Annotated in this window: 56 protein-coding genes (2 of these 56 running past the window's edge); 23 read left to right on the top strand and 33 right to left on the bottom strand. The window is 68.7% G+C overall.

What is annotated here, in order from left to right; translation table 11 throughout:
- Positions 1 to 87, bottom strand: the start of a protein-coding gene (locus FB475_RS06845; RefSeq protein WP_141853575.1) for a FadR/GntR family transcriptional regulator. It extends 591 nt beyond the left edge of the window; only the first 87 of its 678 coding nucleotides appear in the window; it begins with the start codon at positions 85 to 87; the stop codon falls past the left edge of the window.
- A gap of 181 nt (positions 88 to 268) precedes the next feature.
- Here FB475_RS06845 and FB475_RS06850 point away from each other — a divergent pair, with 181 nt between their 5' ends.
- Genes FB475_RS06850 through FB475_RS06865 form a run of 4 tightly spaced genes read left to right on the top strand, consistent with a single transcriptional unit; the run spans position 269 to position 4633 of the window.
- Entirely contained in the window at positions 269 to 1540 is a 1272-nt protein-coding gene (locus FB475_RS06850; protein ID WP_141853577.1) for an ABC transporter substrate-binding protein, read from the top strand.
- Complete coding sequence (locus FB475_RS06855; protein WP_141853579.1) at positions 1540 to 2472, top strand: carbohydrate ABC transporter permease; 933 nt, start codon at positions 1540 to 1542, stop codon at positions 2470 to 2472. The genes FB475_RS06850 and FB475_RS06855 overlap by 1 nt, the downstream gene beginning before the upstream one ends.
- Complete coding sequence (locus FB475_RS06860) at positions 2462 to 3310, top strand: carbohydrate ABC transporter permease (RefSeq protein ID WP_141853581.1); 849 nt, start codon at positions 2462 to 2464, stop codon at positions 3308 to 3310. Before FB475_RS06855 ends, FB475_RS06860 begins: the two co-directional genes overlap by 11 nt.
- A gap of 21 nt (positions 3311 to 3331) precedes the next feature.
- Entirely contained in the window at positions 3332 to 4633 is a 1302-nt protein-coding gene (locus FB475_RS06865) for an alpha-L-fucosidase (RefSeq protein ID WP_141853583.1), read from the top strand.
- A 4-nt stretch (positions 4634 to 4637) separates the two neighbouring features.
- Here the strand turns inward: FB475_RS06865 and FB475_RS06870 are convergent, their stop codons facing one another.
- On the bottom strand, positions 4638 to 5141 hold the full coding sequence (locus FB475_RS06870) for a MaoC family dehydratase (RefSeq protein ID WP_141853584.1): 504 nt from the start codon (positions 5139 to 5141) through the stop codon (positions 4638 to 4640).
- Positions 5142 to 5244: 103 nt separating this feature from the next.
- On the bottom strand, positions 5245 to 5775 hold the full coding sequence (locus FB475_RS06875; RefSeq protein ID WP_141853586.1) for a YflT domain-containing protein: 531 nt from the start codon (positions 5773 to 5775) through the stop codon (positions 5245 to 5247).
- Positions 5776 to 5851: 76 nt separating this feature from the next.
- On the opposite strand from FB475_RS06875, the gene FB475_RS06880 reads away from it, so the two are divergent.
- Together FB475_RS06880 and FB475_RS06885 are read left to right on the top strand one after the other, a co-directional pair.
- On the top strand, positions 5852 to 6958 hold the full coding sequence (locus FB475_RS06880; RefSeq protein WP_238332001.1) for a magnesium and cobalt transport protein CorA: 1107 nt from the start codon (positions 5852 to 5854) through the stop codon (positions 6956 to 6958).
- 157 nt (positions 6959 to 7115) lie between these two features.
- Positions 7116 to 8114, top strand: coding sequence for an ArsR/SmtB family transcription factor (locus FB475_RS06885; protein WP_141853588.1), 999 nt, complete (start codon positions 7116 to 7118; stop codon positions 8112 to 8114).
- Positions 8115 to 8199: 85 nt separating this feature from the next.
- Here FB475_RS06885 and FB475_RS06890 read toward each other — a convergent pair whose 3' ends face one another.
- On the bottom strand, positions 8200 to 9390 hold the full coding sequence (locus tag FB475_RS06890) for an acyl-CoA dehydrogenase family protein (RefSeq protein ID WP_141853590.1): 1191 nt from the start codon (positions 9388 to 9390) through the stop codon (positions 8200 to 8202).
- 92 nt (positions 9391 to 9482) lie between these two features.
- The gene (locus FB475_RS06895) at positions 9483 to 10922 is read right to left on the bottom strand and encodes a serine/threonine-protein kinase (RefSeq protein ID WP_141853592.1); all 1440 of its coding nucleotides are present in this window, start codon (positions 10920 to 10922) and stop codon (positions 9483 to 9485) included.
- Between the two features lie 120 nt (positions 10923 to 11042).
- On the opposite strand from FB475_RS06895, the gene FB475_RS06900 reads away from it, so the two are divergent.
- Both FB475_RS06900 and FB475_RS36665 read left to right on the top strand, forming a co-directional pair.
- A complete protein-coding gene (locus FB475_RS06900; RefSeq protein WP_141853594.1) occupies positions 11043 to 11693 on the top strand; it encodes a peptidylprolyl isomerase in 651 nt (216 codons plus the stop codon).
- A 40-nt stretch (positions 11694 to 11733) separates the two neighbouring features.
- On the top strand, positions 11734 to 12342 hold the full coding sequence (locus tag FB475_RS36665; protein WP_185759118.1) for a LuxR C-terminal-related transcriptional regulator: 609 nt from the start codon (positions 11734 to 11736) through the stop codon (positions 12340 to 12342).
- On the opposite strand, the gene FB475_RS06910 is transcribed toward FB475_RS36665, so the two are convergent.
- A complete protein-coding gene (locus tag FB475_RS06910; RefSeq protein ID WP_238332002.1) occupies positions 12339 to 13310 on the bottom strand; it encodes an HpcH/HpaI aldolase/citrate lyase family protein in 972 nt (323 codons plus the stop codon). The two genes, FB475_RS36665 and FB475_RS06910, sit on opposite strands and share 4 nt — an antisense overlap.
- A gap of 127 nt (positions 13311 to 13437) precedes the next feature.
- Here FB475_RS06910 and FB475_RS06915 point away from each other — a divergent pair, with 127 nt between their 5' ends.
- A complete protein-coding gene (locus FB475_RS06915) occupies positions 13438 to 13941 on the top strand; it encodes a hypothetical protein (protein WP_141853596.1) in 504 nt (167 codons plus the stop codon).
- Here the strand turns inward: FB475_RS06915 and FB475_RS06920 are convergent.
- Positions 13938 to 17507 carry a S8 family peptidase gene (locus FB475_RS06920; RefSeq protein WP_202878272.1) on the bottom strand — a complete coding sequence of 1190 codons (3570 nt, stop codon included), beginning with the start codon at positions 17505 to 17507 and terminating at the stop codon, positions 13938 to 13940. The two genes, FB475_RS06915 and FB475_RS06920, sit on opposite strands and share 4 nt — an antisense overlap.
- A gap of 110 nt (positions 17508 to 17617) precedes the next feature.
- On the bottom strand, positions 17618 to 18592 hold the full coding sequence (locus FB475_RS06925) for a helix-turn-helix domain-containing protein (RefSeq protein ID WP_238332003.1): 975 nt from the start codon (positions 18590 to 18592) through the stop codon (positions 17618 to 17620).
- Between the two features lie 82 nt (positions 18593 to 18674).
- On the opposite strand from FB475_RS06925, the gene FB475_RS06930 reads away from it, so the two are divergent.
- The 5 genes from FB475_RS06930 to FB475_RS06950 all read left to right on the top strand — a co-directional run bounded on the left by FB475_RS06930 (position 18675) and on the right by FB475_RS06950 (position 23380).
- Positions 18675 to 19949 (top strand): magnesium transporter MgtE N-terminal domain-containing protein, encoded by a 1275-nt coding sequence (locus tag FB475_RS06930; protein ID WP_141853598.1) that lies wholly within the window; start codon positions 18675 to 18677, stop codon positions 19947 to 19949.
- Positions 19939 to 20499, top strand: coding sequence for a DUF1003 domain-containing protein (locus tag FB475_RS06935; protein ID WP_141853600.1), 561 nt, complete (start codon positions 19939 to 19941; stop codon positions 20497 to 20499). Before FB475_RS06930 ends, FB475_RS06935 begins: the two co-directional genes overlap by 11 nt.
- A gap of 43 nt (positions 20500 to 20542) precedes the next feature.
- The gene (htpX, locus tag FB475_RS06940; RefSeq protein ID WP_141853602.1) at positions 20543 to 21436 is read left to right on the top strand and encodes a zinc metalloprotease HtpX; all 894 of its coding nucleotides are present in this window, start codon (positions 20543 to 20545) and stop codon (positions 21434 to 21436) included.
- Between the two features lie 28 nt (positions 21437 to 21464).
- Positions 21465 to 22028, top strand: a complete 564-nt coding sequence (pspAB, locus tag FB475_RS06945; RefSeq protein WP_141853604.1) for a PspA-associated protein PspAB — start codon at positions 21465 to 21467, stop codon at positions 22026 to 22028.
- Positions 22029 to 22234: 206 nt separating this feature from the next.
- Entirely contained in the window at positions 22235 to 23380 is a 1146-nt protein-coding gene (locus tag FB475_RS06950) for an Mrp/NBP35 family ATP-binding protein (protein ID WP_141853606.1), read from the top strand.
- Between the two features lie 64 nt (positions 23381 to 23444).
- Here the strand turns inward: FB475_RS06950 and FB475_RS06955 are convergent, their stop codons facing one another.
- From FB475_RS06955 to FB475_RS06985, 7 genes are all read right to left on the bottom strand, one after another.
- Complete coding sequence (locus tag FB475_RS06955) at positions 23445 to 23789, bottom strand: sec-independent translocase (protein WP_141853608.1); 345 nt, start codon at positions 23787 to 23789, stop codon at positions 23445 to 23447.
- A gap of 55 nt (positions 23790 to 23844) precedes the next feature.
- Positions 23845 to 25302: a S1C family serine protease gene (locus FB475_RS06960; protein WP_141853610.1), complete on the bottom strand. Its 1458-nt coding sequence runs from the start codon at positions 25300 to 25302 to the stop codon at positions 23845 to 23847.
- Between the two features lie 79 nt (positions 25303 to 25381).
- Positions 25382 to 26434, bottom strand: coding sequence for a sigma-E factor regulatory protein RseB domain-containing protein (locus tag FB475_RS06965; RefSeq protein ID WP_141853612.1), 1053 nt, complete (start codon positions 26432 to 26434; stop codon positions 25382 to 25384).
- 3 nt (positions 26435 to 26437) lie between these two features.
- Entirely contained in the window at positions 26438 to 27040 is a 603-nt protein-coding gene (locus tag FB475_RS06970) for an anti-sigma factor family protein (RefSeq protein ID WP_141853614.1), read from the bottom strand.
- Entirely contained in the window at positions 27037 to 27690 is a 654-nt protein-coding gene (gene sigE / locus FB475_RS06975) for an RNA polymerase sigma factor SigE (RefSeq protein WP_141853616.1), read from the bottom strand. The genes FB475_RS06970 and sigE overlap by 4 nt, the downstream gene beginning before the upstream one ends.
- A gap of 150 nt (positions 27691 to 27840) precedes the next feature.
- Complete coding sequence (locus tag FB475_RS06980; RefSeq protein WP_141853618.1) at positions 27841 to 28062, bottom strand: biotin/lipoyl-binding carrier protein; 222 nt, start codon at positions 28060 to 28062, stop codon at positions 27841 to 27843.
- 81 nt (positions 28063 to 28143) lie between these two features.
- Positions 28144 to 30906: a sugar-binding protein gene (locus tag FB475_RS06985; RefSeq protein WP_141853620.1), complete on the bottom strand. Its 2763-nt coding sequence runs from the start codon at positions 30904 to 30906 to the stop codon at positions 28144 to 28146.
- A gap of 125 nt (positions 30907 to 31031) precedes the next feature.
- On the opposite strand from FB475_RS06985, the gene FB475_RS06990 reads away from it, so the two are divergent.
- Entirely contained in the window at positions 31032 to 32030 is a 999-nt protein-coding gene (locus tag FB475_RS06990; protein WP_141853622.1) for a LacI family DNA-binding transcriptional regulator, read from the top strand.
- On the opposite strand, the gene FB475_RS06995 is transcribed toward FB475_RS06990, so the two are convergent.
- From FB475_RS06995 to FB475_RS07015, 5 genes are all read right to left on the bottom strand, one after another.
- Positions 32003 to 32866, bottom strand: coding sequence for an NAD-dependent epimerase/dehydratase family protein (locus FB475_RS06995; RefSeq protein ID WP_202878273.1), 864 nt, complete (start codon positions 32864 to 32866; stop codon positions 32003 to 32005). The two genes, FB475_RS06990 and FB475_RS06995, sit on opposite strands and share 28 nt — an antisense overlap.
- On the bottom strand, positions 32863 to 33747 hold the full coding sequence (locus FB475_RS07000; protein WP_141853624.1) for a carbohydrate ABC transporter permease: 885 nt from the start codon (positions 33745 to 33747) through the stop codon (positions 32863 to 32865). The genes FB475_RS06995 and FB475_RS07000 overlap by 4 nt, the downstream gene beginning before the upstream one ends.
- The gene (locus FB475_RS07005) at positions 33744 to 34586 is read right to left on the bottom strand and encodes a carbohydrate ABC transporter permease (RefSeq protein ID WP_238332004.1); all 843 of its coding nucleotides are present in this window, start codon (positions 34584 to 34586) and stop codon (positions 33744 to 33746) included. The genes FB475_RS07000 and FB475_RS07005 overlap by 4 nt, the downstream gene beginning before the upstream one ends.
- A gap of 34 nt (positions 34587 to 34620) precedes the next feature.
- On the bottom strand, positions 34621 to 35994 hold the full coding sequence (locus FB475_RS07010) for an extracellular solute-binding protein (protein ID WP_141853626.1): 1374 nt from the start codon (positions 35992 to 35994) through the stop codon (positions 34621 to 34623).
- A gap of 191 nt (positions 35995 to 36185) precedes the next feature.
- A complete protein-coding gene (locus FB475_RS07015; RefSeq protein WP_141853628.1) occupies positions 36186 to 36716 on the bottom strand; it encodes a CGNR zinc finger domain-containing protein in 531 nt (176 codons plus the stop codon).
- Between the two features lie 70 nt (positions 36717 to 36786).
- Between FB475_RS07015 and FB475_RS07020 the strand changes: the two genes are divergently transcribed.
- Positions 36787 to 37974 (top strand): MFS transporter, encoded by a 1188-nt coding sequence (locus FB475_RS07020; protein WP_141853630.1) that lies wholly within the window; start codon positions 36787 to 36789, stop codon positions 37972 to 37974.
- A gap of 3 nt (positions 37975 to 37977) precedes the next feature.
- Here the strand turns inward: FB475_RS07020 and FB475_RS07025 are convergent, their stop codons facing one another.
- Positions 37978 to 38868, bottom strand: a complete 891-nt coding sequence (locus FB475_RS07025; RefSeq protein ID WP_141853632.1) for an SIS domain-containing protein — start codon at positions 38866 to 38868, stop codon at positions 37978 to 37980.
- A gap of 101 nt (positions 38869 to 38969) precedes the next feature.
- Between FB475_RS07025 and FB475_RS07030 the strand changes: the two genes are divergently transcribed.
- Both FB475_RS07030 and FB475_RS07035 read left to right on the top strand, forming a co-directional pair.
- A complete protein-coding gene (locus FB475_RS07030; RefSeq protein WP_134108530.1) occupies positions 38970 to 39752 on the top strand; it encodes a DeoR/GlpR family DNA-binding transcription regulator in 783 nt (260 codons plus the stop codon).
- A gap of 149 nt (positions 39753 to 39901) precedes the next feature.
- Entirely contained in the window at positions 39902 to 40591 is a 690-nt protein-coding gene (locus FB475_RS07035) for an O-methyltransferase (RefSeq protein WP_141853634.1), read from the top strand.
- Positions 40592 to 40644: 53 nt separating this feature from the next.
- Here FB475_RS07035 and FB475_RS07040 read toward each other — a convergent pair whose 3' ends face one another.
- The 9 genes from FB475_RS07040 to glgC form a co-directional block, all read right to left on the bottom strand.
- A complete protein-coding gene (locus FB475_RS07040) occupies positions 40645 to 40872 on the bottom strand; it encodes a hypothetical protein (protein WP_141853636.1) in 228 nt (75 codons plus the stop codon).
- Positions 40873 to 40964: 92 nt separating this feature from the next.
- Positions 40965 to 41687, bottom strand: coding sequence for an alpha/beta hydrolase family protein (locus FB475_RS07045; RefSeq protein WP_141853638.1), 723 nt, complete (start codon positions 41685 to 41687; stop codon positions 40965 to 40967).
- Complete coding sequence (locus FB475_RS07050; RefSeq protein ID WP_141853640.1) at positions 41684 to 42679, bottom strand: amidohydrolase family protein; 996 nt, start codon at positions 42677 to 42679, stop codon at positions 41684 to 41686. The genes FB475_RS07045 and FB475_RS07050 overlap by 4 nt, the downstream gene beginning before the upstream one ends.
- On the bottom strand, positions 42676 to 43191 hold the full coding sequence (locus FB475_RS07055) for a 3-hydroxyanthranilate 3,4-dioxygenase (protein WP_141853642.1): 516 nt from the start codon (positions 43189 to 43191) through the stop codon (positions 42676 to 42678). Before FB475_RS07055 ends, FB475_RS07050 begins: the two co-directional genes overlap by 4 nt.
- Before the next feature lie 3 nt (positions 43192 to 43194).
- A complete protein-coding gene (locus FB475_RS07060; protein WP_141853644.1) occupies positions 43195 to 43623 on the bottom strand; it encodes a RidA family protein in 429 nt (142 codons plus the stop codon).
- The gene (locus FB475_RS07065) at positions 43620 to 45122 is read right to left on the bottom strand and encodes a 2-hydroxymuconic semialdehyde dehydrogenase (protein ID WP_141853646.1); all 1503 of its coding nucleotides are present in this window, start codon (positions 45120 to 45122) and stop codon (positions 43620 to 43622) included. Before FB475_RS07065 ends, FB475_RS07060 begins: the two co-directional genes overlap by 4 nt.
- Positions 45119 to 46420 carry an FAD-dependent oxidoreductase gene (locus FB475_RS07070; RefSeq protein ID WP_141853648.1) on the bottom strand — a complete coding sequence of 434 codons (1302 nt, stop codon included), beginning with the start codon at positions 46418 to 46420 and terminating at the stop codon, positions 45119 to 45121. Before FB475_RS07070 ends, FB475_RS07065 begins: the two co-directional genes overlap by 4 nt.
- The gene (gene kynU / locus FB475_RS07075; protein ID WP_141853651.1) at positions 46417 to 47652 is read right to left on the bottom strand and encodes a kynureninase; all 1236 of its coding nucleotides are present in this window, start codon (positions 47650 to 47652) and stop codon (positions 46417 to 46419) included. Before kynU ends, FB475_RS07070 begins: the two co-directional genes overlap by 4 nt.
- Entirely contained in the window at positions 47649 to 48926 is a 1278-nt protein-coding gene (gene glgC / locus FB475_RS07080; RefSeq protein WP_141853653.1) for a glucose-1-phosphate adenylyltransferase, read from the bottom strand. The genes kynU and glgC overlap by 4 nt, the downstream gene beginning before the upstream one ends.
- Before the next feature lie 64 nt (positions 48927 to 48990).
- Between glgC and FB475_RS07085 the strand changes: the two genes are divergently transcribed.
- The 3 genes from FB475_RS07085 (at position 48991) to FB475_RS07095 (ending at position 52006) form a co-directional block, all read left to right on the top strand.
- Complete coding sequence (locus FB475_RS07085) at positions 48991 to 49536, top strand: GNAT family N-acetyltransferase (RefSeq protein WP_141853655.1); 546 nt, start codon at positions 48991 to 48993, stop codon at positions 49534 to 49536.
- A 19-nt stretch (positions 49537 to 49555) separates the two neighbouring features.
- Positions 49556 to 50713, top strand: a complete 1158-nt coding sequence (glgA, locus tag FB475_RS07090) for a glycogen synthase (protein WP_141853657.1) — start codon at positions 49556 to 49558, stop codon at positions 50711 to 50713.
- 63 nt (positions 50714 to 50776) lie between these two features.
- Positions 50777 to 52006 (top strand): dienelactone hydrolase family protein, encoded by a 1230-nt coding sequence (locus tag FB475_RS07095; RefSeq protein ID WP_141853659.1) that lies wholly within the window; start codon positions 50777 to 50779, stop codon positions 52004 to 52006.
- Here FB475_RS07095 and FB475_RS07100 read toward each other — a convergent pair.
- A complete protein-coding gene (locus tag FB475_RS07100) occupies positions 51978 to 52814 on the bottom strand; it encodes a helix-turn-helix domain-containing protein (RefSeq protein ID WP_141853660.1) in 837 nt (278 codons plus the stop codon). The genes FB475_RS07095 and FB475_RS07100 overlap by 29 nt on opposite strands.
- Positions 52815 to 52916: 102 nt before the next feature.
- On the opposite strand from FB475_RS07100, the gene FB475_RS07105 reads away from it, so the two are divergent.
- Positions 52917 to 53768 carry an oxidoreductase gene (locus FB475_RS07105; RefSeq protein ID WP_141853662.1) on the top strand — a complete coding sequence of 284 codons (852 nt, stop codon included), beginning with the start codon at positions 52917 to 52919 and terminating at the stop codon, positions 53766 to 53768.
- A gap of 4 nt (positions 53769 to 53772) precedes the next feature.
- On the opposite strand, the gene FB475_RS07110 is transcribed toward FB475_RS07105, so the two are convergent.
- Together FB475_RS07110 and FB475_RS07115 are read right to left on the bottom strand one after the other, a co-directional pair.
- Entirely contained in the window at positions 53773 to 55218 is a 1446-nt protein-coding gene (locus tag FB475_RS07110; protein ID WP_238332005.1) for a leucyl aminopeptidase family protein, read from the bottom strand.
- Between the two features lie 182 nt (positions 55219 to 55400).
- The gene (locus FB475_RS07115) at positions 55401 to 55568 is read right to left on the bottom strand and encodes a DUF3117 domain-containing protein (RefSeq protein WP_012923066.1); all 168 of its coding nucleotides are present in this window, start codon (positions 55566 to 55568) and stop codon (positions 55401 to 55403) included.
- A gap of 177 nt (positions 55569 to 55745) precedes the next feature.
- Between FB475_RS07115 and FB475_RS07120 the strand changes: the two genes are divergently transcribed.
- Position 55746, top strand: a 1-nt sliver of a protein-coding gene (locus FB475_RS07120) for a PaaX family transcriptional regulator (protein WP_141853666.1). The gene runs 818 nt beyond the window's last position; only 1 of the gene's 819 nt is visible here; only part of the start codon is in view: it crosses the right edge, with 1 base visible at position 55746; its stop codon lies off the right edge, out of view.

Below are 55746 nucleotides of genomic sequence, written 5' to 3' on the forward strand. Positions count from 1 at the left end.
CTCGCGCGGCAGCCGGTCGCCGGGGCCGAGTTCGCCGGTCACGATCATCTGCTTGATCGAGTCGATCGCCGCGTCGGTAACCGCCATCCGATCTCCCTTCGCGCCTCCGGAAACCTCCGATGTCTCTGGACCATACATCGGAGCTCTAGGGACAGCGCTAGGGCATGCAGAGTTCATTTTCCTCCTGAAATAAGCCACCGAGCTGTTGACGCCGAGAAGGATTCCAACATATTGATCGGATGTCTAATAGCTCTCCTTGGAGGTCAGGATGAGAGGTACACCAGCGCGGGCACGCCGCTGGCTCACGGCGGCCGGTGCGGTGCTGGCCCTGACCGCCGTGGCCGCGTGCGGCGGCGGGAACGGCGGCAGCAGCGGCGGGTCCGGATCGGCCGACAAGGCCGACCTGACCTGGGCGTTCTGGGTTGCTGGCAGCGACGACCAGGCCGCCTGGCAGAAGGTCGCCGACCAGGCCCACACCGATCACGCCGGGATCACCGTCAAGCTCCAAGGGGCGCCCTGGGACAGTTACTGGTCGAAGATCGGGACCACGCTGGCCGGCGGCAAGGCACCGTGCATCATCGGTATGCAGAGTCTGCGGATGGCGTCCTACGCCGGCGCGATGCTTCCGCTGGACGACCTGATGAAGAAGTACGGCATGAAGGCGGAGGACTTCGACAAGCCGATCATGGACGGCCTCAAGGCGGACGGGAAGCAGATCGCGATCCCGTACGACTCCGGCCCGATGGTCATCTTCTACAACAAGGACATGTTCAAGGCGGCCGGCGTACCGGACCCGAAGCCGGGCTGGACGATGGACGAGTTCAAGGCCGCCGCGAAGAAGCTGACGGCCGCCGGCAAGACCGGCCTGGTGACGACCCCCGGCGACCTCGGCACGATGTCCTGGATCCGCACGATGACCGGTGCCGAGCCGCTGTCCGACGGCAAGCTCAACTTCACCGACCCGAAGTTCGAGCAGGGCTTCTCGCAGTACGCCGACTTCGTCAAGACCGACAAGATCGCCCCGCAGGTGCCGGGCGGCAACCCCGACTTCGAGACCCAGCAGTTCACCGGCGGCAAGGCGGCGATGCAGCTGAACGGCCCGTGGTCGCTGATCGACACCAAGGGCAAGGTCAAGTTCGACCTCGGGATCGCACCGATCCCGGCCGGCCCGGACGGTTCCAAGACCTACACCGCCGGCTCGGGCTTCGGCATCGCCCGGTCCTGCAAGACGCCCGACGCGGCCTTCCAGGCGATCATGTCGATGACGAGTGAGAAGCCGCTGACGGTGCTGGCCCAGGCGGGCCGCGCGTACCCGTCCCGCACCGTGGCGCACCCTGCCTGGTTCACCGCCGCGGGGATCGACGGCGCGAAGGAGACCATCGACTACGCCTCCGAGCACTCGATCCCGCTGGTCACCTCGAAGAACTGGGTCCAGGTCGCCGACCTGCTCAACCGGTTCGGGACGCAGGCGCTGAACGGTGAGATCCCGCCCGACCAGGCGCTGAAGACCATCCAGGACCAGGCAGGCGCTGGGTCCTGATGGTCACCCTGAACGAGACCGTCGCCCCGGCCGAGGAGACTCGGCCGGGGCGGCGGCCAGCGCTCCGGCGGGACGGCCGGTACGCGTCGGTCTTCCTGGCCCCGAGCCTCGGCGGGCTGGCGTTGTTCACCTTGTTCCCGACCGCGATGGCGCTCGGCATCAGCCTCTTCGACTGGCCGGTGTTCGGGAGCCGCTCGTTCCTCGGGTTCGGGAACTACTCGCACCTGCTGCACGACCCGGTGTTCCGCCGGGTGGTGCTCAACACGGTGCTGTTCGTGGTGCTGTACGTCCCGCTGAACGTCGTCGTCTCGCTCGGGCTCGCGGTCTGGCTCGGCCCGCAGATCAAGGGCCGGCAGGTGTTCCGGGTGCTGTTCTTCATCCCGGTGATGACGCCGATGGTCGCGAACGTGATGGTCTGGCGGCTGTTGTTCCAGCCGGGCGGGCTGATCGACGGTGGCCTGCAGAGCTGGTTCGGTATCGACGCACCGAACTTCCTCGGCTCCTCGAACTGGGCGATGCCGGCGATCGTCGCGATGTCGATCTGGCAGGGGTTCGGGTACAACTTCCTGGTCTTCTCGGCCGCGATCGACCAGGTGCCGCAGTCCCAGCTGGAGTCCGCGCAGATCGACGGCGCCGGGCCGCTGCAGCGGTTCCGCTACATCACCTGGCCGATGATCACGCCGTCGATGTTCTTCGCCACCACGATGACGCTGATCACCTCGTTCCAGGTGTTCGCGCAGCCGTTCATCCTGACCCAGGGCGGTCCGGGCGTGGCCACCCAGACCATCGTCATGTACGTCTACAACCAGGGCTGGCAGTTCCTCACGATGGGGCTGGCGTCGGCCGCCGGATGGGTGCTGTTCGTGATCATCATGGGCATCACCGCGATCCAGTTCTTCGGGCAGAAGCGGTGGGTGAACTATGACGTCTGAGACCAACAGCGCCGCCCGCAAGGTCCGCAGCGGCGTCTCGCACACCCTCCTGGTCGTCGTCGCGATCGTCTTCCTCGGCCCCTTGGTGTACGCCGTTTCGACGTCGCTGAAGCCTGCCGACGAGGTGTTCACCCCGACACCGCACCTGTTCGGCTCCGAGATCCGCTGGCGGAACTATGCGGACGCGTTCACGTTCGCGCCGTTCGATCGCTACTTCCTGAACAGCCTGTTCGTCGCGGTGGCCGGCACGCTGGTGGTGGTGGTCGCCTCGAGCATGTCGGCGTACGCCTTCGCGCGATTGAAATTCAGGGGCCGTGAGCAACTGTTCGTGCTGTTCCTCGGTACGCTGATGGTGCCGCAGGAGGTGCTGATCGTGCCGATGTACTGGCTGATGCAGTCGCTCGGCTGGGTGGACAGCTACTGGGCGCTGATCCTGCCGTGGGCGTTCACGGCGTTCGGGACGTTCCTGCTGCGGCAGTTCTTCCTGACCGTCCCGGCCGAACTCGAGGAGGCGGCCCGGGTGGACGGCTGCGGTCCGTTCGGGTCGTTCCTGCGGATCATGCTGCCGCTGGCGCGGCCGGCCATCGCCGTCCTGACCGTCTTCACCTTCATCAGTTTCTGGGGCAGTTTCCTGTGGCCGCTGATCATCATCAACAGCGTCGAGGACAAGGGCACGGTCCCGCTGGGCCTGGCGCAGTTCGTCGGCCAGCAGGGCACCCAGTGGAACCTGATGATGGCCGCGTCGGTGCTGGCGATGGTGCCCACCGTGCTGCTTGTCGTCCTACTGCAGAAACACCTCGTCCGTGGTCTGCTCGTCACCGGCCTGGGCGGCCGCTAACAACCTTTGAGGAGATGTGAAATGACTGATGCGCCTCCTGCGGCTTCCGTGGAGAAGTTCCGCGACTGGCGGTTCGGCCTGTTCGTCCACTGGGGCCTGTACTCGCTGCCGGCCCGCCACGAGTGGGTGAAGAACTACGAACGGCTCACCGACGAGGACTACCAGCCGTACTTCGACCACTTCGAGCCCGACCTGTACGACCCTCGCAAGTGGGCTGCCGCCGCACGTCAGGCCGGCATGAAGTACGCCGTACTCACGACCAAGCACCACGAGGGCTTCTGCCTGTGGGACTCCGCGGTGTCCGACTACACCGTCGCGCACACCGCCTGGGGCGCGGGCAAGGACCTGGTCCGCCAGTTCGTCGACGCGTGCCGGGCCGAGGGGCTCGGCGTCGGGTTCTACCACTCGCTGATCGACTGGCACCACCCCGAGTTCCCGATCGACCTGGTGCACCCGCAGCGCGACGACGAGGAGGCGATCGCGAAGGCGGCCGGGCGGGACGTCCAGGTGTACGCCGACTACCTGCACGCGCAGACCCGCGAGCTGCTCACCAACTACGGGCCGATCGACATCATGTGGTTCGACTTCTCCTACCCGGGCCGCACCTACCCCGACGGGCGGGACGGCCACGGCAAGGGCCGCGACGACTGGCGCTCCGAGGAGCTGATGGCGATGGTCCGGGAGCTGCAGCCGGACATCCTGATCAACGACCGGCTGGACATTCCGGGCGACTTCGTGACGCCGGAGCAGTACCAGCCGGACGGTCCGATGCAGCGCGACGGCGTACCGGTCGTCTGGGAGGCGTGCCAGACGCTGAACGGCAGCTGGGGGTACGACCGGGACAACCTGGACTGGAAGTCGCCCGAGACGCTGGTCAAGATGCTCGTCGACTCGGTCTCCAAGGACGGCAACCTGCTGCTGAACGTCGGCCCGACCGGCCGCGGCGAGTTCGACCCGCGGGCGCTGGCGACGCTGGCGTCCATCGGCGAGTGGATGCGGCTGCACGAGCGGTCGATCCGCGGCGCACGGCCGGCCGAAGGGTACGTCGCTCCGGTCGACTGCCGGTTCACGCAGAAGGGCAACCGCCTCTACCTGCACCTGTTCTCCTGGCCGATGGGCCATATCCACCTACCGGGCCTGGCCGGCAAGGTCAAGTACGCGCAACTCCTCAACGACGCGTCCGAGATCAAGCGAATCGTCAGCGACCCGCACCAGCAGGCCCAGAACACCACGATGGGCGGAGTGTCCGCCGACACCCTCACCCTGAAACTCCCGATCCAGAAGCCGAACGTCCTGGTCCCGGTGATCGAGCTGTTCCTCTAGGAACTCAGGAGGCCGGGGTGGGGCGGCCGGGTTGCTCCCCGCCCCGCGCTTCCAGGTAGTTGTTCTTCGGCACCATGACCTTGCGTCGGAACAGGCAGACGACGGTGCCGTCCTGTTTGTAGCCCTTGGTCTCGACGTGGACCACGCCGCGGTCGTCCTTGGACTTGGACTCCCACTTGTCCAGGACGACCGTCTCGCCGTAGATGGTGTCGCCGTGGAAGGTCGGGGCGACGTGCCGCAGCGACTCGATCTCCAGGTTCGCGATCGCCTTGCCGCTCACGTCCGGGACCGACATACCGAGCAGGATCGAGTAGATGTAGTTGCCGACCACAACGTTCTTGCCGAACTGGGTGGTTTCCCCGGCGTAGTTCGCGTCCAGGTGCAGCGGATGGTGGTTCATCGTGAGCAGGCAGAACAGGTGGTCGTCGTACTCGGTCACCGTCTTGCCCGGCCAGTGCTTGTAGATCGCCCCGACCTCGAACTCTTCGTAACTGCGCCCGAACTGCATCCCGGTTCCTCCTCAGCTGCTGGAATGCCCATGCTGCCGGGTCCGGGCGCATCCGGACCGTGGTGTGGCTCTCACCGCGCCGCGCGTCGGCAGGAGAGATAGGTCACGGCCGGTCCTGCTGCGGGTGCGACTGCTGCGGCAGCACCGGGTGCACCTCACCCTTGAGCGCCAGCTTCGCGAGGTGGTTCCGCGCCTCTTCGGCGAACTTGAAGTCGCAGAGTACGTCGTACGTCGTCGCCACCACCGCGGTCCGCGAGGTGAAGTCCCGGCGGCCGGCGGACTGCGCGTAGCTGAGGCCGCCGAACACCATCCCGAAGAAGGCGCCGAGCACGACACCGGTCAGCAGCGCGGCCAGCATGTTGTTGGTGGTGAAGAGCCCGAGCAACAGCCCGACGAACAGACCGAACCACGCCCCGCTGGCCAGCCCCGCGGTCAGCGCACGGCCCCAGGTGAGCCGGCCGGTGATCTTCTCGACCTGGCGGAGGTTGTTGCCGACGATCGTCGTGTGCTGGACGGGGAACTTCTCGTCCGACAGGTAGTCGACAGCTCGCTGCGCCTCCCGGTAGGTGTCGTACGTCCCGATCGTCAGGCCGGTCGGCCTGGGGTCCATCGAGGGTATGCCCTGCGCGGTCATCGTCGTTCCTCTCCACGTGCTTCCACCCCCATCATTGCCGACGGCTGGTTACCGCGTCTTGATAGCCTCGCCGGTGATGGCCGGGCGACGATGGGACATGGGCGCGACACGCCGCGTGGGACGAGTCTTCGCCCGGCGTGGCGACGGTACCGGCCGTCCGTCGGACGAGGTCGTCACCACCAAGCTCGAGGGCGCCCTGGTCGACTGGGGGCTGTACCGGGACGGTGTCCGCGACAAGCGCGTCGATTCCTACACCGAGGCGCTCGACCGGGCCCGGCGCGGGCAGGGTTTCGTCTGGATCGGCCTGTTCCAGCCGAACGCGCACCAGCTCGCCATCATCGGAGCGGAGTTCGGGCTGCACCCGCTGGCCCTGGAGGACGCGTCCGAGGCGCACCAGCGCCCCAAGCTGGAGCGGTACGGCGAAACGCTCTTCGCCGTGTTCAAGACCGTCACCTACGTACCGCACCGCGACCTGACCGCCACCAGCGAAGTCGTGGCAACCGGTGAGGTCATGGTGTTCTGCGGGCCTGGCTTCGTGGTCACAGTGCGCCACGGTGAACACAGCGAGCTGACCGGGCTCCGCCAAGACCTCGAGCAGGAGCCGCATCGGCTCGCGACCGGACCGGGCGCCGTACTGCATGCCATCGCCGACCATGTCGTCGACCGGTACCTGGAGGTCGCGGACGCCGTACAGGCCGATATCGACCTGATCGAGACCGACATGTTCACGCCGCGCGGCTGGCGGAACATCGACCGGGTCTACCAGCTCAAGCGTGAGGTGCTCGAGCTCAAACGGGCGGTCGCACCGCTGACCGGCCCGATGCGGGCGCTGGCGACGCTTCGGCACCCGCTGATCACCGACGAGACCAGGAACTACTTCCGCGACGTCGACGACCACCTGCAGCGGGTGAAGGAGCAGGTGATCTCGTTCGACGAGCTGCTCAGCTCGATCCTGCAGGCCGGGCTGGCCCAGGTCCAGGTGGCCGAGAACGAGGACATGCGCCGGATCTCCGCCTGGGTCGCGATTCTCGCTGTGCCGACGATGATCGCCGGGATCTACGGGATGAACTTCGACTACATGCCGGAACTGCGGCTGAAGTACGCGTACTTCGTGGTGCTCGGCGTGATGGCCTGCGCGTGTTTCACCCTGTACCGCTTGTTCAAGCGGAACCACTGGCTCTGAGCTCAGCCGTTGAGGTGAGTTGGCAACCTTTTGCCATGGCCGGGACTACTCCGGGATTGGAATGTTCAAACGGTTGTCGCCCGCTCGGCTGCCTTGATTGAATTCCGGGGTCGCGTTCGGTCAGACAATGGCTACTTTATGTGACGGGAGGATCGCGGTGCTTCGCATTCATTTCACGCCGCGCGACCTGACCCGGGTCACGGTGGCCACCACCCCGGCACCGCTGTGGGAGGTGCTGCTCAGCCTGCACATGCTGCAGCTGGCCGAGGGCAAGCTGATCTTCGACGACTGGCGCCGGCACGTGCGGACCACGGTCGCCCCGGACCAGCTGCGCCTGCTGCTCGAGCTGACCCCGCCGAAGGGCTACTCCCCCGACTTCCTCACTCCCGCGGAGTCCGCACCGGACTTCGACACCGCGCTGGAGCAGACCCTGGCCACCCCGCGGCAGCAGCTGCACAGCCAGCTCGACCTGCTCGCGCAGTACCGCCCGGCCTCACCGTGGACCCGGGAGCTCGCCCAGGGCGGCCGTACGTCGATGGCAAAACTGGGACGGGCGATCCAGACCTACCACGAGGCCGCGATCGCGCCGTACTGGAAGTCGATCGGCACGCACGTGTCCGCCGACCACGCCCATCGTGGGGAGGCGCTGGCCCGGCACGGCGTGCACCGGCTGCTGTCGTCGCTGCACCCGCGGGTCCGGTGGGTCGCACCGGTCCTGCAGGTGCTGGACATGAACGACCGCGATCTGTATCTCGATGGCAGGGGAATCGAGTTGCAGCCTTCGGCGTTCTGCTGGCAGGTACCGACCAAGCTGCGGGACCCGGACCTGAAACCGATCCTGGTGTACCCGATCCAGCACGCGCCGGGGATCCTGCGGCAGGCGTCGGCGGAGCCCGTACCGTCCAGCGATCCGCTGGGGTCCTTGCTCGGATCGACCCGGGCCGCCGCGCTGGAGGCCACCGTCTCCGGCTGTACGACGACCGAGCTGGCCAGACGCTGCAACATCTCCCCGGCCGCCGCGAGCCACCAGGCGACGGTGCTGCGCGAGGCCGGGCTGATCACCACTCGCCGGTCCGGTGCGTCGGTCCGGCACGAGATCACCCAACTGGGCATCTGGCTGCTCTCCGGCCACGGCTCGAACCGAGCCCCCACGTAGCACCGACGTCACCCAACAGGCCCCTGCCCCACACTGCGCGCTGGGCCGACTGGCACCGCCCCGCCCGTCGACCCAGCGCGCCGGGTCAGAGCTTGTAGTCCTCCAGCAATCGGCGGCCGATGATCATCCGCTGGATGTCCGCGGTGCCTTCGCCGATCAGCAGCATCGGCGCCTCGCGGTACAGCCGCTCGATCTCGTAATCCTTGGAGAACCCGTACCCGCCGTGGATCCGGAACGAGTCCTCGACGACCTGCGCGCAGTACTCACTGGCCAGGTACTTCGCGACGCCGGCCTCGAAGTCGTTGCGGGAGCCGCTGTCCTTCTTCCTGGCCGCCTTCACCATCAGCTCGTGCGCCGCCTCGACCTTGACCGCCATGTCGGCCAGCCGGAACAGCACCGCCTGGTGGTCGGCGATCTTCTTGCCGAACGTCTCGCGCTGCTGGGCGTACGAGATGCCGAGCTCGAACGCCCGGCGGGCGACGCCGCAGCCGCGGGCGGCGACGTTCACCCGGCCGACCTCGACGCCGTCCATCATCTGGTAGAAACCCTTGCCCGGTACGCCGCCCAGGATCTGGCCCGCGTCGATCCGGTAGCCGTCGAACACCAGCTCGGTGGTGTCGACGCCCTTGTAGCCCATCTTCTCGATCTTGCCCGGTACGGTCAGGCCCTTGTCGACCTCGCCGAACCCGGGCTCCTTCTCGACCAGGAACGTGGTCATGTTCTTGTAGACCGAGTCCTGCTGCTCGTCGGTCTTCACGAGGACGGCGACCAGGTTCGCCGAGCCGCCGTTGGTCAGCCACATCTTCTGGCCGTTGATCACGTACCCGTCGCCGTCGCGGGTGGCCTTGGTCTTGATCGCGGAGACGTCTGAGCCGCAGCCCGGCTCGGACATCGAGAACGCGCCGCGGACCTCGCCGGTCGCCATCCGGGGAAGGTACTTCTGCTTCTGCTCGTCGGTGCCGTGCTGGAGCAGCATGTACGCGACGATGAAGTGCGTGTTGATGATGCCGGACACGCTCATCCAGCCGCGGGCGATCTCCTCCACGCACAGCGCGTAGGTGAGCAGCGATTCACCGAGACCGCCGTACTCCTCGGGGATCATCAGGCCGAACAGGCCGAGCTCCTTGAGGCCCTCGACGATCTCGGTCGGGTATTCGTCGCGGTGCTCGAGCTCGGTGGCGACCGGGATGATCTCCGCCTCGACGAAGGCGCGGACCGTCTTCAGGATCTCCTCCTGGACGTCGCTCAGCCCGTCGGTCTGCTGCAACCTGCTCATCCTGCGCCTCCCTTGGCCTGCGTACCAGTGAGTATCCTGGTACCAGAGTGACACTGGCTGTGACACCGACCACCTGTGGAAGGTCGCGTGGCTCACTCGTGGTGGTCGCCGGACGGTCGTGGCAACGTCTGGCCGAGGGCCACGAAGAGCGAGACGATCTGCTGCGTGGGCTGCCAGCGGTTGTGCTGCTGTGCCTCGAAGAGACGCTGCCTGGCCGTGTAGAAGTGCTGTGCGGCGGACTGCAGATCACCGTGATCGACGGCCTGCGCAGCCTGGTCCAACTGGTTCGCGGCGTCGCGTGGGGCCTTACTGTGGCTGTCCTGCTGCGTGGCGCGTACCTGCGCGGCGAGGGTTCGCAGGCGCTGCACGAGGATGGCCTGCGGGTTCTGCGTCTGCTTGGGCGACGGCTTCTTGGTCGGAGTCGTCTTGGTGGGGGTAGGCGTCGGCTTGGGTTTCGGTGTGGTCTTGGGAGCGGCCGTGGTCTTCTGCACCGGGACAGACGGCGTACCGCCTGCCTGTGCGGTCGGCGGGTCGTTCGACACGCCCGCCCGCAACAGCACCGCCGCCACCACGCCGACGACCACGACCGCGGCAACAGCTACGGCGGCCTTCGCCCGTGGGAACCCCGACGGTCGGTGGGAAGTGGTCTCCGGCTCGACGTCCTCCTCCCAGTGCCCGACACCGACCACGTCCGCCACCGCCGTTGGCGTGTAGGCCAGCACCTGCGTCTGGTTGGCCGGTGACAGCAGCGCGGTCACGTCCGCGGCCGAGGACGGCCGTGCGGCCGGGTCCTTCGCCAGCAGGTGCGTCACGAGCCCGGCCAGCTCAGCCGGTACGTCGGTCCGCGTGATCGGCGGAGGCGGTACGTCGAGGTGCTGCCGCATCACGACGTCGGCGGTCGGGCCGGTGAAGGGCGGCGTACCGGTCAGGAGCTCGTGCAGCACGCAGCCGAACGAGTACCAGTCGCTGGCGGGGGTCGCGGGCTCGCCACGGACCTGCTCCGGCGACACGTACGACGCCGTACCGAGCAGGACGCCCAGGCCGGTCGTCTCGTTGCCGGCCCGCTTCGCGATCCCGAAGTCGGTCATCTTGAGCGTGCCGTCCGGGGCCAGCAGCAGGTTCGCGGGCTTGATGTCGCGGTGCACGATCCCGGCCTCGTGGGCGGCGTCGAGCGCGCGGGCGCCCTGCGTGGCGATGGTCTCGACCATGCCCGGGGTCGGGAGTCCCGACGTACGCATGAGCTTGGCGAGGTCGGGGCCCGGGACGAGTTCCATCACCAGGAACACGTGGTCGCCCTCGGTGCCGACGTCGTACGTCGCGACCACGTTCGGATGGGTCAATCGAGCGGCTGATTGAGCCTCGGCCCGGAACCGCTCGACCGCGTCCATCGGGTCACCGTCGAGGCTGCGCAGCAGTTTCACCGCCACCTGACGGGCCAGGACCGTGTCCTCGGCCTGCCACACCTCACCCGCACCGCCCCTGCCCAACAGGGTCAGCAACCGGTACCGACCTGCCAGTACCTCGCCGTTCACACACAACACCCTTCCGCAGCGGACTGGCCCACCTTAGGCGGCGAACCCGCGGATGATCGAGTCCGCGGCGAAAGCTTGGGAAACCTCTGCACACAGCGATCGGAGTACTACGGTGGGTGGATGAAACTTCCCGCCCTGCTCGCGGCCGTGCTGGTCGCGACGACGCTGACCACGACCACCGCCTCCGCCACGCCGGCGCCGCATCCGCGGCCGGTGGTGAAGTGCGAGTTCACCCCGACCCCGGAGAACCCGGCCGCGAAGCCGGTCCGGATCCCGTCCGCGAACGCCCGGGCGAAGGGCACGGTGGACGTGTACTTCGTGACGAACTACGGGCCGTTCGTGGTGCGGATGGACCGGGCGAACGCGCCGTGCGGCGTGCACAACTTCGTGCATCTGGTGAAGTCGCGGTTCTACGACGCCACCCAGTGCTTCCGGCTGACGAACTCGGCCCGGCTGGGCGTCCTGCAGTGCGGCGACATCTACCGCCAGGAGGAGGGCGGACCGGGCTACAAGTTCCCCGACGAGGTCACCGGGAAGGAGACCTACCCACGCGGCACCGTTGCCTACGGCAACCAGGGTCCCGGGACGAACGGCTCGGAGTTCTTCGTCGTCCACTCGTTCGCCCACATCGCCCCGAACTACACCGTCCTCGGGCACGTGATCGCCGGCATGTCCACCTTCGACCGGATGGTCGCCGCCGGCATCGCCGACCCCGACCAGGACGGCCCGCCGGTACACCCGATCCGCATCCTCAAGGTCTGGGCCCGCTAGGGGGAGGGTAATTCCGGCGCCCGCGGAGCTACCGTGAGACATGGGCATCCGCGGGCGCCCCAGACATCCCGACGTGCTGACCCCGGCCGAATGGCAGGTCGTGCACGCGGTCCGGCACGGCATGTCGAACCGAGAGATCGCCCGGCGCCGTGGGGTGAGCCTGGACGCGGTGAAGTTCCACGTGGCGAACGCGGTCCGGAAGCTCGGCCTGAGCCGCCGGGCGGAGCTCCGTAGCTGGCGTGGGGTGCCTGTGGACAGCACATTGCGACGAGGAGAGGTCCTGGGGATGAGCGTGCAGCTTGGTGCCATCGGGCAGATTGCCCGGCTGGTGAGTGACATCGGGACCGCGACCGAGTTCTACGGCGGCGTACTGGGCCTGCCGCACCTCTACACGTTCGGTGACCTGGCGTTCTTCGACTGCGGCGGGACGCGGTTGTTCCTGCGCGCCACCGAGGAGCGCGGCGAGCAGTCGATCCTGTACTTCCGCGTCGCCGATATCAACACCGCGTACGACGAACTCCGGGAACGCGGCGTGGAGTTCGAGAGCGCACCGCACCTGATCCACAAGCACGACGACGGGGTCGAGGAATGGATGGCGTTCTTCCCCGACCCCGACGGTCAACTGCTGGCGATCATGTCCCAGGTCTAGTCGGCCGGCGGCTGCCACACGTCGCTGCGCTCGAGACCGGCCGCGCGGCCCTTCGCGGAGATGACGAGCGCCATTTTGCGGCTGGCCTCGTCGATCATCTCGTCGCCGAGCATCACCGCGCCGCGGGCGCCGCCGGCGGCCGAGGTGTAGTGCTCGTAGGCGTCGAGGATGTTCTCGGCGTGGTCGTAGTCCTCTTGGCGCGGTGAGTAGACCTCGTTCGCGGCGGCGATCTGGTCGGGGTGCAGGACCCACTTGCCGTCGAAGCCGAGCGCGGCCGAGCGGCCGGCCACGCGCCGGAAGCCGTCGACGTCCTTGATCTGCAGGTACGGGCCGTCGATCGCCTGCTTGCCGTGGGCGCGAGCGGCCATCAGGATCTGCATCAGGATGTAGTGGTACGCGTCGCCGACGTCGTACCCGGGGGGCTGTTCGCCGACCACCAGCGACTTCATGTTGATCGACGCCATGAAGTCGGCCGGCCCGAAGATGATCGTCTCGACCCGCGGCGAGGCGGTCGCGATCGCGTTCACATTGGTCAGCCCGAGCGCGTTCTCGATCTGCGCCTCGATGCCGATCCGGCCGGGCTCGTACCCGTGCACCTTCTCCAACTGGGTGAGCAGCAGGTCGAGCGCGACCACCTGCTCGGCGGTCTGCACCTTCGGCAGCATGATGCAGTCCAGGTTCGCGCCGGCACCGCCGACGACCTCGATGACGTCCGCGTAGGTCCACTCGGTGGTCCAGTCGTTCACGCGCACGACGCGGAGCTTGGTCCCCCAGCCGCCTTCGTTGAGCGCGGCGACGATGTTCTTCCGGGCGTCCGGCTTCGCGAGCGGCGCGACCGAGTCCTCGAGGTCCAGGAACACCTGGTCCGCGTCCAGCCCCTTCGCCTTGGTCAGGAACCTTGGGTTCGATCCGGGCGTGGCCAAACACGACCGCCTGCTCCGCAACGCCTTGTCCGTCACCTTGTCCACCACGGCCGACCTCCACTCGGTTACCCACCGGTCACCGGCAGCGTACGGCGTCCGCAGCCGCTGTTCCGGTGACCCGGCTCACTTCCGTTCCGAGTGTGGCCCGATTCACCGTGTGACACTTAGGCCTGTGAGTACCGAGGAGATCGCGGGCGTGATGAAGAAGGCCGGGCTCGTCTGGCTGGCGTGGGACGGCCGCCGGCCGGTTCCCGCCTGGTTCGCGACGGTCGACGGGCAGTATGTCGTACTCGCGGACTCGGGCGAAGGCGCCGAGCAGCCCCTCCCCGGACTCGCCACAGCAAGCTCGGTCGATGTCGTCGTACCGGCCAAGCCCGCGATGAACCGCCTGGCCGGCTGGAAGGCCGCCGTACGACGGCTGGAGCCCGGCACCGACGAGTGGACCGCCGCCGCGCAGGTACTACGTACCGAACGGCTCAACGCACACGACCTGGACACCCAACTGGAGCGCTGGCGCACCGAGGCGGACATCCTCGTGCTGGACCCGATCGAGTCCACCGGACCGTACGACGACTCACCCCACGCCGCGGCCCCGGCGCCAACCAGGGCCACGACGAGAGGCAAGCCACCGACGACACTGCACCGCCCGGTACGCCGCCGTCCCAAACTGAGCTAACTGACCGCGAAGGCGCGCTGGATCGTTTGGCTCACGCTGTTGCCGGCGGTGTCGTGTGCGGTGACCCGCATGCTCACGTAGCCGGGCCGGGCGTCCAGCTTGGTACGCCAGCCGGCACCGGACCGTTGCAGCGCCACCGGTTGCCACGCGACGCCGTCGTCGTACGAGAGCTCCAGCGTCGCCGCATTGACCTTGCCAGTGCCCACAGCGCCTGGGAGGTGCGAGGGAGTCACCGTGAGGTCGGCGTGACGTTTCGCCCGACCTGACAGGTCCGTGGGGAGCGAGTAGTCGAGCTGAAGCAGCGGAAGGGTCTCCAGGTTCGCGTAGTCGGCCTGGCTGGAGGTGAATCCCCACTCGGTGTGCGTGCTCGGTGAATACGGCCGGTTCGGCAGGTCGCGCTTGGTGTCCACGACCAGCCGGTAGGGCAGGGCCTGCGGTGGCACCTCGACGGACAGCATGTCGGCGCCGTCGGCGAGCAGCGCGTCGCCCTGGTAGAGCGCGGTGGTCACGGACGCGCCGACGTCGAACACGGTGCCCTGGTGCGGGCCCGAGTCCGCGAAGCCTGGCAGGCCGTAGACGCTCATGATGTCGCCCACCCGCGACGGCGGTGTCGACAACGCGCTGTCGCTCAGCAGCCGCGGTCGCTGGATGCCGCCGAACCAGGTCTCCGCAGTGACACTGCCCGGCCGGTAGGACAACGACGAACCCTGCTCCGACAGGTCCGGTACCGCCGCCATGCTGAGCCACTTGACCTTCGGCGCGGCCGTCACGTACACGGCGTGCTCGCCCTGTGCCGGAACGGTTGTCGACGCCGCACCGACCGCCCAGGTGAGGTCCGCCGACAGGTCGAAGCGGATGTCCAGGGCATCCCCTGGCTTGGTATCCCGGAAGGACTCGTCAATCCGTGCCAGGTCCCGCGCCGTCGGCCGGTACCCGGGATCGCTCGGCACGGCTCCCTCGTGGTGCTGGACAAGGTCGTAGAGGTACTGCGGGTACGGGTGCGAGTCGAGCTTCAGCGTCTTGGGAGACCGTACGAACAACTGCTGCGCCTGGTCGATGTTCAGCGAGACGACCGGGAGTGCCGGCGCCTCCTCCTGTGGCAGGTCGGCCCATGCGTCCAGCGGACCGTAGCCGTCGTTCACGATCAGCAACAGCTTCGCCCCACCCTTGGCTGCTGCCGCGGCCTGCTGGGTCGGCGGTACGGTGTCGTTGCGTTGAGCAACAGCGATCTTGCCGCGGACGTCGTACTTCGCAGGGTCGGAGCCGACGTAGGCCACCGGGTAGTTGCCGGTACCCGCGGGCAGCATCGGCGACCAGCTCTGCACCAGGGTGTCGAACGATCCGGCCGTCAGCGCCGGCTGCTCCTGCCGCCAGCGGGTGGCGAACGTGTAGGAGCCCTGTGTCACCTTCGGTGTAGGAGTCGCCCAGAGCGAGTCGTACAGCCACCACTCCAGCTGGTAGGTGTCGACAAAGCGATGTAGATCGCCGTAGCTGCGGTACTGGTCCACGCGCACGTAGGTGTTCTGGCTCGGCCGTGGAGTGACGGCGGCGACCTTACGGAGCCCTGCTGTGTCGAACGTGACCGTCCGGTCCTGCTGAACGTCCACCTCCGGCCGGCTGATCACCGCGCGCCCCAACGAATGCGGACCGTCCAGCCCCCGGACATCGGCGTACATCCAGGCGGCGTACGTGCTCGGGCGTACGTCGACGTCCAGGCTGCCGTCCACCTCGAACACCTGCGGCACGACGTCCCGCTTGATGTCCTTGAGTACGACGATCCCGGACAAGCCCTTGGACCGCAGCGACAGCTTCACCCGCTGGCTCTGCTTGCTGACGCCGACCGCGGTGTGAGCGAGCACTGCTCCGCCGGCATCCGTTGCCGTCAGCATCGAGCTGTAGCCGGCGTCGTCGGCAGCGAGGTCGAGGTGGCTCACGACGCCGACGGTCGCCGTACCGTGCGCCGGGACGGTCAGCTGCGGAGTCGTCAGCGTGAACAGGCCGGCCGGGACACCCTGGTTCTTGAGCGCCAGGTTCAGCGTGACCGCCTCCGCGCCGGTGTTGGTGTACGTGACGTCCTTCTGCACGCTTGCCGGGTAGGGCCACTTCATCGCTGCGAAGGCCGAGCCCGACGAGAACACGGCGTCCCGCACTGCGGCAGCCACATCCAGACGGCCGGTACCGGCGGCGAACGGGCTGTACTGCGTCGTGGCCTTGGTCGAACTGACCAGCGCGTCCTTCAACTGGGGGCCCGTCCAGTCCGGGTGCTCATGCGCCAGCAGTGCGGCCGCACCGGCGACGTGTGGTGTCGCCATCGACGTACCACTCATCGCGACGTACGACCCCTCACCTTCCGGCGAGTACTGCGAACGTGCGGCGAGCACGTCGACGCCCGGCGCGGTCAGGTCGGGCTTGAGCCCGCTGTCACCCAGCCGCGGCCCACGGCTGGAGAACGGCGCCAACCGGTCGTTGCCGTCCACCGCACCGACCGTCAGCGCGGCGTCGGCCGCACCGGGCGCCGAGACACTGTACGGATCCGGGCCGGAGTTGCCGGCGGCAATCACGAACAGCGCGCCGGTCTCCGCGGACAGCGTGTTCACCGCCTGGCTCATGGGATCGGTGCCGTCGGTCGGCCCCGAGCCGAGGCTCATGCTGATCACCTTGGCGTGCTGGTCGCGGGCGGCCCACTCCATACCGGCCAGGATCCAGGAGTCCTGGCCACTGCCGTCGTCGCCCAGCACCTTGCCGATCAACAGGCCGGCGCCCGGCGCGACGCCCCGCTCCTTGCCACCGGACGCTGCGCCGGTACCGGCGATCGTCGAGGCGACGTGGGTACCGTGACCGTTCCGGTCGGTGACGTCCGCGCCAGGGACGAAGCTCTGCGACGCGACGATCCGGCCGCCGAAGTCCGGGTGCGCGGCGTCGACGCCGGTGTCCAGAACGGCGACGTCCACGCCCTGTCCGGTGTTGCCGCCCTGCCAGACCTCCGGCGCACCGATCTGCGCGGTGGAGTCGGACATCGTGGCCTTCGCCTTGCCGTCCAGCCAGACCTTCGTGACCTGACTGCGAGCCGTGAACGAGGACCAGAACGACCCGGCCTGGCGATGGTCGGCGGTCAGGGCCGCGCCCCGGATGCTCGTCAGCGCCAGGGTCTGCCGGGCTCCCGCGAGCGGGGCCTGCTTGTAGCCCGGCGCGTACGAGACGATCAACGGCGTACCGGCACTGTGCGCGTCGTCGTACCCGTCGGCGAGCAGTTCGGTGACGTTGAAGAGGTGCTGGTCGAGGATGCCGGACGCGAGGTAGGGCAGGGCGGCGTCCGGATAGACGTACAGGTCGTTGCCAACGGCCATGATGTGCGCGCCGGCCGGGGTGCCGTTGGGCTTGTCGACGGTCGCCGTCGGACGGCCGCCGACGGTCGTCACGGTGACCTTGTCACCGGTGATCAGAGTGACCGTGCTGGGCGGAGAGGCGGTAACCGCCATCTGGACCGCGTCGGCGTGCGGCACCGTGACGGCGGACAGCGCCAGCACAGCCGCGCCGAGGGCAGCCAAGGATGAGGAGAAGGACACGGGGGCTCCAAGCTCAGGGGATTCCCCGCATTAGATTCGGCGCGCCGTGTCCGCTGCTACGGATATCCCTGGCGCAAAGTGGTCACGGCCAATCCGGCCAGCGAAGATCCTCAGAGCCACCCTCGGTCGCGGGCGTGCCAGCCGAGTTGCAGGCGGGACCGCGAGTGGGTCTGTTCCATCAGTTGCTGGACGCGTCTGGCGACCGTACGGCGGCTGATGCCCAGGCGGGCGCCTGCGGCGTCGTCGGTCAGTCCTGCGACCAGCAACGACAGCAGATGCCTGTCCTCGGCCGACATGGCCTCCTCCGGTCGGAGCGCGTCCGAGTCCGTGACACTCAGCGGGCTGGCTCTGTTCCACACGGTCTCGAACAGAGCGACCAGCGCGTCCAGCAGACTGCAGGGGTGTACCAGGAGGGCCGCGTCCTGAGCAGGCGTCGCCCAGTCCAGCGGTAGTAGTGCCAGCTCGCGGTCGGCGATGGCCAGCTTGGTCGGCAGCACGTCTGCGATGCGCGCCTGCTCCCCCGCACGCACATGGCTGACCGCACTGGCGGCCAGCACTGCGTCCGCGAGTGCAGAGCTGTCGTACACCACCCTGTACGCCACACCGGCGCCCTGCCGCGCCAGCTGCGTGCTGTTCACCTCAGCCGACGCGACGTACGGCGGGGCGACCAGCTCACGCATCTCGGCACGGGCCGTCCGCTGGACGCGGTCGAAGGCAAGGCCGACCGCGGTCTCGCCGGTGACGATCTCGATCAGCTCCTCGGTCCGCCGCGCGCCACCTTGCCTGGTCGCCTCGGCCGCGAGCCGGTACGCCGCCTTGCGGATCCGCTCGAACTCCTGCTCCTGCCGCTGGATCAGCTGCTCGACGGCGAGCTCCGGCGGTACCGGCACGATCAGCTCGCCCGGAGCCGGCGTACGGTGCACGAAACCCTCTGCCAGCAGCACGTCGACGGCCCGCTGTACCTCCGGTACCGGACGGCCGAGCCGCTTGGCCAGGTCGTCCAGCGACGCCCCGCCGTGCCGGACCAGCTCCAGGTACGCCGTCTCCTCGTCCACGCCCAACCCGGTGGATCCCAGGATCCCCACCCCACTCCGATCTCGCCCGAGGAGCCAAAGTCTACGAAGCGTCCTCAGCCGCGACTTCGCTCCGGCGAGTTAGCCTTCGGACATGACCGGATCACCGTCGCGCGTGTACGTCGCCCGGCTCGCGGGCCTGCCGGTCTACGACCCGAACGGGGACCAGGTCGGCAAGGTCCGCGACGTCGTCGCGATGATGCGCCAGGGCGAGCAGCCGCCGCGGGTGCTCGGCCTGGTCGTCGAGGTGTTCACCCGGCGCCGGATCTTCCTCCCGATGACCCGGGTCACCTCGGTCGACGCCGGCCACGTGATCACCACCGGCCTGCTCAACATGCGGCGCTTCGAGCAGCGCGCGACCGAGGTACTCGTACTCGGTGAGCTCCTCGACCGGACCGTGACGATCGCGGACACCGGTGCCAGCGCAGTGGTGTTCGACATGGCCATGGAGCAGTGGAGAGCCCGCGACTGGATGCTGACGAAGGTCGCGGTGCGGGAGGGCACGAAACGCTTCCGTCGCCGCGGCCAGACGCACGTGCTCGACTGGAGCGACGTCAGCGGGTTCACCCAGGTGGAGGAAGGACAGGGCGCGACGCACATCCTCGCGGCGTTCGAGTCGATGCGTGCGGCCGACCTGGCCGGCGTACTGCACGACCTGTCCCCCAAGCGGCGTAAGGAGATCGCCACTGCGCTGAACGACGAGCGGCTGGCCGACGTACTCGAAGAGCTGCCCGAGGACATCCAGGTCGAGATCTTGGCCGGGCTGGACACCGAACGTGCAGCCGACGTGCTCGAGGAGATGTCCCCCGACGACGCCGCCGACCTGATCGCGGAGCTACCGACAGACACAGCAGAACGCCTACTCACGCTGATGGAGCCGGACGAAGCAGAAGACGTACGCCGGTTGCTCACCTACGAGGAGCACACCGCAGGCGGTCTGATGACGTCGGAGCCGGTCATCCTGCCCGTGGACGCCACGGTGGCCGACGCGCTCGCGCACGTACGCAACGCAGACCTGAGCCCCGCACTGGCCGCCATGGTCTACGTCTGCCGTCCACCGCTCGAGACACCGACCGGACGGTTCATCGGCATCGGCCACATCCAGCGGCTGCTCCGAGAACCACCGTCCGAGCTCGTGTCCGCGGCACTCGACACGGACTTGGACGGGCTGCGGCCGGACGACAGCCTGCAGACCGTCAGCAAGTACCTGGCGACCTACAACCTGGTCGCCGCACCGGTGCTCGACGACGAGGGCCGGCTGCTCGGTGCGGTCACCGTCGACGACGTGCTCGACCACCTGCTCCCGGACGACTGGCGGGAACACGACCATCCGGAGAACGCGCAGGAGGTAGGCCACGATGCCACGTGACGACCGCGGCACCGACGACCGACGCCAGCGTGGCAACAGCGGCGCCGAGGAGCGCCGGCGGCTGCGCAACACCAACCGGCTGGACATCCCGCGCGAGCTGCGCCGCACCATCGCACTGCGCTCGGCCTACGACGCGGACGCGTTCGGCCGGCTGTCCGAGCGGATCGCGCGCTTCCTCGGCACCGGGCAGTTCCTGGTCTACATGACGGTGACGATCCTGTTCTGGATCGGCTGGAACATCTTCGCGCCGGTGAACCTGCGCTTCGACCAGTACCCGTTCATCTTCCTCACGCTCGCGCTCAGCCTGCAGGCGTCGTACGCCGCTCCGCTGATCCTGCTCGCCCAGAACCGGCAGGAGGGCCGCGACCGGGTGCAGTACGAACGCGACCGCGACGTGGACGCCCGGACCCGTGCGGACATGGAGTTCCTGGCCCGCGAGATGGCCTCGCTGCGGATGGCCGTCGGCGAGGTCGCCACCCGCGACTTCCTGCGCTCCGAGCTCCGCTCGTTGCTGGCCGACCTGGACACGCGCGAGGACGACCGGGTTTGACCCCGAGCTAGGCTCACTATCAGGTGAGGAAGAAGGACGTGGGATGAAAACTCGATTCGCGCCCGACCGGGGGCTGTCCAGCCGGATGGTGATCACGAGCTTCCTGCTCGGGCTGCTCTACGTCGCGTTCGTCGGCGTACTGATCGCGCTCACCAGAAGCGCGGTGCTGGCCGTGGTGATCGCGGGCGGCATGCTGTTCGTCCAGTACTGGTTCTCCGACAAGATCGCGCTGTACGCGATGCACGGCCGGATCGTGACACCCGAGGAGGCGCCGCAGCTGCACGGCGCGATCGACCGGTTGTGCGCGCTCGCCGACATGCCGAAGCCGCGGGTCGCGATCGCCGACGTCGACCTGCCGAACGCCTTCGCCACCGGCCGCAACCCGAGCAACGCGGTGGTCTGCGTGACCACCGGCATCATGCGCCGGCTCGACCAGGACGAGCTCGAGGGCGTGCTGTCGCACGAGCTCTCGCACGTCGCGCACCGCGACGTCGCGGTGATGACGATCGCGTCGTTCCTCGGCGTGCTGGCCGGCCTGATCACCCGTTTCGGGCTGTACGGCGGCCTCGGCCGCAACCGTGACCAGAACGCGGCGCTCGTCGTGCTGACCATCGTTGCGGTGTCGGTCGTCGTCTACGCGATCTCGTTCCTGCTCACCCGGGCGCTGTCGCGCTACCGCGAACTGGCCGCCGACCGGGCCGGCGCGATGCTCACCGGCAGACCGTCCACACTGGCATCGGCGCTGACGAAGATCAGCGGGGACATCGCCCGAATACCGTCGCGCGACCTGCGCTCGGCGCAGGCGTTCAACGCGTTCTTCTTCGCGCCGGCGCTGTCCGGCAAGAGCGTGTCGTCGCTGTTCTCGACGCACCCGTCGCTCGAGACACGCATCGACCGCCTCGGCGCCCTCTCCCGCGAGCTGGGCGAGCAAGCTTAGGGTAGGTCGGCCGACCTACTCTCGGAACATGGGACTTCTCGACATCCTGCTCGGCAGGAGCAAAGCCGTTCCGCCGAACCTCGACCAGTTGTTCTCGCTTCCGTCGGCCGCGATCACCTTGGAGACCGCGGCCGACTACCGCCCGACCGGCAGCGGCTCGGTCTGCTTCAAGGCAGCCGAGGGCGGTGGCTTCTCCACGCTCCGCGAGGAGGTCGACAAGCTGCTCGCCCTCGACAACGGCAAGTTCACCAGTACGACGGACTCGTACGGCTTCACCTGGCTGGTCCGGCAGACCGCACCCGACGACCTGGAAACGCTCGTCACCGACCTGCACGCGGTGAACACGTCCCTGGTCGACGCAGGCTTCGGCAACGCGCTGCTGTGCACGCTGGTCGCGTTCACCAACGGCACCGAGCCACTGGGCCTGGTGTACCTGTACAAGCGCGGCTCCTGGTACCCGTTCGTCCCGGTCGGCGCCGACCGCCGCGACAACGCCAAGGAGCTCCAGATCCGGTCGGTCGTCGGTGCCGACCTGAACTTCGAGCAGGACCTGTCCCGGTGGTTCCCGATCTACGGCGCCCCCGGCCTCTGACCCACCCCCGCCGAGTCGTGTCGTTCGGCGGCCGGCCGCTCCCGGCGAGTCGTGGATCGAGGTTGTCGGAAAGCGGGTTCCAACAGCCAGTAGTCACGACTCGGCGGAAGTGGTCATCCGCCGTACACCGGCGACTCGGGCGGGTGGGGGCGTATGTCACATGGACCGCGGTCCGGGGTTCTCAGGTGAGCACGTAGCCTGGGGGCATGGCTCCCACTGCTGATCAGGTGACCACGGCACTCGGTGGTGTGCTGGACCCGGAGATCAAGAAACCGATCACGGATCTGGGCATGGTCGAGTCCGTCGCCGTCCGGGAGGACGGCGTGGTCGCCGTCCGTATCCTGCTGACCGTCGCCGGCTGTCCGATGAAGGACACGCTGCGCCGCGACGTCACGGCCGCGGTCAGCAAACTCGACGGCGTCACCGGGGTCGAGATCGACCTCGGGGTGATGTCGACCGAGCAGCGCGCCGCCCTGCAGACGCAGTTGCGCGGCGGCGTGGCCGAGAAGGAGATCCCGTTCTCCCGGCCGGACTCGCTGACCAAGGTGTTCGCGATCGCCTCCGGCAAGGGCGGCGTCGGCAAGTCCTCGGTGACGGTGAACCTGGCCGTCGCGATGGCCCGGCAGGGCCTGTCGGTCGGCGTCCTGGACGCGGACATCTACGGCCACTCGGTGCCGGCCATGTTCGGCGTCGCGGACGAGCGGCCGACCGCGGTGGACGACATGATCATGCCGGTGCCCGCGCACGGCGTGAAGGTGATCTCGATCGGCATGCTGAAGCCGAAGCGCGACCAGGTGGTCGCCTGGCGCGGCCCGATCCTGGACCGCGCTCTCGTCCAGATGCTCGCCGACGTGTACTGGGGCGACCTCGACGTACTGCTGCTCGACCTGCCGCCCGGTACCGGTGACATCGCGATCTCGGTCGGCCAGCGGCTCACCAGCGCCGAGGTGATCGTCGTGACCACCCCGCAGGAGGCCGCCGCCGAGGTGGCCGAGCGGGCCGGCACGATGGCGCAGATGGTGCATCAGCGGGTGGCCGGCGTGGTCGAGAACATGTCGTACCTGCCCTGCCCGCACTGCGGTCCGGAGCACCGGATCGAGATCTTCGGCTCCGGCGGCGGCACCCGGGTCGCCGAGACGCTGTCCGCGCGGCTCGGATACCCGATCCCGCTGCTCGGCGAGATCCCGCTGGACGAGCGGCTCCGCTCCGGCGGCGACCTCGGCCGGCCGCTCGCGATGGCCGACCCGGACACCCCGGCGGCGCAGGTGCTCGACAAGATCGCCTCGACGCTCGGCGGCAAGCCGCGCGGCCTCCTGGGCCGTCAGCTGGGCCTCTCCCCGGTCGGCCGCTGAACCACCCCGCCACTGAACCGCCGCTGACGGCCTGAGGATCAGCGCCGCCGCTGACGGCAGCGGATCAGGTCGACTCGGGGTCGAACGGCGGCTTGGCGCCGGCCGGGAGCCGCTGCGGCGTGGTCGAGGTGTCGGAGAAGTCGGCCGTCACCGACTTGACCTCGTCCTCGATGGGGTCGAGCAGGTGCTTGCGGACGAAGTTCTTCGGGTTCAGGTCCTGGAGCTCGAGGTCGGCGTACTCCGGGCCGAGCTCGTTGCGCAGGTCGTTCTGCGCGTTGTTCACCATCTGCCGGACCTGCCGGAGCAGGCGGCCCGCCGTACGGGCGAACTCCGGGAGCCGGTCCGGCCCGAAGACGAGTACGGCAACGATCGCGATCACGACCAGTTCGAGCGGTCCGATGCCGAACATGTCCTCACCTTTCGTACGTCCCGGGCCAGCCTATCCCCAGCCCGGCTACAACGCCTCAGCCGATCTGCTGGCCGAGCGTCAGCGTAACCGTCCTGGACCGTCCGCCCCGCTCGTAGGCGAGTCGCACGGCCTCACCCGGCTGGTGCGTGCGGATCGCCACGATCAGCACCTCGGCGCTGTCCACGGACTGGTTGTTGATCGCGGTGATCACGTCGCCGACCCGCAGCCCGGCCCGCGCGGCCGGCGAACTCGGGCTGACCGCACTGACCCGGCCGCCGCCCTCGAACGTCATGTCCACGCTGGCCCCGATCACCGGGTACGACGCCTGACCGGTCGCGATCAGTTGCTGAGCGGTCCGCCGCGCCTGGTCGATCGGGATCGCGAACCCGAGCCCGATGCTCCCGCTCTGCCCCTCGCCCGCACCGGGCACGGTGGCGATCGCGGAGTTGACGCCGATCACCCGCGCGTTCATGTCGACCAGCGGACCACCCGAGTTGCCCGGGTTGATCGCCGCGTCGGTCTGCAGCGCGCTGATGTACGACGATTCCTGGCTCGGGTCGTCACCGGTGGTCACCGGCCGGTTCTTCGCCGAGATGATGCCCGAGGTGACGGTGCCGGCCAGGCCGAGCGGCGAACCGATCGCGACCACGTCCTGCCCGACGATCGCGGACTCCGAGCGGCCGAACTGCACCGACGGAGCGCTCAGCCCGGTCACCTGGACCACGGCCAGGTCGTACGCCGGGGAGCGCCCGACGAGCCGCGCTGTCGCGGTCTTGTTGTCGTTGGTCACGACCTGGATCGAACCGCCCTTGGCCGCGCCCTCGACCACATGGTTGTTGGTCAGGATGTGCCCGAGGTTGTCGATCACGAACCCGGAACCGGTCGCCCCGGAGTTGTCCGAACCCTCGACCTTGAGCTGGACGACGCTCGGCAGCAGGGTCGCGGCCACCGCGGACACCGAGCCGGTGCGGATCTTCGGGTCCGCGCCGGTACCGACCGGCGGATCGGGCTGGGTGGCGATCGGAGCGTTCCGGCCGTCCAGCGCGACCACCACCGTGGCGGCACCGGCACCGGCGACGACCGCGATCACGACGGCGACCAGTGCGGCGATCGTGACGATCCGGTTCACCCTGGGCGGCTCGGACGTGTACGCACGGGCCTGCTGCTGGTGCCAGTCGGCCGGTGGCGGCGGGACGTACGACGGACGGTACTGCGGCTGCTCGGTCGGCCAGGCCTGCCCGGGGTAGACCGGACGGAAGCCCTGCTGCTGTGGCTCGGGACGGCCGAAGCTGCGCTGCGAGGTGGAGCGGCCGGCGTTCGTCTGCCGGTACGCGGCGTCGGAACCGGGCGGCCGCAGCGGCAGGTTGCCGGCTCCGGGAGGCGGCGGGGTCAGCGCGGACAGCGGCGGACCGTCAGGTCCGGTGGACGCGGGCGGAGTGGGCGCAGCGGGCTGCACCGCGGTCGGTTCCGCGGTCGCCGGATTCGGAACTGTCGGCTCGGATTCGTCACTCATTGACGGTCCCCGCCTCACGTCGTCGTCGTGGTCGTGTGTCGGGAGTCCCCGGGGTCGCCGGAAATACTTCCAGCTCTGATTATCCCAGCTTCGGCGACAGTGCACCCATCGGAGTGAGCCAGGTCGCGATTTTCGCCAGTCCGGTACCCAGCCGCTGCAGCGCCGAAAGCTTCTCCGGCAGGTCGTGCGGGAACGCCCGGACCACCTGCCCGAGCTGCTCCGGCGGCAGGTCCCCGATCAGCGTGTAGACGATCCCGCCGGACGACCAGACGACGTACGACGGCATCCCGTAGCGCACATAGACGCCCGGGCTGTCGGTGCCGGTGAAGCCCGCCACCGCGGCCGGGTCCAGTGCACCGCGCTGCTCGAACAGGGACACGTTGAACAGGCCGTCGGAGTACGAGAACTGGAGGGACCCGTTGCTGGTGTCCTGGTGGACGTCGTACAGCTTGAGGGACGCGGGCAGCTCCGGGGCGCACATCCAGCCCTGGGAGCGGAGGTTGTCGACCTTGCCCATGCCGAGCGACTCGACACCGTTGGGCAGCATCGGCGGCAGGTGACCGAGGAACTCGGAGCTCTCGATCTCGAGCTCGGTGAAGACCGTGGCACGGACCATCGTCCTGCCGTCGGCACTGAACAGCTGGCGCTGCAGCAACAGCCCGGTCGCCTTGTCGATCCAGAAGCGCGCAGCCAGCGTCTTGTCGTCCCGCAGGGCCTCCACGAGCACAGCCGTCCGGCCCACCAGGTCCGTGCAGCACTTGTCGACCAGCTCGTACGTCGACTGCAGCAACGCCAGCGGTCCGCCGTCGATGGCCGCGTCCGTGGTCGTCGCACGCTGCACGAACGCCTTCGCGCCGGGCGCGGACGACCCGAGGACGCTGATCTCGGAGCCCTGCGACGCCGCATGCACGATGTCGAACATGGCTGAGCTGGCGCCCTGCGGTCCCCAGGCGGTGATGATCTGGGTGCCGTGGTACGAGACGTGGTTCGGGGCGTCGGCGGCTCTGCGCAACCAGCTGACCGCGGTCGGTGAGTCAGCCTTGGAAGTCACAGGTACCGCGACGGCGGACGCGGGCAGGCCGAAGCCGATCAGGGCGGTACTGACCAGGACGGCGAGCCGGGACAGGCTCACCGGTCAGCGTCCTGTCAGGGCCACCGGCCGCAGCGACGAGCCCAGTCCGGCATAGCCCGTCGGACTGTAGGAGCTCATCAGTGCGACCGGGTCCGCGAACGGCGCTCCGCCGCTGGTGGTCGCGTGGTCGGACGAGAAGCTCGCCACCGGCGGCTGCAGCGTCGGCGGCTGCTCCGAGCGGGCCGGGTCGCCGACGACGAACGCCGTACCGAGCAGGGAGGCAACGGCAGCGGCCGAGCCGGCCGCACCGAGCACACCGCTGCGGCGGCGGGAGCGCGAGCGGGCGGTCCCCGGCCGGGTGCCACCTGTCCGGCCGGCCGGGAACGCGGACCGCTGCGGGAACAGGCCGACCGCCGGTGTGAGCACCGGGCGGACCTCCTCCCGCGGCTCGGTCGAGAACGACGAGACGCCCATCAGGCGCTGCATCAGGTCGGTGGAGGCCTCCGGCGACTCCAGGGCCGCCATCCGGGCCTTCAGCCGGCGCTGCGCGTCCACCTCGGTCCGGCAAGTGTCACACCCGACCAGGTGGCTCAGCACCTTGTCGCGGGAGTCGTGGTCGAGCGCACCGTCGACGACCGCGCTCAACTTGTCCAGCGGGTGCGTCATGCGAGGTCACCCCCGTCGGCGAACAGGCCGCCGTCGGTCGGCGGTCCGCCGACGCGGGTCTGGCCGGACCGCGGGGCCCGGTGCTCGAGGTGCTTGCGCAGCATCGACCGGCCGCGGTGGATCCGGCTCCGGACAGTGCCCAGCTTGACGTCCAGCACGTCCGCGATCTCGTCGTAGGTCATGCCCTCGATGTCGCACAGCACGACGGCGGCGCGGAAGTCCTCAGGCAGCGCGTCGAGCGCGTCCTGCACGTCGTGGTCGAACAGGTCGGAGTCCAGCTTCTCGGCCGGGCCCTCGCCCTTGGCCGGCAGCCGGTCGTGGGCGTCCTCGGGCAGGCCGTCGAAGCGGATCCGCTGCTTGCGGCGGGCGCCGTCGAGGAACAGGTTCGTGGTGATCCGGTACAGCCAGCCCTCGAAGGTGCCCGGCGTGTACGACGACAGCGAGCGGAAGACCCGGACGAACACCTCCTGGGTGAGGTCCTCGGCGTCGTGCTTGTTACCGGTCAGGCGGTACGCCAGCCGGTAGACGCGGGCGGAGTGCGTACGCACGATCTCGTCCCACGACGGCAGCACCTCCGGCACCACTGGCACCGTCGACGGCTTCACCGCGACGCCTCCCTGAGTCCTCTCGGCAATGAGCGTGAAGGCCATGGTGCCGCGGTCACCGTCCTCTGCGCACGTCGGGAAAACCCGGGCCGGACCCTGGTTTGTTCGTACGACGGCTCAACGTGACACCCCGGGCGGAAGTTCCCGCCCGGTGCCTTCACCGGTAAAGACGCTCCTGAGGGCATTTCGGTTGAATCAGATCTCCTCGATCACCGCGATCGGATCCCCGTCGCGGACGACCTCGCCCTCGACCACCTTCAGGTCGGTGACGGTGCCGGCCACCTCGGCCAGCACCGGGATCTCCATCTTCATCGACTCCAGGATGACCAGTGTGTCGGCCGGTCCCACCGTGTCACCGGGCTTGGCCGTGACCTTCAGCACGTTCGCCACCAGCTCGGCCAGCACGGTGTGAGTCATGCCGTCGATCCTAGGCGGCGGGGGTCGGTCCGGCGTAGGTGCCCCTCGGGCAGCGTTCCAGGGCACCTACGCCGAGTCCGGTTATCCGATCGCGGCCGGGGCGAGCCGGATCGCGTTGAACAGGGCCGGGTTCTTCGTCTCCGCGACGCCCTTGCCCCAGGTCAGCCAGCCGCGCCGGCCGGTGCCGTCGTTCTCGTTCACCACCACGGTCGCCGACAACAGCCGGTCCTTGGCCGCGAAGCCGAGCGTGCTCCACGGCACCGCGATCTCGTACGTCGTGGTCTTCGCGGTCTCGTTCCGGACCACCTTGGCCTGGACACCGGGCGGCGTACCGGTCTGGCTGGTCGGGGTCCACCGCCAGGTGTCGACCGGACCGGCGTCGGTCAGCGCCACGCCGATCTCCTGGGTCGTGGTGGCCTCGCCGGGTGCACCGGCCGTCATCCCGAGCTGGATCCCGTCGCCGGCCCAGATGTTGCCACCCCGGTTCGTCTGCGAGAACACGTCGTCGGTGATCTGCGCGGACAGGTACAGGTTCTGGTCGTCGTGTGTCAGCCACAGCTTCCCGGACAGGTCAGCGGGCCCACCCCACCCGGTCACCGGCGGAGTCCCGGTACCTTCCAACGCAATGGCCGGCTGTGCAGCAACCATCGGATCGACAACTCCGTCCAGCACCACGGTGTGCCGCCCAGCAACGGTCGGCGAGGTCACGGGGTTCAACTTGCCGGAAGCCCGGATCTCAGCCTCGCCCACGCGGCGCAGACTGGCGGACCAGGTTCCAGGACCTGTCAGGGCTATCGGCACGTCCGCCTCCACCGTGGCATTCGCTCCCACCGTGGACCCAGTCAGCACCGTGCCGGACGCCGTACCGACCGCCCAGTCCAACCCAGCCACCGCAAGATCATGAGACGAAGCATTGGTGACCCGGAACCGCAGCAGATCCTTCCCACTACCGTTCACCACGTGCGAGCCAGTCACGGACAGAGGTGGCGTCGCAGTACCGGACGTCGAGACCAACCCGACAGCCTGGCCGTCAACGCTCACTTGTGCTGTGTACTTGCGAGGCCCGGTCGAGTCCTGCGCCGGGTAGCTGACAGCAGCCGTGGCAGTGGCGCCGGCAGCAGCCGTCCCGCTCGTCTCAGCACCACCGGCGGACACCGTGAACGAGTGCGCCACCGCATCCGGGTTGCTGAACGTCAGCGTGCCGGTAGCCGGATCCCCCGCGATCTCAGGCGCCACCGACAACGCGAACCGGTTGGACGGCGCCACACCGGTGATCGCACCGCGTGCGTAGAACGGATCCGGTCCGGCGCTCACCCACACGTGTCCACCGGCGTCTGCGGTCAGCGTGGTCATTTCGCCGTACAAGCTGGTGATCTGCACCTGTGAGCCCGCCGGAGCCGCAACGTTCACCAGCCCAGGTGTCGTGGACCACACGGCGTGGACACTCTGCCCAGCGCCCGCGTTGAACGCCACGTCGTACCCGTTCGTGCCGAAGCGGGTCTGGCCGATCAGCGGGAGCTCGTCGATCTGACGGGCCAGTACGGCAGTGGCGACGTACGACGGCTTCGGTACCAGCGCACCCCGCGCGTCGAGCTGGTTGCGCACCAGGCCGAACCGGTGCTCGACGTTCGACGGGTCGTTGCCCGAGTCCATGAAGTTGTACGAGCTGTACCGCGCCACACCGTTGCCGTAGGCCAGCAGGTTGCCGCGGACAAGGTCACGCGCCTGGGCAGGCTCCGAGACCGCACTGGGGTTCGTACCGGTCGCCCAGCCCTGTTCGCTGATGTAGATCGGCTTGGTGGAGCCATGCGCCGCCATGATGCTGCGGATCGTGTTGACGTACGTGACGGACGCCTCCGGGTCCAGCGGCTGCACGTACGGGTGGATGGTCACCGCGTCCACGTAGTCGAGCCCGCCGAGGTCCGCGAACTTCGTGAACCAGCCCTGCCAGTCGTTGATGACCGCCAGCGCGGGACCTGTCAGCTTCACGTCCGGGTGCTTCGCGCGTACCGCGGCGCTCACCATCTTGAGCAGCGCCACGTAGTTCTCCGGGCTGGCCTTGGCGGCGCCGTTCGGGTCGCGCAGGTTCCACTCGTTCCAGAGCTCGTACGTCGTGTGCTCCGTGCCCCACTGATCGACCGCGGCAACGGCGTACCGCGTGAAGGCGGCCCGCTGTTCGTCCGTCGACGGCGCCTCGTCCGGGTAGTACAGGCTGTTCCCGTAGTCGAGGATGTTCAGGAAGTCGACGTTGTTGGCGTCCAGGGCGGCCTTGTAGTCCTTGTAGCGCTGCGGGAACTCGATGACGCCCTTGGTGGTCTCCGCCGCCGACCAGAACGCCTCGTCACGATCCGTGGAGATGCCTCCGGCGGCCATCAACGGCACGGCTTCCAGGCCGGGGTTGGCAGCACCGCCGAACGCCAGCGCTCCGGCGACGCCGATGCGGGTGTCGGTGGAGGTCGAGAAGTCGTGCGGCGTCAGTACGGCGAAGTCCGTACCGCCGAACGTCGTCGTACCGTCTGCGGCGACCGCGGACAGGTCGGTCTGGTACCAGCCGGGCGCGCTGATCGACAACGGGAGCTGGCCGTTGAGCGAGGCGGCGGACGCGGAGCCCTTGGCGACCTCGGTGCCGGCGGCGTCCCGGACCGTCCAGTTGACGGTGGCCGCGTCGGTGCTGAAGCCCAGCTTCACCTGCTGCCCGACGGTGAAGGTGTTGCCGACCACGGTCGGCGTGATGGTCAAAGTAGGCGCCGCGGTGGTCGCGGCGCGGGCGGGTGTCTGCAGTACGGCGGCCAGCAGCAGGCCGGCCGTGAGAAGACTGACTGCGCCGGAGCGGCGACGGGTCATGGAGTGCTCCTCCCAGGGGAAGATCTTAGTGCGAGATCTCAGGCGAGCGAAAGCGGTTTCGCAAATCACACCTTGAGGCCCGGCGCGCCCGCTGTCAACGGTTCACACCTGACTACGATGGGGAAATGGCCGACCAGGTGATCACGCTGTCCGACGTCGCCGCCGCGGCCGGGGTCTCGCTGTCGACGGCGTCCAAGGCGCTGAACGGCACCGACCGGATCTCCGAGGCGACGCGGGAACACGTCCGGGTCACCGCGGACCGGCTGGGCTTCCGTCACAACGCGCTGGCACGGTCGTTCGCACGCGGCCGCAGCCAGACCATCGGAGTGCTCACCCACCGCGCGTCGAACCCGTTCACCCGCGTGGTGCTGGCCACCGTCGCGACCGAGCTCGGCGCCAAGGAACAGGCCGTCCTGCTGTACGACGCCCGCATGGACGAGCAGCACCACGTGGACGAGAGCATCCTGCAGCTGCGGGCCCGCCGGATCGACGGCGTGATCGTGATCGGCACCAGTACGTCGTTCCGCACGCCGTCGCTGACCAGCCGGTTCGACGTCCCGGTGATCAACGCGTTCACGGTCCCCGCGGATCCGCAGGACACCACGATCACCGCCGACGACTTCGCGATCGGGCGGCTCGCGATCAGCCATCTGCTGGCCGGCGGCCGGCGCCGGATCGCGCACCTGACCGCGGAGCCGCACGACATGGCCGCGCAACGCCGGGCCGAAGGCGCCGGTCAGCTGCTGGCCGAGGCGGGACTCGAGTGGGCGGCGCCGGTCCGGTTCGGGCGCTGGCGCGAGGAGTGGGGCGAGCAGGCGGCGACCGAGCTGCTGGCCGAGGTGCCCGACCTGGACGCGATCTTCTGCGGCAGCGACGCGATCGGCCGCGGTGTCGAGCGGGTCGTCCGCGCCTCCGGCCGGCAGGTGCCCGGCGATGTCGCGCTGATCGGCGTCGACAACTGGGAGAGCCTGATGCACGACCAGCGCGGCACCCGGCACCTGACCACGATCGACGTCGGCCTGGAGGAGATCGGCCGCCGGGTCGCCAACCGGCTGCTGGAGGGCGACCTCGAACCCGGCGTCGAGTACGTCGAACCTCAGGTCGTCATCGCCGACACCGCCTGATCGTGGATCGAGTACAGCGGCCGGAAGCCCAGTAGTTCCTGGGCGCGTGTGGTGTCCACCAGTGAGGCACGGCCTTCCACAGGCCGCCGTAGCGGAACCGTGGGCGCGTACTCGCGCAGCAGTTCGTCCGTCTTCCGGTCGATCAGGATGTCGTCGGCCGCGAGCCCTACGACGTGCGCTCCGGGCGTCGTCGACTCCAGCGCGGCGATGATCGCCCGTACGCCGTCGCGAAGATCCAGATACGCCCAGCCTTCCCGCGCCATCGTCGCTGGATCGTTCTCTGCTCTCGCCGCGAACCGGAGCAGCTCCTCACGAGTCTTGACCAGTGGGAAGCGCAGTGCGATCACATCGGTTCCCCAGCGCCGCCAGGCCATCCGTGCGCTCTGCTCGTCGACGCTTTTGGACAAGGAGTACGGGTCGGCGATGTCCGCCTCCACCTCCTCGTCCAGTGGGTAGTACGCCGGTTCCACGGCGTTCACGTTCATCGGTACGCCGAACGCGTTGATACTGCTCGCGATCACGGCCCGTCGTACGCCGAGCTGTCCTGCCTGTGCGAGCACGTTGAACGTCGCGGCGACGTTGTTCTCGAAGACCTCCTCCGGCGTACCGAGACTGGGATGCGGGATGGCCGCCAGGTGCAGGACTGCGTCCACACCGTCCAGGGCGGCGGTCACGTCGGCGGCTGAGCGCGCATCGCCGACCACCGCGCGGTCCGCCGTACTGGCGTGGTCGTAGCGCAGCGACAGACCGGTGACGCCGTACCCGGCTGCTCGCAGAACGCTGACCGCGGCCCGGCCGATCGAGCCGTCCGCGCCGGTGACCAGGACACGTTTCACGCCTTGATTCCCCCAGACAGGCCCACGCCACGCAGAAATGCTCGCTGGAAGACCAGGAACAGCAGGACCGGGATCAGCAGTGCCAGGAACAGGCCGGCCAACTGGATGTTGAGCTCCGTCACCTTGGCGATCTTGGGCAACGCCACCGAGACCGGCTGCAGATCCGGATTCGTCAGCACCAGCAGAGGCCACAGGTAGTCCTTCCAGGAGGAGATGATGCTGAGCAGCACGACCACACCGAGGATCGGCCGCGACAGCGGGAGCACGAGCGAGGTGAACACCCGGATCGACCCGGCGCCGTCGATCCGCGCCGCTTCGAAGTACTCACGAGGGATGCCGTCGAAGAACCGCTTCACGATCAGCACGTTGAACGCGCTGGCCGCGGGTGGCAGCCAGACCGCCCAGAACGTGTTGGTCAGGTTGGCGTGCACCAGCGGGAGCTTCAGTACGGTCAGGTAGAGCGGGACGAGCGAGACGATGTGCGGTACGAACAGCGTCGCGAGGATGAGTGCGGACAGCACGGAGCCCCAGCGTGGCCGGAGGACGCTGAGCGTGTACCCGGCCGTCGTACAGACGATCAGCGACACGATCGCCGTACCTGCTGCGATGTACGCGGTGTTGCCGAGGTAGTAGCCGATGTGACCCTGCTGCCACGCGGTGGCGAGGTTCTGCCACTGCACCTGCCCGGAGGGGAACCAGCCCAGTGGCGAGCGGATGCTGTCCTGCGTCGGCGAGATCGCCGCCTTGAACAACCACAGCATCGGACCCAGACCCGCGATCAGCAGACCGATCAGGACGAGGACCTGTCCGATGACGAACGGCACACGTACCCGTGGCAGCTTCCGGTCCGCGTCCGACAGCGCACCGCGTTCCTGACTCATTCGGTACTCCAACCACGAGTCGCCAACTGGAAGACCGCGGACAGCACGGCGAGTGCTATCGCCAGGAGGACGCTCAGCGCGGTCGCGGCGCCGTAGTCCCCGTTGACGAAGGCGTAGTTGTAGATGAGCAGGAGGATGGTCATCGTCGAGTTCTGTGGCCCGCCGCCGGTGAACAGCAGCGGCTCCGTGAAGAGCTGCATCGTGCCGATCACCTGCAGGAGCAGCATCAGCAGCAGCACGCCGCGCAGATGCGGAAGCATGACGTGCCACACCCGCCGTACGACGCCCGCGCCGTCAAGCTCTGCCGCCTCGTACAGATCCGCGCGGACGGACGTCAGTGCGGCCAGGTAGATGATCACCGCGTTGCCCGCGCCGGCCCAGGTCGCTTCCAGCACGATCGACGGCATCGCGGACGACGGGCTGTCCAGCCACGGGTACGGTCCGAGTCCGACGGTGCCGAGGATCGTGTTGAACATGCCGCTGGGCGACGGGTCGTAGAAGAACCGCCACAGCAGGATGGCGACCACGGGCGGTGTGATGACCGGCAGGTACGCCAGCGTGGTGTACAGCCAGGACCTACCACGCAGCTCGGACAGGAACATTGCCAGCAGCACCGGTACCGGGAAGCCGAACAGCAGGGCCAGCAGCGTGAACCAGAGCGTGTTCAGCGCGGCCTGACCGACACCGGGATCGGTCAGCACGTAGTGGAAGTTGTCCAGCCCGACCCACTTGACCGGATCGACCAGGTTGGTCTGCTGCACGCTCATCACGAGGCCCTTGACGATCGGGCCCCACGAGAACACCAGGAAGACCAGGAGCACCGGCAGTGCGAACAGCACTGCCGGTACCCCGTTGCGTAGCCGGCGGAGCAACTCAGCGTCCGAGCTTGGCGTTCACGGTGCCGACAGCCTTGGTCAGCAGCGACCCGACGTCGGCCTTCTCGTTGCCCAGCACGGTCTGCACCACCGGGTCCAGAGCGGCGTACACCTCCTGAGCCTTCACCGGCGGCTCGGCGATGATCTTCTGGTCGGCGGCGACCTTGGTGTACGGCGCGAAGTTCTCCAGCGGCACGTTGACGTACGGCTTGATCCAGCCCTGGTACGTCGACCACTGCTCCGCCGAGATCACCGGCAGGCCCGGCGTACCGACCGGAAGCTTCGCCGCCACACCGGCCTTGGCGCTCGTCACCGCAGCGTCCTGGTTCACGTACTTGTTCAGGTAGTTGAACTTGATCCATTTGACCGCGGCCACCTTCTCGGCGTCGGTCGCGTTCGGGCTGACGATCTGGACGCTGCCACCGCTGAGCGTGCCGTGGTCACCGCCCTGCTGCGGCATCGGGCCGATCCCGAACGCCGAGGACGGCAGGCCGTTCTGCTGCACGAGCGTGCGGTAGGTGTCCGGCGCGGCCATGAACATCCCGACCTTGCCCGCCGCGAACACCTTGGAGATCCCGTTGATGTCGTAGAGCACGGCCTGGCCCATGGACTTGTCGGTCCACTTCATGTCGTGCAGCAACTGCAGCGCGGCCTTGGACGGTGCGTCGTCGAACGTCGCCTTGCTGCCGTCCTCGTTCTCGATCGAGCCACCGAACGCGTAGGTCTGCGCGGTGAACATCCAGCCGCCGGTGTTGTTCGTGGTCATCTGCGCGTAGCCGGCCTGGCCGGTCTTCTGGGTGATCTGCTTCGCGTCGGCGCGCAGCTCGTCCCAGGTCGCCGGCGGCTTGTCCGGGTCCAGACCGGCCTTCTTGAACAGATCGCGGTTGTAGACCAGCCCGAGCGAGTATGCCGCGGTCGGCACCGCGAACACGTTGCAGGACTTGTCCTGGGCGATCTTCAGGACGTTCGGGTTGAACTTGTCCAGTAGGCCCTGGTCCTTGAGCACCTGGGTCAGGTCCGCGACCTGCTTGCGGGCGATCATGCCCTGCGGCTCGGTGAACGGCACGTTCAGTACGTCGGGCAGTTGGCCGCCGGCCGCCTGCGCCTGGAAAGTGGTCGCGTCCCAGATGGTCTCGACCGGGTTCAGCTTGATGTCCGGGTTGGCCTTCTGGAAGTCGGCCACCCGCTTGTCGAAGTTGGCCCGGTTGGCCGGGTCGGAACTGCTCGGACGGTCACCGACCGTGATCGTGACCTGCCCGCCGGGGCCGGCACCGGTCCCCGAACCGCCACCGGACGACGGCGCACTGGAGCAGGCCGCCAGCAGGAACGGTACGGAAAGCCCTGCAGCACAACGGATTGCAAACCTGTTCATCAGAACTCCTCTGCGGGGATGTCGGTCAGCAGGCCGACCGTTTCCGCACCGTAGCGCAAGCGCTTTCGCAACACCAGCCCTCAAGCGAAACCGCTTTCGCAACAATTTGGATTCACCAGCCTCCACCCCTCACCAAGCCCGCAGTCACCCAGCACCAGACGCCGCCACCAGCCCCAAGCAGGGCGGGCCCGTCAGGTTTGGCGGGCGCGGTAGGACGCTACGCGGGTGCGGGTGGCGCAGCGGGGGGTGCAGAAGCGGCGGGGGCGGTTTTCGGCGGGGTTGGCGAATACCCGCTCGCAGTCGACGGCTGCGCAGAGGTGGAGCGCCTCGAAGCCGTGCGCGGCTCCGAACGTCGCCAACCCCAGCGCGGTCGTCGCCGCCAACCAGTCCGCCCACGGCGCACCGGGCCTCGCCACGTGCACATGCCACGGCGTCCCGTCATGGTCCGACAGGTACGGGCGTACGGCGTACCGCTCGAGCATCGCGTTCAACACCCGCGCCGCCCTGGCCGGATCACCCTCGAAGACAGGCCGTAACCACTCGCGGACCATGCGAACCTTCGCCAGATCGTCCTCGTCGACCTCGATCGGCTCCGGCTCGCCATGCTCGAGCAGGAATTCGCGGAGAGCGGCCGGCGACGTCAGCTTCTCGGGCTCGCGGGTACGCGTGTTCACCAGGTCGACGGCCAGCCGGATCAACCGGTCCGGGGACTGAATTTCCACTGGACTCCTCCCGTAACGCGTTTGATACCGTAACGCGTAACAGCGACAACCACGTTACAGGAGGATCGGCGTGCCCAGCTACTACCTCGCGGCAACACTCGCCCGGTTCGCCGACGAGATGGTCGCGTTCACGCTCGTCCTGCTCGTCCTGGACCGCACCGACAGTCCGACCCTCGCCGGACTGACCGGCGCGGCATACGCACTGCCCGCGATCGTCACCGGCCCCCTGCTCGGCGCCTGGCTCGACCGCACACCCCACCGGCGCAGCGCGCTCGCGGTCAATCAGGCGACGCTGGCCGTGGTCATGCTCGTCCTGCTACTCGTCGTCGGACGCGGCTCCGGCTGGATCGCACCGGTCCTCGCCGCGGTAGCGGGCGCGACCCTCCCGATGGTGAGCGGCGGGTTCACAAGCATGCTGCCGAGCCTGTTCAGCCGGCACCGACTAGCACGGGCGAACGCGTTCGAGTCCGTCAGCTTCAGCGCCGCCGCGATCGCGGGTCCCGCAACAGCGGCCACCATCGCCGCAACCGTCTCGGTCGACGCCGCAGTCGTCGTCATCGTCGCGGCGGCAGCGCTCAGCATCTCCGCGATCAGCCGCCTGCCCCAGCTCCCACCGGTCGGCGCCTCCGGCGAACCGATCCTCGCCGCGGTCATCGGCGGCCTTCGCCACTTGGCCCGGACGCCGCCGCTCCGAGCCTCTACAGTCACCACCACGCTGCTGATGGGCTTCACCGGCATGCTGCTGATCGCCCTGCCGCTCCACATGCAGTCCCTGGGCGAGCCGAGATCAGCCGCGGGCTACCTGTGGACAGCGGTGGAGGTCGGCAGCGTCACCACAGCCCTCCTACTCAGCCGCGTCATCAAGTTGCGCCCGGAGTACGTCGTGATGCTGTCGGTCGCGGCGTACGGCCTGCTACTCAGCACGTGGTCGCTCGCGCCGACGTTCGCCGTACTGCTGTCACTAGCAGTCGTCGCAGGCCTGTCGGAAGGGCCTACGCTGCCGGCGATGTTCGCCGCCCGCCAGCAGTACAGCCCACCGGAACTCCAGGGCCGCGTCAGCACCACAGCAGCCAGCCTCCGAGTCGGCGCCTCCGCCCTCGGCCAGGCAGCCGCCGGACTCCTCGTCCCCCTGACCGGAACCCACCTCGCCCTCCTCATCACCGGCCTCGGGCTCGTCCTCGCGGCAGCCCTCGGCGGCCTGTCGAACGTAGGCCGTCCCCATGCAGCGCTTCCACCTGCCGTGCGGCAACAACCTTGAGGGCTACTGCTGATCGTCGAGGATGACGGAGCGGGTGAGGCTGCGGGGCTGGTCCGGGTTGAGGCCGAGGGCGAGGGACTTGGCCACGGCCACGCGCTGGGCGACGACCAGGGAGGCCATCGGGTCCAGGTCGGGGTGGTGGACGATCGTGGCGCCGGTGGCGGCGACGTCGTCGAGCAGGCCCGCCGGCGGCTCGCCGAAGATCCAGACGCCGCGGCCGGGCTGGGCGATCGCGATCGGGCCGTGCCGGTAGTCCATCGCCGGGTACGCCTCGGTCCACGCGGACGCGGCCTCGCGCTGCTTCAGCGCGGCCTCGTGCGCCAGGCCGACGGTCCAGCGAGTACCGACGTACGTGACCTGCTCGAGCTTGGCGAGCTCGTCGACGTCGATGGTCAGCGCGGTCTGAGCGTCCGCGGCGGCCTTCGACAGGTCCTCGCCGAGCGACGCGCGCAGCAGCGCCAGCGTGGTGGTCGCGAACCGGGTCTGGACGACGGACTGCTCGTCGGCGAAGTCCAGCAGGATCGTCTGGTCGGCCAGGTCGAAGATCGGCGACCCGGCGGTCGCGGTGATCGCCACGGTCGGCAGGTCGGTGGCGCGGATCAGGTCGAGTACTTCGGTGGTCGTCCCGGAGCGGCTGATCACGACGATCGCGTCGTACGTCCGGTCCGCCGGGAACTCCGAGCCCGCGAAGGCGTCGGTCTCGCCCTGGCCGAGGTCCTCGCGCAGCGCGGCGTACGCCATCGCCATGAACCACGACGTACCGCAACCGACCGCGGCAACGCGTTGACCGGCCTTGGGAAGTGCACCGCCGTACTGCGCGAAACCCTCCGAGACCTGTCGCCAGAGCTCCGGCTGAGTGGCGATCTCACTGCTCACGAATGGCGTCTGGGTCATGTCGTCTCCGCACTTGTCATGGTCGAAACTGCTCGAACGTGATCGAATGGTGCCAACCAGCCGCCACCCGGCTGACCGATTGTGTGAAGGAGGAGCCCCGGGTGAAGCGTTATGAACGCCTCAACACCTTGCTCGAGTCGCTCGCCGAGAAGGGCGCCATCGACGTCGACGAGCTCGCCGAGCAGTTGCACGTGTCCGCGGCCACGATCAGGCGTGACCTGGACCATCTCGGCAAACAACAGCTCCTCACCCGGACCCGCGGCGGCGCGGTGGCCAACGCGGTGTCGTACGACCTGCCGCTGCGCTACAAGACTGCGCGTTTCGCGTCCGAGAAGCAGCGGATCGCGCAGGCGGCGGCCACGCTGGTCCGCCGCGGCATGGTGATCGGGATGAACGGCGGGACGACGATCTCCGAGGTGGCGCGGACGCTGGCCACCCGGCCGGAGCTGTCCGCGGAGCACGGCGAGCCGGCGTTCACCCTCGTCACGAACGCGCTGAACATCGCCAACGAGCTGATCGTCCGGCCGCACGTGAAGATGGTGCTGACCGGTGGCGTGGCGCGGCCGCAGTCGTACGAGATGATCGGCCCGCTGTCGCACCGGATCCTGTCCGATCTGTCGCTGGACATCGCGTTCATCGGTGTCGACGGGATCGACGAGACCGGCGCCACCGCGCATCACGAGGGCGAGGCGAACATCAACCAGCTGATCGTCAGCCGGGCCGCGAAGGTGGTCGTGGTGGCCGACTCCTCCAAGCTCGGGCAGCGCGCCTTCGCCCGGATCTGCGAGCTGAGCGAGATCGACACGCTCGTCACCGACGCCCAGGCCGACGAGAGCCAGCTGACCGTCTTCAAGGAAGCCGGCATCGACGTCATCCGCGCCTGACCTCACTCCAGCACCTCCCTCGACAGGTGAGCCACGTCTCGATGCGACGATCATATCTGATCAGGGCAAGGCCCTTATGAGCAAGAGTGCGCAGCCTCAGCGCGTGCAGCACGGAAACCGGACCGTGAGCCGCTAGGCTTCTGATCAGCATGGGTACCGCAGCCGCACATCAGCCAGCCGACCACTGGGAGGACGCCATCGCCACCGGCATCGACCCGACGTCCTGGGCGTACGCCGAGGACTACACCGGTGAGGACGAGGTCGTCACCGGTGCGCGGGCGAGCGCCGCGGACAGCGGTGTCGCCCCGATCGGCCCGGGTACGGCCGCCGCGCTGAGCATGCTCGCGGCCGGCGCGGGCGCGAAGGCGGTCGTCGAGATCGGTACCGGTACGGGCGTCTCCGGCCTCGCCCTGCTCCGCGGCATGCGCGCCGACGGGACGCTCACCACGGTCGACATCGACGCGGAGAACCAGCGGCTGGCCCGCAAGACGTTCCTGGACGCCGGTGTCGCGTCGAACCGGTTCCGCCTCATCGCGGGCGCCGGCCTGGACGTCGTCACCCGGCTCACCGACGGTCACTACGACCTGGTCTTCTGCGACGCGGACCGCCGCGAGAACACGGCGTACCTGCACGAGGCCCTCCGCCTGCTCCGCCCCGGCGGCCTGGTCGCCTTCGCCGGCATCCTCGCCGGCGGCAAGGTCGCCGACCCCGCCCACCGCGACCCCGACACCATGGCACTCCGCGACCTGATCCGCGCCGTCCGCGACGACGACAACCTCGTCTCCGCCCTCCTCCCCACCTCCGAAGGCCTACTCACCGCCGCCAAACGCCTGACCTGAAGCTGGAAACGCGCCACCGCAAGCCCGTGGCGCGTTCCCAGGTCCGGTCGGGCTCAGGGGTAGAGGATGTACAGGTCGTAGCCGCCGAGCGGGTTGGGCCGGCACTCGTAGCCCCAGGCCTTCGGGCTGGAGTTGACGATCCCCTGTCCCGCTCCCGCACAGTCCGCCCCAACGGTGTAGGACCCGCGGTACACCGCCGACGTCGTCGTCGCCTGCGCACCCGTCACCGGCACGATCGCCGCAGCGACGCCGAGGGCTCCGACGGCCAGGATCTTTCGCATAGCTGAACTCCCGAGATAGTGGACCAGTCCGCGCCAACGTAACAACGGGAAGGGCCACGCTCGAGCAGACGCTTGAAACGGACGCTTCGGTGCTAGCTGGTCAGGCGGGTCAGTTCGGTGGTTACTTGGTGCCAGGGGTCGGAGTGGGGGTCTATCAGTTCGTAGTGGCCGCAGTGGTCTACGCGGTGGAAGTGGGCTGTGGGGTGGGCGGCGTAGTAGGACTCGGTGAGGGTGATGGGGACGACCGTGTCGTTGACGCCGTGGATGAGGGTTACCGGGGCGATCGAGGCCGGTAGGTGGACGGGGTCGAGGTCGTTGCGTACGCCGGCGCCTATGAAGGCCTGTACGGCGCCCTTGTCCAGGTGCTGCTGGTCTGCCATCAGGAGGTCCGCTACGGGGGCCAGGGCGACCACAGCGCGCAGGCGGACCGGGTTGAGGGTGGCTGCGGCCCACAGGGCCAGCTGGCCGCCTGCAGAGTGGCCCATCAGTACGTAGCCCGCCTGGACGTCCAGGAGGTCCGGTAGCGCCTCCAGCGCCGTACGGACATCACCCGTGGTTATGTCCGGGTTCCCAGGCTCACGGCGGTACTCCAGCGACAGCACGGGCCAACCGAGGTCGGACAGGGCCGCGCCGAGCGAGCGGGCGTGGACGCGGTCGTACTCGGGCCGCCAGAAGCCGCCGTGGATGAACACGATCAGCGGGCGGTAGTCCTTCGCGTGCCAGAAGTCGATCACCTGGTCCGCGTGGTCGCCGTACCGCAGCTCTTGATCGGGCTCGGGCGCCTTGCGCGACAGAACCGACCGGTCCTCACTCATTCCGACCTCCCGAGGTAGCGCAGCGCATTCACGGTCAGGAGCTTGTGTTGCTGTTCCGCGGTCAGGAAGCCGGACTTCCGTACCACCTCCCCGACCGGCCGCTCACCCAGTGGATAGGGATAGTCACTGCCGACCAGTACGCGGTCTTCCCCCAAGGTATCGACAAGTAGCCGCAAAGGCGCTGATTCGAACACCACCGTGTCGACCAGGATCCGGTCCAGGTAGTACGACGGTGGATGCTCGGAGCAACCACGTACGATCTCGCCGCGCCGGTGCCAGGCGTTCTCCAGCCGGCCGAGCCAGAACGCGAAACTCCCGCCTCCGTGCGCGAAACAGATCCGCAGGTCCCGAGGCAGTACGTCGAACGCGCCGCCGAGGATCAGCGCCAGCAGGGACAGGTGCGTCTCGGCAGGCATCCCGGTCAGCCAGCGGGCCATCCAACGATCCAGGCGCGGGCCGCCCGGCATGTCCCACGGGTGCACGAGGACCGGCGTACCGGTCTCCGCGCAATGCTTGAGGAAGGCAACGATCCCGGCGTCGTCGAGGTCCTTGTCGCCGACGTGGTTGCCGATCTCCACGCCGACGTGCCCGGCCGCGCGGGCCCGGTCGAGCTCCGCGCAGGCCAGGTCCGGGTCCTGCAGCGGTACCTGGCAGAACGGCACGAACCGCGGATCACCGACCAGCGTCTGTAGCGTCAGGTCGTTGAAGATCTCGGCCAGCTTGACCGCTTGCTTCGCGGGCCGCTCGTATCCGAAGAACACCGGCGTCGGCGAGACCACCTGCAGATCGATGCCGTCGGCATCCATATCGGTACGGCGGACCGCCGGATCCCAGGCCTGTGGTCCGATCGGGCGGAACTCGTTGGAGCCCACCATGATCATCGCGGCCCGTTCGGAGTCGATCCGCAGCCACGGCCAGCCGTCCCCGCCGCACGCCGCGGCGAGATCCGGCCAGCCGAGCGGGACCAGGTGGGTGTGGACGTCGACGGTCATTTACCCGGGTGCACCGTGCCGCAGTTCGGGCAGGTGCGGGCTTCCTCGCTCTCGTAGAACGCCTTGAACACCGGCGGCAGGTCCGCGACGATGTCGGTCACCTGCAGCTCGACCTCGTGCACGACGGCGTTGCAGTTTGCGCAGTACCAGCGGAACTTCTCCAGCGTGCCCGGTTCGCGTACTCGCTCGATCACCAGGCCGATCGAGTCCGCGTCCCGCTGCGGTGAATGCGGCATGTTGCGCGGCAGCATCCACATTTCGCCCTCGTTGATGTCCACCCGGGCCGGCCCGTCGTCGGTCATCACGTCGACGTGCATGGTGCCCTTGATCTGGTAGAAGAACTCCTCGTACGGGTCCACGTGGAAGTCGGTCCGCTGGTTGGGTCCGCCGACCACCATCGTGATGAAGTCGTCCCCGGTCGGAAACATCTGCTTGTTGCCGACCGGCGGCTTCAGCAGGTGCTTGTTCTCCTCGATCCACTGCGGAAAGTTCGTCGACTCCAGGTTGACCATGTCCTACTCCTCCTTGCGCGGGCCGTATCCTTGTGGGACGGCCGCGATAGCGGATATCTCGATCAGCAGCTGGGGATGCGGCAGCTGATGCACCGCGACGGTGGTCCGGGCCGGCCCGGACTCGTCGAAGAATTCGCCGTACACCTCGTTGTACCCCCCGAAGTCGTTCATCGACACCAGGTACGCAGTCACACTCACCAGATCCTCGAGCCCCGCCCCCACCGCACCGAGGATGTCCCGGATGTTCTCGAGCACCGCCCGCGTCTGCACCCGAATGTCGAGCTCGACGGTACCCATCGCATCCACCGAAGCCCCCGCGATCGAGTTGTCCGCCCGCCGACTCGACGTCCCCGAAACAAACGCAAACCCACCCCGAACCTGCACATGCGGAAACCGCCCGCGCGGCACCGCTTTTCCAGGCACGAGGGTCATGAGAGCTCCACGCAGATGTTTGTGGTTTCGGTGTAGAAGTCGGTGGAGTGGCGGCCGCCTTCTCGGCCTATGCCGGAGAGTTTTACTCCGCCGAAGGGGGTGCGGAGGTCGCGGAGGAACCAGGTGTTGATCCAGCAGAGGCCTACGTCGAGGGCGGCGCCGGCTCGGTGGGCGCGGCCTACGTCTCGGGTCCAGACGGTTGCTGCCAGGCCGTAGTCGGAGTCGTTGGCGAGGGCGAACGCTTCTTCTTCGGTGTCGAACGGGGCGATGTGGCAGATCGGGCCGAAGATCTCTTCGCGGTTGGTACGGGCATCGGCGGGGAGACCGGTGACGACTGTCGGCTGGATGTAGTTGCCGCCGTCGCGGGCGTCCCCGAAGGTGGGTACGCCGCCGCCGGTGATGACGTCGGCGCCCTCAGCCCGGGCGAGATCGTAGTACGAGAGGACCTTGTCGCGGTGTTGTTCGGAGATCAGCGGCATGTTCGTGGTCGCCTCGTCGGCGGGCCAGCCGTACGTCAGCTCGGCCGCGCGCTGCGCCAACCGCGTGCAGAACTCGTCGAACACCGGTCGCTGCACGTACAGGCGTTCGGTGCAGAGGCAGACCTGACCTCCGTTGGTGAAGGTCGAGCGGATCGAGCCTTCGATCGCGTCGTCGAGGGAGGCGTCGGCGAAGACCAGGCCGGCGTTCTTGCCGCCGAGTTCGAAGGACACCGCCTTGACGCGGTCCGCGGCGACCTTCGCGATCGCCGTACCGGTGGCTGATTCGCCGGTGAAGGTGATCGCGTCGACGCCGGGGTGGCGGGTCAGGTACTCGCCCGCGGACGAGGGGCCGAAGCCGTGGACGAGGTTGAAGACGCCGTCGGGTACGCCGGCCTCCGCCATCACTTCGGCGAGCACGGTTGCCGAGGACGGGGTTTCCTCGGACGGTTTCACGACGACTGTGTTGCCACAGGCAAGCGCCGGTGCGACCTTCCAGGTGAGCAACAGCAGCGGGAGATTCCACGGTACGACGATCGCTACGACGCCGACGGGTTTCCGTACGGCGTAGTTGAGCGCGCGCCGCCCGTCCGGGAGCACGGTGGTGTACGACTCGGTTGGCACGGTCGTCGCGAAGTCGGCGAACGCGCGGAAGTTCGCCGCACCGCGCGGGATGTCGAGCGTCCGCGCCTGGCTGATCGACTTCCCGGTGTCGCCCACCTCCGCGGCCACCAGATCCTCGAACCGTCGCTCGAGCCCCTCCGCCACTCGCCGCAGTACGGCGGCCCGCTGCTGCTCGCTCATCCGTCCCCACGGGCCCTTCAAAGCCGCCCGAGCCGCCGCCACCGCCGCATCCACAGTCGCCTCGTCGGCCTCACACACGTCGAAGATCTGCTCCCCCGTCACCGGCGAAACCTTCACAAACCGCGCCGCACTCTCCACAAACTCGCCACCCACGAAGTGCCGCAACAACCCCACCGACGAGGGCTGCCCGGTCAGCAGCTCGGGCGACCAGAGTGTCATCGGCGTTTCCTCGTGCGCTTGAGGGTTATGAGGGCGCCGACAGCTGCCAGAGCCCCCGCGGCGAGCACCTGCTGTTGGCGGTGGACTCGGTGTTGGATTTGGGCGTAGGGGGTGGTGGTGAAGGAGACGAGTTCGTAGCGGGAGACGTATTTGCCCGGGAGTAAGCGTTCGAGGGTGTGCTCCAACTGTTTTTGGAGGCGGAAGACGGGGGAGGCTACCTTGTCTCGCATTTCGACGAAGTTGGCGAGGGCCATTTCGGCGATTGCTTCGGTGTTTTCGCGGCGGCGGGCTTCGAAGAGCGGGAGGGCGCGGGACCACGAGCCGCCGGTGTCGTCCAGGCAGCGGTCCAGCTCCACCACGTCTTCGAAGGCGCAGTTCGCGCCCTGGCCGTAGAACGGGACGATCGCGTGGGCCGCGTCACCCAGCAGAGCAGTGCGACCGTGGGCCTGCCACGGGAGAGTGTGGACGGTGCCGAGCACACCGACGGGATTGTTCAGGTAGTCGTCCACCAGATTGGGTGCCAGCGGCAACAGATCGGGATAGTTCTCCCGGAAGTGCGCCGAGATGCCGTCCGCCGTCGTCAGCGCGTCGAACGATCCGGCCGGCCAGAACAACGTACAGGTGAACGACCGATCAGGATTCGGCAGCGCGATCATCATCGACGTACCGCGCGGCCAGATGTGCAACGCGCCCGGATCCAGCGCGAACTCCCCCGCGACCGCAGGGATCGACAGCTCCTTGTACCCGTAGTCCAGAAACTCGACGTTCTCCGCAACGATGCCCTCGGCAAGCATCTGCTCACGTACGGCGGACCCCGCACCGTCGGCGCCCAGCACCACATCGGCCGACGCCGACACCTTCCCGGCCGGCGTCGCGAACACCAGCTGCCCCGCCGCGGAATCCAGCTCGACGAGGCGATGCTCGAACGACACCGTCACACCAGGAGCAGCCGTTGCCGCTGACAACAAGGCGTTGTTCAGCGCGCCTCGGCTGATCGAGTTGATCGCCCGGTCCCCGGACGCCGAGTACGCCTGGAAGTCCAGCTCGCCCGCGATCGGGTGGATCATCCGCCCCTTCATCGGCAGTGCGTCCGCCATCACCTGATCGACCAGACCGATCCGCCGCAGCGCGTCCAGCCCGCGTTCGGAGATCGCCAGGTTGATCGACCGCCCGCGCTCCACCTCGGCCACCCGCGGGTCGGCGCGCCGCTCGTACAGCGTCACCGACAACCCACGCCGCGCGAGGAAACAGGCGAGCAGCGACCCGGTCAGCCCGGCGCCGACGATCGCGACCTTCATCCCATCACCTCGGTCAGGGCAGCAGCGGCCCGCCAGCAGTCGTGGTACGTCGAGTACAACGGCACCGGCGCGAGCCGCAGTACGTCGGGCTCCCGCGCGTCCGCGATCACGCCGTACCCGAACCGCAGCCGCCGCGACAACTCACCCGCGCCACCCGGCACCCGCACCGACAACTGCGCACCCCGCCGGGCCGGATCACGCGGCGTGATCACGTCGAAGCCATCGAGCAACCCGTCCAGGAATGCGGTCAACCGCAGACTCCGTTCCCGCAGTGCGCCGATACCGATCTTGTCGAACAGCTCCAGCGACGTCCGCACCGGGCTCATCGAGAAGATCGGCGGATTGGACACCTGCCACGCGTCCGCGGTCGCGGGCGGCCGCGACTCCGGCGTCATCTCGAACCGCGTCGACGCCTCCGTACTCCACCAGCCCTCGAACCGCGGCAGCTCCCCACCCAGATGCCGCTCGTGCACGAACGCACCGGCGAGCGCCCCCGGCCCGGAGTTCAGGTACTTGTACGAGCACCACGCCGCGAAGTCCACCTCCCACTCGTGCAGCGCCAACGGCACGTTCCCGGCCGCGTGCGCGAGATCCCACCCGACCACCGCACCGGCCGCATGCCCGGCCTTCGTGATCGTGGGGATGTCCATCAACTCGCCGGTCAGGTAGTTCACGCCGCCGAGCAGGACCAGCGCCACGTCCGCGCCGAGCTGCTCGACGACATCCGCCGTCCGCAGACAGTCCTCCCCCGGTCGCTGCCGCAACCGGATCACCGCGTCGTCCGGGTCGTACCCGTGGAACCGGACCTGCGACCGGACGGCGTAACTGTCCGACGGGAACGCCGCGTCCTCGATCACGATCCGGTGCCGCGACCGTGTCGGACGGTAGAACGACACCATCAGCAGGTGCAGGTTGACGGTCAGCGAGTTCATCACGACCGTCTCGCTCGGCAGCGCGCCGACCAGCCGCGCCGCGGGACCGGTCAGCAGTTCGTGGTACGGCAGCCACGGCCGCGCAGCGTCCAGGTGCCCCTCGACGCCGAGCGCGGCCCACGCGTCCAGGTCCTCGAGCAACTCGGTCCGGGTCGCCTTCGGGCGCAGCCCGAGCGAGTTCCCGGCGAAGTACGCGACCTCGGGGTACTCACCACCCTGCGCCGGCGGTACGTCGAACAGCTCCCGATGCCCCGGGTCGGCCGCATCGAGCTCCAGCGCACCCGCCTCGGACAGCGTCACGCCTCAGCAACCTCCGAGTCGGCCGGAGCGGTAGCGGCCGGGGCCACGGCTGACGGGATCACCTGCCCCTTGCCGAGCACCGTGACGCCACCCTTGGAGACCGTGAACCCGCGCTGCCGGTCGAAGTCCGGGTCGACGCCGATCTCGGTACCGTCCGGGACCACGATGTTCTTGTCCAGGATCACGTTCTTCAGCACGACGTCACGGCCGATCTTGCAGTTGTCCATGATCACCGAGCGCTCGATGGTCGCGCCCGAGCTGACCACCACGTTGGAGCCGAGCACCGAGTGGTCGACGCAGGCACCGGACACGATCGAGCCCTGACAGACGATCGACTCGCCGACGGTCGCGTTGTCGGTGAACTTCGCGCCGGGCAGCTGCGGGTGCGAGGTGAAGATCGGCCAGTCGTTGTTGTAGAGGTTGAAGACCGGCTGGATCGACACCAGGTCCATGTGTGCCTCGTGGTAGGAGTCCAGCGAACCGACGTCGCGCCAGTACGAGCGGTCCCGGTCGAGCGCGCCCGGTACGTCGTTCTCCTGGAAGTCGTAGACGCCGGCCTTGCCCTCGGCAACGAGCATCGGGACGATGTCGCCGCCCATGTCGTGCCGCGACGCCGGGTTGGCGGCGTCCTTGCGCAGCGCCTCGACCAGCACGTCGCGGGTGAAGACGTAGTTGCCCATCGACGCGAACGTCTCGTCCGGCGAGTCCGGCAGCCCGGGCGGGTCGGCCGGCTTCTCCAGGAACTCCTCGATCACGTGCCCGTCCGCGCCGGTCTTGATCACGCCGAACTCGGTCGCCTCGACCCGCGGTACCCGGATGCCGGCCACGGTCACCCCGTTGCCGCGCTCGATGTGCGCGGCGACCATCTGGGACGCGTCCATCCGGTACACGTGGTCGGCGCCGAAGACCACGATGTACTCCGGGTCCGCGTCGTTGATCAGGTTCATCGACTGGTAGATCGCGTCCGCGCTGCCTTGATACCACTGCGGGCCGAGCCGCTGCTGCGCCGGGACACAGGTCACGTAGTTGCCGAGGAAGGTCGACATCCGCCAGGTCAGCGTGACGTGCCGGTCGAGCGAGTGCGACTTGTACTGGGTCAGTACGCAGAGATTTCGATAGCCCGCGTTGACCAAATTCGACAGCACGAAGTCGATGAGGCGGTAACTGCCGCCGAACGGCACGGCCGGTTTGGCCCGGTCCGCCGTCAGCGGCATCAGCCGCTTCCCCTCACCACCGGCCAGCACGATTCCGAGAACACTGGGCGCCTTTGCCATGTCGGCACCTTAACGCCGGGAGCTCACTTGCATAAGCGCTTGCTCGTGTCGCGACACTGGGAGGATGCCGATCCTCGTCGTTCCGACTGTTGCCGTTCACCGTTCGTTTCTCGCGGCCTGGGACGAGCTCGGTCCGGATCATGAGCGCTGGATGGGCGCGCGGTCGATCGTGGGTACCGAGGAGGAATGGACCCGCGACCAGGCCGCGGACCCGGCCGAGTTCGCCCGGCTGGTCGCCGCGATCCGGCTGGAGGCCGAGCCGGACACCGAATTGGCCGCCGGGCTCGTGCACCAGACCGTGCTGTGGTTCGTCGACGGGGTGGAATTCCTCGGCCGGCTCTCGATCCGGCACCACCTGACGCCCGCGCTCACCGAGGTCGGCGGCCACATCGGGTACTGCGTCCGCCCGTCCGCGCGCCGGAAGGGGTACGCGACCCAGATGCTCGCCCAGTCGCTCCCGATCGCCGCCGCCCTCGGCATCGACCCGGCGCTGGTCACCTGCGACGTGGACAACACCGGATCGCGCAAGGTGATCGAGGCAGCTGGTGGCGAACTGGAAGACGAACGACACGGAAAGCTGCGCTTCTGGGTGCCGACACACGTCGAGTAATGACCTAGGGTCGGAGCTTATGAAGGTCGCCATTCTGACGCGTGAGTTTCCTCCGGACGTGTACGGCGGGGCGGGGGTGCACGTGGACTTCCTGGTCCGTGAGCTGCGCCGGCTGATCGACGTGGACGTGCACTGCATGGGCGAGCCGCGCCAGGGCGCGACCGCGCACTCCGAGGACGACCCGCGGATCCCGAACGCGAACGCCGCGCTGCGCATCCTGTCGACCGACCTGACCATGACCGCGACGGTCGGCGACGCGGACCTCGTGCACTCGCACACCTGGTACGCGAACATGGCCGGCCACTGGGCGAAGCTGCTGTACGACGTACCGCATGTGGTCACCGCCCACTCCCTGGAACCGCGGCGCCCGTGGAAGGCCGAGCAGCTCGGCGGCGGGTACCGGCTGTCCAGCTGGGCGGAGCGGACCGCGTACGAGGCAGCGGACGCGGTCGTCGCGGTCAGTCGCGGGATGCGGGACGACGTACTCGACTGCTACCCGTCGATCGACCCGGCGCGGGTGCACGTGATCTCGAACGGGATCGATGCCGACTTCTACCACCCGGACCCGTCGACGCAGGTGCTCGAGCGGCTCGGCGTCGACCTGAACCGGCCGTACGTGACGTTCGTCGGCCGCATCACCCGGCAGAAGGGCGTCCCGCACCTGCTCCGCGCGGGCCTGCGGCTGGATCCGTCGGTGCAGCTCGTGCTGCTCGCCGGCGCCGCCGACACGGTCGAGCTGAAGGCGGAGACCGACGCGCTGATCGAGGACCTGCGGATGGCGCGTGACGGTGTGTTCGTGGTTTCGGAGATGCTGCCGCGCGAGGACGTCCGCCAGGTCCTCACACACGCGCTGGCGTTCTGCTGCCCGTCGATCTACGAGCCGCTCGGCATCGTCAACCTGGAGGCGATGGCCTGCGAGACCGCGGTCGTCGCGAGCGCGGTCGGCGGCATCCCCGAGGTCGTGGACGACGGCGTCACCGGGATCCTCGTGCCGTACGACGAGAACGACACCGACACGTTCGAACGCGGCCTCGCCGACGGGATCAACGCCCTGGTCGACGACCCGGCGCGCGCCGAGGCGATGGGCAAAGCGGGCCGGGCGCGCGCGGTCTCCGAGTTCGGCTGGGACGCCGTCGCACAACGCACCGTCGAGCTGTACAACGCCCTCCGCGGGTAGGCAAAACCCCACCCGAACCAGGGACTTCACACCATTCAGCCGAGGGGTCGCGCGGCGGTTGGCTTGGCCCATGACTTCACGCCTGACCAAACCCATCGCCGCCACGCTCGCAACCGCCGCCCTGCTCGCCTACCCGACTGCAGCATTCTCGGCGGTCAACGAACCTTCCCATTCCACAGTCGTAGGCTGCGCGGGCAGCTCGTCTCGGCAACCCCGGTCGCCCACCTGACAGCCGCTCAGCTGGACGCGGCAGCAGCAGACTTTCCCGGCACCCCGAGGTCGGAGTACGGCGTCACGGCGTACCGGCTGATCTACCGCACCATCAACACCCACGGCCGACCGACGACGGCCAGCGGCATCGTCGTACTCCCCGGAGGCCGCCGTGGCGCACTGACCGTGGCGGAGTACCTGCACGGGACCAACGCCACCAAGGCGGCCGCGGCCTCGGTGGACGACACGTCGACGGATCGGCTGGTCACGGCCTTGTTCGCGGGGCAGGGGCTGGTCGGGGTCGCGCCGGACTACCTCGGGCTCGGGCTGGGGCCGGGTCCGCATCCGTACGTCGACACGAAGACCGAGACCTCCGCCTCCGCAGACCTCCTGCTGGCCGCCCACACGTTCGCCAAGCAGCACGGCGTGGCCTTCAAGCGGGACGTCCTGGTCACCGGGTTCTCGCAGGGCGGCCGAGCCTCGCTCGCATTCGGGCGTGCGCTCAGCCGCGGCGAGGTCGGACCGTTCCGGCTGGGTGCACTGCAGGCCGTCGCCGGCCCGTACGACCTGCTCGGCGAGGAACTGCCGGCTGCCTTCGACGGCCGGGTGATCCCGCCGACGGCGACGTACTACCTCGGCTACCTCGTCACGGCCTGGAACCGGACGGTCGGCCTGAACGACGACCCGCGCGAGGCGTTCCGAGCGCCGTACGCCTCCACCGTGGAGGGCTTGTACGACGGATCGCACACCGACGAGGAGATCGTCAAAGCCCTGCCGGACTCCCCTGACAAGCTGTTCACGCCGCAGTTCGCCGCGCTGCTGCAGCACCCGACCGGACGCCTCCTGAACGCGCTCCAGACCGCCGACCAGATCTGCCAGGACTGGACACCGCGTGTACCGGTCCATCTCTACAGCGGCACGAAGGACACCGACGTGACCGCAGCCAACGCCGACTCGTGCGCAGCCTCTCTCCGGCGTCGAGGCGCCGACGTCACGGTGCACTCGATGGGCGCGGTCGACCACACCGGGACCGCGTTCGCGGCGTACCCGAAGATCATTCAGGCCTTTGCTCAACACGCGTAGGACGCGGAGCGGCGATCAGACTGCCCAGCAGCGCGAGCGACTCCTCGTCGCGTGATCCGGGGACGGCGTGGAAGACGACCAGCGTGACGTTGTCGGTGGCGCCGATGGTCAGCTTGTCCGACCGCAGGTCGAGTTCCCCGACCTCCGGATGGGTGAGCCGGCTCAGGCGGCCACGCCGTGGCCGCACCTCGTGCCGCGCCCACAGTTGCCGGAACCGTTCGCTGCGAACGGACAGCTCTCCGACCAGCTCTTTCAGCCGGGGGTCGTCGACGTTCGGTCCGAGCTCGGATCGCAGTGCGGCGACCCCTTCCTCGGACAGGTCCTCCCAGTCCCGGCGCAGCTCGCGTTCGCGCGGATCGAGCAGCACGGCGGTCAGCAGGTTGACCCCGACCCGGTAGTTCGGTGAGAGCGCCTCGCAGAGCGGGTTGACCGCGAGGACGTCGGTGTACTTGTTCTGCACGTACGCCGGGTTGTTCGGCCACCCGTTCATCAGCTCGACGATGCTCTCCGGGGCCTGCTCCGCCTGCGACCTGCGCCGTACGGGCTGCGACAGACCGAGCAGGTAGTTCCGGGCGTCCGCGTCCAGCCGCAGTACGTCGGCCAGCGCGTCGAGGACCTGGGCCGACGGGTTCCGGTCGCGGCCCTGCTCGAGGCGGAGGTAGTACTCGGAGCTGATGCCGGCCAGCATCGCGACCTCTTCGCGGCGCAGGCCGGGCACCCGGCGCGGGCCGATGCTGCGGATGCCGACGTCCTCGGGCCGTACCTGCTCGCGCCTGGCCCGGAGGTAGTCGCCCAGCGCATTCTCCATGCCTCCACGGTAGACCGGGTACGCCGCAACAGCCTGTGCCCTGTCACTACCAGGAACGACGGGGTACTCCCTGTTCGGAGCGCGCCGACGAACAGTGGAGACATGACGAACACGACCATCACCCTCGCCGACGACCTCACCATCACCCGGATGGGGTACGGCGCGATGCAGCTGGCCGGCCCCGGCGTCTTCGGACCGCCGAAGGACCGTGACCAGGCGATCGCCGTACTGCGGGAGGCCGTCGAGCTGGGCATCACGCACATCGACACCAGCGACTTCTACGGCCCGACCGTGGTCAACGAACTCATCAAGGAGGCGCTGTACCCGTACCCGGCCGACCTGCACCTGGTCACGAAGGTCGGCGCCCGGCGCGGCCCCGAGGGCTCGTGGGACGCGGCGCTGGAACCCGACGACCTGAAGGCGCAGGTCCACGAGAACCTCGAACACCTCGGCCTGGACGTCCTCGACGTGGTCAACCTGCGGACCGCGGCCCGCGAGCAGCTCGACGACACCTCGATCGCCAGGTCCTTCACCGCGCTGGCCGAGCTCCAGCAGGAGGGCCTGATCCGGCACCTCGGCGTGAGCGCGGTGACGATGACGCAGGTCCGCGAGGCGCAGGCGATCGCGCCGATCGTCTCGATCCAGAACGAGTACAACCTGACCCGTCGCGACGACGACGCGCTCGTCGACTACGCGGCCGAGCACAACATCGCGTTCGCGTCGTTCTTCCCGCTCGGCGGCTTCAGCCCGCTGCAGTCGGAGACGTTGTCGAAGGTCGCCGCCCGGCTGGACGCCACGCCACACCAGGTAGCACTCGCCTGGCTCCTGCAGCGCTCCGCCACCAGCGTGGTCATCCCCGGTACGTCCTCGGTACAGCACCTGCGCGAGAACGTCGCCGCCCGCGACCTGGTCCTCCCTGCCGACGCGGTCGCGGAACTCGACGGCATCGGCTGACCCTTCAGCCGATGCCGGAAGTGGGGGTGCCGGAGGCCAGCCAGGTGCTGAGGAGACGGGCGCCGGCGCCGGTGGCGCCGGTCGAGTACTCGAAGTTGTCGGACGGGGACTCGGCGATCGACGAGAGGTCGAGGTGGGCCCACGGGATGTCGCCGGCGAACGCCTTCAGGAACAGGGCGGCGGTGATCGAGCCGGGGCCCTTCGAGCTGTTCACGGAGTCCGCGATCGGCGTCGAGATCAGGTCCTCGTACTCGGCCGGCAGCGGCATCCGCCACAGCTCCTCGCCGGACACCCGGCCCGCGTCGGCAAGGTTGTCCGCGAGCGCGTCGTCGGTGGCGAACAGACCGCCGTAGAGCATCGCGCCCAGCGAGACCTTGATCGCGCCGGTCAGCGTGGCGATGTCCACCAGGACGTCCGGCTTGAGTTCCTGTACGGCGTACGCGAGGCCGTCGGCGAGGACGAGCCGGCCCTCGGCGTCGGTGTTCTTCACTTCGGTGGTGCGGCCGCCGAAGTGCCGGATCACGTCGTCCGGGCGGTACGCCGAACCCGACGGCATGTTCTCGGCCGCGCAGATCAGCCCGGTCACGCGGACGTTTACGTCGAGGTCGCGAAGCGCCGACATGGTCGCGATCACCGAGCCGCCGCCGGTCATGTCGCGCTTCATCGACACCATGCCCTCGCGCGGCTTCAGCGACAGGCCGCCGGTGTCGTACGTGATGCCCTTGCCGACCAGCACGACGTACGGCGTGTTCTTGGTCGCGCCGGCCGGGGCGTAGTCGAGCCGGATGAACCGCGGCGGCCGAGTCGACCCGCTGCCGACCGCGAGGATGCCGCCGAACCCGTCGGCGGCGAGCTTCTTCTCGTCCCACACGGTCGCCACCAGGCCGCTCGCCGCGGCGACCTCGGTCGCGCGCGCGGCCAGCCAGGCCGGGTCCTTCTCGTTCGACGGGGTGATCGCGAACTGCCGGGCCAGCCAGCCGGTGCGCCCGATCACGATGCCGCGGTCGACCACGTCCTGCCGCGCGGCGTCGGACCCGTCGGTCAGCGTGACCGTGCCGACCGCGGGCAAGCCGCGGTCCACGGTCTTCTGCGTGTACGTGAACGAGCCGAGCACGACGCCCTCGGCGAACGCCTGGAGCGCCGCGTCATCGATGCCCTCGGCAACGACGGTGGTGAGCTCGGTCTTGCCGCGGCCGAAGCGCGCGATCGCCGCACCGGCGTGTCGCAGGTCCTTGGCGCTGCCGTCCCCGGCACCGACGAGCAGCACCTCGGTCACGTCGCCGGTGAGCAGCGGGTAGGCCGCGGTGGCGCCGGCGGCCGGCGTGAAGCCGGTCTCGCGCTGCACCTCGAGCAGCCGGCCGAGGTCGACCCCGAGCCGGTCGGTCGCCTCCTTCGCCGCGGCCGGCAACTCGTCGCCGACGACGACCACCCAGGTCGAGGACCCGTGCACGGGCAGACCGGGCTGCCAGGCAACGATCGGAAGAGTGGGGAAAGGAGACGAACTGCTGCGGCGAGCCACTAGGACGACCTCACTGTTTGATCAAATAGGGCAGTTTCGCGAACAGGCAAACCGTAACGACCCCGGCCGGTGCCGCGAACGGGCACCCACCGGGGTCGCAATGACTGCTGTGATCAGCCGACGACGGCCTTCAGTGCGTTGCCGAGCTCGGTCGCCTCGTCGGCGTTCAGCTCGACGACGAGCCGTCCGCCGCCCTCGAGCGGAACCCGCATCACGATCCCCCGGCCCTCCTTGGTGACCTCGAGCGGACCATCGCCCGTCCGCGGCTTCATCGCCGCCATGCGCGCACCCCTTTCCGGTGTCGGTGTTGAGCGACGACACCGCGTGGGCGTTCCGTGGCCGGCGCCGTTGCGGTGATGCGCCGTCGGCGCGTATCGCAGTGTGTATCGGTGTGTCTCAGGACCTATTATTCCCGATCTCAGGCCAAGGCCGCGCACCATACGGCAGACTCGGGTCTTG

The organism is Kribbella jejuensis (assembly GCF_006715085.1).
GTDB lineage: Bacteria > Actinomycetota > Actinomycetes > Propionibacteriales > Kribbellaceae > Kribbella > Kribbella jejuensis.

What these genes read in the sequence shown, in the direction of transcription:
- FB475_RS06850 (WP_141853577.1), top strand. Translation starts at nt 269, where the DNA reads ATGAGAGGTACACCAGCGCGGGCACGCCGCTGGCTCACGGCGGCCGGT.
- FB475_RS06855 (WP_141853579.1), top strand. Translation starts at nt 1,540, where the DNA reads ATGGTCACCCTGAACGAGACCGTCGCCCCGGCCGAGGAGACTCGGCCG.
- FB475_RS06860 (WP_141853581.1), top strand. Translation starts at nt 2,462, where the DNA reads ATGACGTCTGAGACCAACAGCGCCGCCCGCAAGGTCCGCAGCGGCGTC.
- FB475_RS06865 (WP_141853583.1), top strand. Translation starts at nt 3,332, where the DNA reads ATGACTGATGCGCCTCCTGCGGCTTCCGTGGAGAAGTTCCGCGACTGG.
- FB475_RS06870 (WP_141853584.1), bottom strand. Translation starts at nt 5,141, where the DNA reads ATGCAGTTCGGGCGCAGTTACGAAGAGTTCGAGGTCGGGGCGATCTAC.
- FB475_RS06875 (WP_141853586.1), bottom strand. Translation starts at nt 5,775, where the DNA reads ATGACCGCGCAGGGCATACCCTCGATGGACCCCAGGCCGACCGGCCTG.
- FB475_RS06880 (WP_238332001.1), top strand. Translation starts at nt 5,852, where the DNA reads ATGGCCGGGCGACGATGGGACATGGGCGCGACACGCCGCGTGGGACGA.
- FB475_RS06890 (WP_141853590.1), bottom strand. Translation starts at nt 9,390, where the DNA reads ATGAGCAGGTTGCAGCAGACCGACGGGCTGAGCGACGTCCAGGAGGAG.
- FB475_RS06900 (WP_141853594.1), top strand. Translation starts at nt 11,043, where the DNA reads ATGAAACTTCCCGCCCTGCTCGCGGCCGTGCTGGTCGCGACGACGCTG.
- FB475_RS36665 (WP_185759118.1), top strand. Translation starts at nt 11,734, where the DNA reads ATGGGCATCCGCGGGCGCCCCAGACATCCCGACGTGCTGACCCCGGCC.
- FB475_RS06930 (WP_141853598.1), top strand. Translation starts at nt 18,675, where the DNA reads ATGACCGGATCACCGTCGCGCGTGTACGTCGCCCGGCTCGCGGGCCTG.
- FB475_RS06935 (WP_141853600.1), top strand. Translation starts at nt 19,939, where the DNA reads ATGCCACGTGACGACCGCGGCACCGACGACCGACGCCAGCGTGGCAAC.
- htpX (WP_141853602.1), top strand. Translation starts at nt 20,543, where the DNA reads ATGAAAACTCGATTCGCGCCCGACCGGGGGCTGTCCAGCCGGATGGTG.
- pspAB (WP_141853604.1), top strand. Translation starts at nt 21,465, where the DNA reads ATGGGACTTCTCGACATCCTGCTCGGCAGGAGCAAAGCCGTTCCGCCG.
- FB475_RS06950 (WP_141853606.1), top strand. Translation starts at nt 22,235, where the DNA reads ATGGCTCCCACTGCTGATCAGGTGACCACGGCACTCGGTGGTGTGCTG.
- FB475_RS06955 (WP_141853608.1), bottom strand. Translation starts at nt 23,789, where the DNA reads ATGTTCGGCATCGGACCGCTCGAACTGGTCGTGATCGCGATCGTTGCC.
- FB475_RS06960 (WP_141853610.1), bottom strand. Translation starts at nt 25,302, where the DNA reads ATGAGTGACGAATCCGAGCCGACAGTTCCGAATCCGGCGACCGCGGAA.
- FB475_RS06970 (WP_141853614.1), bottom strand. Translation starts at nt 27,040, where the DNA reads ATGACGCACCCGCTGGACAAGTTGAGCGCGGTCGTCGACGGTGCGCTC.
- sigE (WP_141853616.1), bottom strand. Translation starts at nt 27,690, where the DNA reads ATGGCCTTCACGCTCATTGCCGAGAGGACTCAGGGAGGCGTCGCGGTG.
- FB475_RS06980 (WP_141853618.1), bottom strand. Translation starts at nt 28,062, where the DNA reads ATGACTCACACCGTGCTGGCCGAGCTGGTGGCGAACGTGCTGAAGGTC.
- FB475_RS06985 (WP_141853620.1), bottom strand. Translation starts at nt 30,906, where the DNA reads ATGACCCGTCGCCGCTCCGGCGCAGTCAGTCTTCTCACGGCCGGCCTG.
- FB475_RS06990 (WP_141853622.1), top strand. Translation starts at nt 31,032, where the DNA reads ATGGCCGACCAGGTGATCACGCTGTCCGACGTCGCCGCCGCGGCCGGG.
- FB475_RS07000 (WP_141853624.1), bottom strand. Translation starts at nt 33,747, where the DNA reads ATGAGTCAGGAACGCGGTGCGCTGTCGGACGCGGACCGGAAGCTGCCA.
- FB475_RS07010 (WP_141853626.1), bottom strand. Translation starts at nt 35,994, where the DNA reads ATGAACAGGTTTGCAATCCGTTGTGCTGCAGGGCTTTCCGTACCGTTC.
- FB475_RS07025 (WP_141853632.1), bottom strand. Translation starts at nt 38,868, where the DNA reads ATGACCCAGACGCCATTCGTGAGCAGTGAGATCGCCACTCAGCCGGAG.
- FB475_RS07035 (WP_141853634.1), top strand. Translation starts at nt 39,902, where the DNA reads ATGGGTACCGCAGCCGCACATCAGCCAGCCGACCACTGGGAGGACGCC.
- FB475_RS07040 (WP_141853636.1), bottom strand. Translation starts at nt 40,872, where the DNA reads ATGCGAAAGATCCTGGCCGTCGGAGCCCTCGGCGTCGCTGCGGCGATC.
- FB475_RS07045 (WP_141853638.1), bottom strand. Translation starts at nt 41,687, where the DNA reads ATGAGTGAGGACCGGTCGGTTCTGTCGCGCAAGGCGCCCGAGCCCGAT.
- FB475_RS07050 (WP_141853640.1), bottom strand. Translation starts at nt 42,679, where the DNA reads ATGACCGTCGACGTCCACACCCACCTGGTCCCGCTCGGCTGGCCGGAT.
- FB475_RS07055 (WP_141853642.1), bottom strand. Translation starts at nt 43,191, where the DNA reads ATGGTCAACCTGGAGTCGACGAACTTTCCGCAGTGGATCGAGGAGAAC.
- FB475_RS07060 (WP_141853644.1), bottom strand. Translation starts at nt 43,623, where the DNA reads ATGACCCTCGTGCCTGGAAAAGCGGTGCCGCGCGGGCGGTTTCCGCAT.
- FB475_RS07065 (WP_141853646.1), bottom strand. Translation starts at nt 45,122, where the DNA reads ATGACACTCTGGTCGCCCGAGCTGCTGACCGGGCAGCCCTCGTCGGTG.
- FB475_RS07070 (WP_141853648.1), bottom strand. Translation starts at nt 46,420, where the DNA reads ATGAAGGTCGCGATCGTCGGCGCCGGGCTGACCGGGTCGCTGCTCGCC.
- glgC (WP_141853653.1), bottom strand. Translation starts at nt 48,926, where the DNA reads ATGGCAAAGGCGCCCAGTGTTCTCGGAATCGTGCTGGCCGGTGGTGAG.
- FB475_RS07085 (WP_141853655.1), top strand. Translation starts at nt 48,991, where the DNA reads ATGCCGATCCTCGTCGTTCCGACTGTTGCCGTTCACCGTTCGTTTCTC.
- glgA (WP_141853657.1), top strand. Translation starts at nt 49,556, where the DNA reads ATGAAGGTCGCCATTCTGACGCGTGAGTTTCCTCCGGACGTGTACGGC.
- FB475_RS07100 (WP_141853660.1), bottom strand. Translation starts at nt 52,814, where the DNA reads ATGGAGAATGCGCTGGGCGACTACCTCCGGGCCAGGCGCGAGCAGGTA.
- FB475_RS07105 (WP_141853662.1), top strand. Translation starts at nt 52,917, where the DNA reads ATGACGAACACGACCATCACCCTCGCCGACGACCTCACCATCACCCGG.
- FB475_RS07115 (WP_012923066.1), bottom strand. Translation starts at nt 55,568, where the DNA reads ATGGCGGCGATGAAGCCGCGGACGGGCGATGGTCCGCTCGAGGTCACC.